This is a genomic window from Aeromonas sp. AE23HZ002T15, assembly GCF_054165525.2.
In genome coordinates, this window is sequence record NZ_CM201342.1 from 1,319,524 (window position 1) to 1,376,963 (window position 57,440).

50 protein-coding genes (2 of these 50 only partly in view) are annotated in these 57,440 nt (G+C 62.4%); 18 read left to right on the forward strand and 32 right to left on the reverse strand.

The genetic code is table 11. The annotated features are described in order from the left end of the window. From ACT5M9_RS05990 to nifJ, 3 genes are all read left to right on the forward strand, one after another. On the forward strand, positions 1-489 hold the 3' portion of the coding sequence (locus ACT5M9_RS05990; RefSeq protein WP_457981013.1) for an alpha/beta hydrolase. Its footprint begins 429 nt before the window's first position; the window shows 489 of its 918 coding nt (coding positions 430-918); its start codon lies beyond the left edge, outside the window; its stop codon occupies positions 487-489. 60 nt (positions 490-549) lie between these two features. Beyond that, the gene (locus ACT5M9_RS05995) at positions 550-909 is read left to right on the forward strand and encodes a DUF1622 domain-containing protein (protein ID WP_438552043.1); all 360 of its coding nucleotides are present in this window, start codon (positions 550-552) and stop codon (positions 907-909) included. Between the two features lie 243 nt (positions 910-1,152). Next, positions 1,153-4,698, forward strand: a complete 3,546-nt coding sequence (nifJ, locus tag ACT5M9_RS06000) for a pyruvate:ferredoxin (flavodoxin) oxidoreductase (RefSeq protein WP_457981011.1) — start codon at positions 1,153-1,155, stop codon at positions 4,696-4,698. A 78-nt stretch (positions 4,699-4,776) separates the two neighbouring features. On the opposite strand, the gene ACT5M9_RS06005 is transcribed toward nifJ, so the two are convergent. Continuing rightward, a complete protein-coding gene (locus tag ACT5M9_RS06005; RefSeq protein ID WP_457981009.1) occupies positions 4,777-6,141 on the reverse strand; it encodes an MDR family MFS transporter in 1,365 nt (454 codons plus the stop codon). A gap of 176 nt (positions 6,142-6,317) precedes the next feature. Between ACT5M9_RS06005 and ACT5M9_RS06010 the strand changes: the two genes are divergently transcribed. Beyond that, complete coding sequence (locus tag ACT5M9_RS06010; RefSeq protein WP_438552040.1) at positions 6,318-6,914, forward strand: HAD family hydrolase; 597 nt, start codon at positions 6,318-6,320, stop codon at positions 6,912-6,914. Between the two features lie 61 nt (positions 6,915-6,975). Here ACT5M9_RS06010 and ACT5M9_RS06015 read toward each other — a convergent pair whose 3' ends face one another. From ACT5M9_RS06015 to tapM, 18 genes are all read right to left on the reverse strand, one after another. Continuing rightward, the gene (locus tag ACT5M9_RS06015; RefSeq protein WP_438552039.1) at positions 6,976-7,773 is read right to left on the reverse strand and encodes a DUF1338 domain-containing protein; all 798 of its coding nucleotides are present in this window, start codon (positions 7,771-7,773) and stop codon (positions 6,976-6,978) included. A 58-nt stretch (positions 7,774-7,831) separates the two neighbouring features. Further along, positions 7,832-9,298 (reverse strand): succinylglutamate-semialdehyde dehydrogenase, encoded by a 1,467-nt coding sequence (gene astD, locus ACT5M9_RS06020; protein ID WP_457981007.1) that lies wholly within the window; start codon positions 9,296-9,298, stop codon positions 7,832-7,834. 70 nt (positions 9,299-9,368) lie between these two features. Beyond that, on the reverse strand, positions 9,369-10,388 hold the full coding sequence (gene astA, locus ACT5M9_RS06025) for an arginine N-succinyltransferase (protein WP_438552037.1): 1,020 nt from the start codon (positions 10,386-10,388) through the stop codon (positions 9,369-9,371). 89 nt (positions 10,389-10,477) lie between these two features. Beyond that, entirely contained in the window at positions 10,478-11,695 is a 1,218-nt protein-coding gene (locus tag ACT5M9_RS06030; RefSeq protein WP_457981005.1) for an aspartate aminotransferase family protein, read from the reverse strand. A gap of 278 nt (positions 11,696-11,973) precedes the next feature. Further along, entirely contained in the window at positions 11,974-12,555 is a 582-nt protein-coding gene (locus ACT5M9_RS06035) for an aminodeoxychorismate synthase component II (RefSeq protein ID WP_457981003.1), read from the reverse strand. A gap of 21 nt (positions 12,556-12,576) precedes the next feature. After that, positions 12,577-12,792, reverse strand: coding sequence for a hypothetical protein (locus tag ACT5M9_RS06040; RefSeq protein WP_438552034.1), 216 nt, complete (start codon positions 12,790-12,792; stop codon positions 12,577-12,579). Between the two features lie 122 nt (positions 12,793-12,914). Beyond that, complete coding sequence (gene trpS / locus ACT5M9_RS06045) at positions 12,915-13,919, reverse strand: tryptophan--tRNA ligase (protein WP_438552033.1); 1,005 nt, start codon at positions 13,917-13,919, stop codon at positions 12,915-12,917. A gap of 19 nt (positions 13,920-13,938) precedes the next feature. Further along, complete coding sequence (locus ACT5M9_RS06050) at positions 13,939-14,601, reverse strand: phosphoglycolate phosphatase (RefSeq protein WP_457981001.1); 663 nt, start codon at positions 14,599-14,601, stop codon at positions 13,939-13,941. After that, positions 14,591-15,262, reverse strand: a complete 672-nt coding sequence (gene rpe, locus ACT5M9_RS06055) for a ribulose-phosphate 3-epimerase (RefSeq protein WP_438552031.1) — start codon at positions 15,260-15,262, stop codon at positions 14,591-14,593. The genes ACT5M9_RS06050 and rpe overlap by 11 nt, the downstream gene beginning before the upstream one ends. 210 nt (positions 15,263-15,472) lie before the next feature. Further along, positions 15,473-16,345: a Dam family site-specific DNA-(adenine-N6)-methyltransferase gene (locus tag ACT5M9_RS06060; RefSeq protein WP_438552030.1), complete on the reverse strand. Its 873-nt coding sequence runs from the start codon at positions 16,343-16,345 to the stop codon at positions 15,473-15,475. A 70-nt stretch (positions 16,346-16,415) separates the two neighbouring features. After that, complete coding sequence (locus ACT5M9_RS06065; RefSeq protein WP_457980999.1) at positions 16,416-17,945, reverse strand: SPOR domain-containing protein; 1,530 nt, start codon at positions 17,943-17,945, stop codon at positions 16,416-16,418. Further along, entirely contained in the window at positions 17,938-19,017 is a 1,080-nt protein-coding gene (gene aroB / locus ACT5M9_RS06070; protein WP_457980997.1) for a 3-dehydroquinate synthase, read from the reverse strand. Before aroB ends, ACT5M9_RS06065 begins: the two co-directional genes overlap by 8 nt. Before the next feature lie 16 nt (positions 19,018-19,033). After that, a complete protein-coding gene (aroK, locus tag ACT5M9_RS06075; RefSeq protein ID WP_349919028.1) occupies positions 19,034-19,552 on the reverse strand; it encodes a shikimate kinase AroK in 519 nt (172 codons plus the stop codon). A 191-nt stretch (positions 19,553-19,743) separates the two neighbouring features. Then, positions 19,744-21,957, reverse strand: coding sequence for a type IV pilus secretin PilQ (locus ACT5M9_RS06080; protein ID WP_457980995.1), 2,214 nt, complete (start codon positions 21,955-21,957; stop codon positions 19,744-19,746). A 16-nt stretch (positions 21,958-21,973) separates the two neighbouring features. After that, positions 21,974-22,501 carry a pilus assembly protein PilP gene (locus ACT5M9_RS06085; protein WP_438552058.1) on the reverse strand — a complete coding sequence of 176 codons (528 nt, stop codon included), beginning with the start codon at positions 22,499-22,501 and terminating at the stop codon, positions 21,974-21,976. A gap of 2 nt (positions 22,502-22,503) precedes the next feature. Then, positions 22,504-23,103 carry a PilO family type IV pilus biogenesis protein TapO gene (tapO, locus tag ACT5M9_RS06090; protein WP_457980993.1) on the reverse strand — a complete coding sequence of 200 codons (600 nt, stop codon included), beginning with the start codon at positions 23,101-23,103 and terminating at the stop codon, positions 22,504-22,506. After that, positions 23,100-23,669 carry a PilN family type IV pilus biogenesis protein TapN gene (gene tapN, locus ACT5M9_RS06095; protein WP_457980991.1) on the reverse strand — a complete coding sequence of 190 codons (570 nt, stop codon included), beginning with the start codon at positions 23,667-23,669 and terminating at the stop codon, positions 23,100-23,102. Before tapN ends, tapO begins: the two co-directional genes overlap by 4 nt. Next, complete coding sequence (gene tapM / locus ACT5M9_RS06100) at positions 23,657-24,718, reverse strand: PilM family type IVa pilus assembly protein TapM (RefSeq protein WP_457980990.1); 1,062 nt, start codon at positions 24,716-24,718, stop codon at positions 23,657-23,659. Before tapM ends, tapN begins: the two co-directional genes overlap by 13 nt. 299 nt (positions 24,719-25,017) lie before the next feature. On the opposite strand from tapM, the gene ACT5M9_RS06105 reads away from it, so the two are divergent. Beyond that, on the forward strand, positions 25,018-27,507 hold the full coding sequence (locus ACT5M9_RS06105) for a penicillin-binding protein 1A (protein ID WP_438552023.1): 2,490 nt from the start codon (positions 25,018-25,020) through the stop codon (positions 27,505-27,507). Positions 27,508-27,568: 61 nt separating this feature from the next. On the opposite strand, the gene oxyR is transcribed toward ACT5M9_RS06105, so the two are convergent. The 4 genes from oxyR to ACT5M9_RS06125 form a co-directional block, all read right to left on the reverse strand. Then, positions 27,569-28,465, reverse strand: coding sequence for a DNA-binding transcriptional regulator OxyR (gene oxyR, locus ACT5M9_RS06110; protein ID WP_438552022.1), 897 nt, complete (start codon positions 28,463-28,465; stop codon positions 27,569-27,571). Between the two features lie 152 nt (positions 28,466-28,617). Beyond that, on the reverse strand, positions 28,618-30,252 hold the full coding sequence (locus ACT5M9_RS06115; protein ID WP_457980988.1) for a methyl-accepting chemotaxis protein: 1,635 nt from the start codon (positions 30,250-30,252) through the stop codon (positions 28,618-28,620). 160 nt (positions 30,253-30,412) lie between these two features. Next, positions 30,413-31,066 carry a DsbA family protein gene (locus tag ACT5M9_RS06120; protein ID WP_457980986.1) on the reverse strand — a complete coding sequence of 218 codons (654 nt, stop codon included), beginning with the start codon at positions 31,064-31,066 and terminating at the stop codon, positions 30,413-30,415. A gap of 76 nt (positions 31,067-31,142) precedes the next feature. Continuing rightward, on the reverse strand, positions 31,143-32,000 hold the full coding sequence (locus ACT5M9_RS06125; RefSeq protein WP_457980984.1) for a Vmh family MBL fold metallo-hydrolase: 858 nt from the start codon (positions 31,998-32,000) through the stop codon (positions 31,143-31,145). 120 nt (positions 32,001-32,120) lie between these two features. Between ACT5M9_RS06125 and ACT5M9_RS06130 the strand changes: the two genes are divergently transcribed. Continuing rightward, on the forward strand, positions 32,121-33,026 hold the full coding sequence (locus tag ACT5M9_RS06130; protein ID WP_457980982.1) for a LysR family transcriptional regulator: 906 nt from the start codon (positions 32,121-32,123) through the stop codon (positions 33,024-33,026). Between the two features lie 44 nt (positions 33,027-33,070). Here ACT5M9_RS06130 and ACT5M9_RS06135 read toward each other — a convergent pair whose 3' ends face one another. The 6 genes from ACT5M9_RS06135 to ACT5M9_RS06160 form a co-directional block, all read right to left on the reverse strand. Next, positions 33,071-33,853 (reverse strand): BPSS1780 family membrane protein, encoded by a 783-nt coding sequence (locus ACT5M9_RS06135; protein WP_457980981.1) that lies wholly within the window; start codon positions 33,851-33,853, stop codon positions 33,071-33,073. 34 nt (positions 33,854-33,887) lie between these two features. Then, complete coding sequence (locus tag ACT5M9_RS06140) at positions 33,888-34,442, reverse strand: fimbrial protein (protein ID WP_438552016.1); 555 nt, start codon at positions 34,440-34,442, stop codon at positions 33,888-33,890. 475 nt (positions 34,443-34,917) lie between these two features. Beyond that, complete coding sequence (locus ACT5M9_RS06145; protein ID WP_457980979.1) at positions 34,918-35,634, reverse strand: fimbrial biogenesis chaperone; 717 nt, start codon at positions 35,632-35,634, stop codon at positions 34,918-34,920. 8 nt (positions 35,635-35,642) lie between these two features. Then, a complete protein-coding gene (locus tag ACT5M9_RS06150; RefSeq protein ID WP_457980977.1) occupies positions 35,643-38,108 on the reverse strand; it encodes a fimbria/pilus outer membrane usher protein in 2,466 nt (821 codons plus the stop codon). A gap of 191 nt (positions 38,109-38,299) precedes the next feature. Next, complete coding sequence (locus ACT5M9_RS06155; protein WP_457980975.1) at positions 38,300-39,016, reverse strand: fimbria/pilus periplasmic chaperone; 717 nt, start codon at positions 39,014-39,016, stop codon at positions 38,300-38,302. A 37-nt stretch (positions 39,017-39,053) separates the two neighbouring features. Next, positions 39,054-39,599, reverse strand: coding sequence for a fimbrial protein (locus tag ACT5M9_RS06160; protein WP_457980974.1), 546 nt, complete (start codon positions 39,597-39,599; stop codon positions 39,054-39,056). A 253-nt stretch (positions 39,600-39,852) separates the two neighbouring features. Between ACT5M9_RS06160 and ACT5M9_RS06165 the strand changes: the two genes are divergently transcribed. Beyond that, on the forward strand, positions 39,853-40,680 hold the full coding sequence (locus ACT5M9_RS06165) for a M23 family metallopeptidase (RefSeq protein ID WP_457980972.1): 828 nt from the start codon (positions 39,853-39,855) through the stop codon (positions 40,678-40,680). A 69-nt stretch (positions 40,681-40,749) separates the two neighbouring features. Here ACT5M9_RS06165 and ACT5M9_RS06170 read toward each other — a convergent pair whose 3' ends face one another. Continuing rightward, positions 40,750-42,096 (reverse strand): MATE family efflux transporter, encoded by a 1,347-nt coding sequence (locus ACT5M9_RS06170; RefSeq protein ID WP_457980971.1) that lies wholly within the window; start codon positions 42,094-42,096, stop codon positions 40,750-40,752. 157 nt (positions 42,097-42,253) lie between these two features. Here ACT5M9_RS06170 and mscM point away from each other — a divergent pair, with 157 nt between their 5' ends. The 10 genes from mscM to ACT5M9_RS06220 all read left to right on the forward strand — a co-directional run bounded on the left by mscM (position 42,254) and on the right by ACT5M9_RS06220 (position 54,835). Continuing rightward, complete coding sequence (gene mscM, locus ACT5M9_RS06175) at positions 42,254-45,520, forward strand: miniconductance mechanosensitive channel MscM (RefSeq protein ID WP_457980969.1); 3,267 nt, start codon at positions 42,254-42,256, stop codon at positions 45,518-45,520. Between the two features lie 166 nt (positions 45,521-45,686). Then, complete coding sequence (locus tag ACT5M9_RS06180) at positions 45,687-46,364, forward strand: glycerophosphodiester phosphodiesterase (protein ID WP_457980967.1); 678 nt, start codon at positions 45,687-45,689, stop codon at positions 46,362-46,364. Positions 46,365-46,522: 158 nt separating this feature from the next. Next, positions 46,523-48,400, forward strand: coding sequence for a methyl-accepting chemotaxis protein (locus tag ACT5M9_RS06185; protein WP_457980965.1), 1,878 nt, complete (start codon positions 46,523-46,525; stop codon positions 48,398-48,400). A gap of 523 nt (positions 48,401-48,923) precedes the next feature. After that, a complete protein-coding gene (gene frdA / locus ACT5M9_RS06190) occupies positions 48,924-50,708 on the forward strand; it encodes a fumarate reductase (quinol) flavoprotein subunit (RefSeq protein WP_438552006.1) in 1,785 nt (594 codons plus the stop codon). After that, on the forward strand, positions 50,701-51,435 hold the full coding sequence (locus tag ACT5M9_RS06195) for a succinate dehydrogenase/fumarate reductase iron-sulfur subunit (RefSeq protein ID WP_457980964.1): 735 nt from the start codon (positions 50,701-50,703) through the stop codon (positions 51,433-51,435). The genes frdA and ACT5M9_RS06195 overlap by 8 nt, the downstream gene beginning before the upstream one ends. Positions 51,436-51,451: 16 nt before the next feature. After that, positions 51,452-51,850 (forward strand): fumarate reductase subunit C, encoded by a 399-nt coding sequence (locus ACT5M9_RS06200; protein ID WP_438552004.1) that lies wholly within the window; start codon positions 51,452-51,454, stop codon positions 51,848-51,850. 10 nt (positions 51,851-51,860) lie between these two features. Beyond that, positions 51,861-52,217 (forward strand): fumarate reductase subunit FrdD, encoded by a 357-nt coding sequence (frdD, locus tag ACT5M9_RS06205; protein ID WP_100861283.1) that lies wholly within the window; start codon positions 51,861-51,863, stop codon positions 52,215-52,217. Positions 52,218-52,482: 265 nt separating this feature from the next. Then, the gene (locus tag ACT5M9_RS06210) at positions 52,483-53,205 is read left to right on the forward strand and encodes a nucleoside recognition domain-containing protein (protein ID WP_457980963.1); all 723 of its coding nucleotides are present in this window, start codon (positions 52,483-52,485) and stop codon (positions 53,203-53,205) included. Next, the gene (locus ACT5M9_RS06215) at positions 53,202-53,669 is read left to right on the forward strand and encodes a YjiG family protein (RefSeq protein ID WP_456501317.1); all 468 of its coding nucleotides are present in this window, start codon (positions 53,202-53,204) and stop codon (positions 53,667-53,669) included. Before ACT5M9_RS06210 ends, ACT5M9_RS06215 begins: the two co-directional genes overlap by 4 nt. Before the next feature lie 41 nt (positions 53,670-53,710). Continuing rightward, positions 53,711-54,835, forward strand: coding sequence for a M20 family metallopeptidase (locus ACT5M9_RS06220; protein ID WP_457980961.1), 1,125 nt, complete (start codon positions 53,711-53,713; stop codon positions 54,833-54,835). Positions 54,836-54,908: 73 nt separating this feature from the next. Here the strand turns inward: ACT5M9_RS06220 and ACT5M9_RS06225 are convergent, their stop codons facing one another. Both ACT5M9_RS06225 and ACT5M9_RS06230 read right to left on the reverse strand, forming a co-directional pair. Then, a complete protein-coding gene (locus ACT5M9_RS06225) occupies positions 54,909-56,120 on the reverse strand; it encodes a winged helix-turn-helix domain-containing protein (RefSeq protein WP_457980959.1) in 1,212 nt (403 codons plus the stop codon). Positions 56,121-56,188: 68 nt separating this feature from the next. Further along, positions 56,189-56,830, reverse strand: a complete 642-nt coding sequence (locus ACT5M9_RS06230; RefSeq protein ID WP_457980958.1) for a class I SAM-dependent methyltransferase — start codon at positions 56,828-56,830, stop codon at positions 56,189-56,191. 247 nt (positions 56,831-57,077) lie between these two features. Here ACT5M9_RS06230 and ACT5M9_RS06235 point away from each other — a divergent pair, with 247 nt between their 5' ends. After that, positions 57,078-57,440, forward strand: the 5' portion of a protein-coding gene (locus ACT5M9_RS06235) for an SDR family oxidoreductase (RefSeq protein ID WP_457980956.1). The gene runs 453 nt beyond the window's last position; 363 of the gene's 816 nt are visible here — the first part of the coding sequence; its start codon is at positions 57,078-57,080; the stop codon falls past the right edge of the window.

Genomic DNA, 57,440 nt, shown 5'->3' on the forward strand with positions numbered 1-57,440 from the left:
GGGCACAGCGAGCGCCTGATGCTGGCCGGTGACAGCGCCGGCGGTCATCTGGCCCTGGTCACGGCGCTGCGCCTCAAGGCCATGCAGGCGCCCCAACCTGCGGCGCTTTGCCTCCTCTATCCCATGCTGGACGCAAGCGGTGCGAGCGACAGCTATCGCACCTATGGCGAGGATTACCTCATCACGGCCGACATGCTGCTGAGCGGCTATCGCGCCTATCTGGGAGATCTCCCCATCGCTCACCCCGAGGCCAGCCCGCTCTACCATCCAGAGCTCAAAGGTCTGCCCCCCACCCATATCCTCACCGCCGAATGCGATCCTCTGCGCGATGAGGGAGAGGCCCTGTATCACGCCCTGCTCGCAGCCGGGGTAGAGGCCAGTTGTCAGCGCCAGCTCGGCGTCATCCACGGCTTCTTCCAGCTCGCCCAAATCAGTCCGGCGGCGCGCCAGGCCATCGACCAGGTGGCTGCCTGGCTGCGCAGTCTCTGAGTTGGCCTTGCCCGGCGGTTGTGCTAATAGTGTCTCCTTTGAATCGATAAGGAGTTCAAGGTGCTTGAGATAACCGGTTTGCGAGAAGCCATGATGCACGGGGTCGAGCTGTTTCAGTTGCTGCTGGAGCTCATCTCCATCGCCTGCGTGGTGATTGGCCTTGGCAAGACGCTGTGGCTGGCGGCGCGGGTGCGGGATCACGCCCCCGGCTTTCCCCGCATCCGGCTCTGTTTCGGCAGCTGGCTCATCCTGGCGCTGGAGTTTCAGCTCGCCGCCGATATCCTCGCGACCACGGTGTCGCCAAGCAAGGAGGAGCTGATCCAGCTCGCCATCATCGCGGTGATCCGCACCTTCCTGAACTACTTCCTCGGCAAGGAGCTGGATGCCCAGACCGAGCGCCAGCAGGAAAAACAGGCATAAGCCAAGGCAGCAGCCCTGCGGTTGATTCTATGGACTGCAATATGGAAGCACTGCCAGCCCCATGCCGTTCAATGATAAATAAATGACCATAACCGATTGAAAATAAATGAGTAAATAATCTGGCCCGAGCTGATTATTTATCCCGTTTGATGCAGATCACACCCCCTCTTACTATGTTTGTGACCTATCCATGGTCGGCCGCTCGCGGCCGGCCTCGACACTGGCATAGCAAGTGGACAATGCATGATCACCACAGACGGTAATAACGCGGTCGCCTCAGTGGCCTACCGCACCAGCGAAGTCATCGCCATCTACCCCATCACCCCGAGCTCCAGCATGGCTGAACAGGCGTCGGCCTGGTCGAGCGATCGCGGGAAGAATCTGTGGGGAGACGTGCCGCGCGTGGTGGAGATGCAGTCGGAGGGGGGCGCCATCGCCACCGTCCACGGCGCCCTGCAGACGGGCGCGCTGGCGACTTCCTTTACCTCGTCCCAGGGCCTGCTGCTGATGATCCCCAACCTCTACAAGTTGGCGGGTCAGCTCATCCCCTTCGTGCTGCACGTGGCGGCGCGCACCGTCGCGACCCATGCCTTGTCCATCTTCGGCGATCACTCGGACGTGATGGCGGTGCGCCAGACCGGCTGCGCCATGCTCTGCGCCAGCAACGTGCAGGAGGCGCAGGACTTCGCCCTGATCGCCCAGGTCGCCAGCCTCAACAGCCGGCTGCCCTTCATCCACTTCTTCGACGGCTTTCGCACCTCCCACGAGATAGCCAAGATAGTGCCGCTGGCGGACGACACCCTGCGTGCCCTGCTGCCGGAGGCGGCCATCCGTGCCCACCGCGAGCGCGCCCTGAGCCCGGATAACCCCGTCATTCGCGGCACCGCCGCCAACCCGGACACCTATTTCCAGTGCCGGGAGGCAACCAACCCCTGGTATGACGATGCCTACCGTCACGTGAGCGAGGCGATGCAGGCCTTCGGCACGCAGACCGGCCGCCACTACCAGCCGTTCGAATACCTGGGTCACCCGGAGGCCGAGCGGGTGCTGGTGCTGATGGGTTCCGCCATCGGCACCTGTGAAGAGGTGATAGCGCGGCTGATTGAGCAAGGAGAGAAGGTGGGGCTGGTGAAGGTGCGCCTCTACCGCCCCTTCAGGGCAGAGCATCTACTGACAGTCATCCCTGAGAGCGCCCGCAAGATTGCGGTGCTGGATCGCACCAAGGAGCCGGGCGCCCAGGCCGAGCCGCTCTATCTGGATGTAATGAGCGCCCTGGCCGAGGCGGTCAGCCGGGGCGAGCGCGACAGCCTGCCGCGGGTCATCGGCGGCCGCTACGGCCTCTCCTCCAAGGAGTTCAATCCGGCCTGCGTACAGGCCATCTTCGATGAGCTGACGCTGGACAACCCAAGGCCGCGCTTCACCGTCGGCATCTTCGACGACGTCACCGGCCTCTCCCTGCCACTGCCGACACTCGATTATCCGAGCCCCGGCATTGGCAACCAGCACAAGCTGGAGGCACTGTTCTATGGCCTCGGCAGCGACGGCACAGTGTCGGCGGCCAAGAACAGCATCAAGATCCTCGGCAACCACACAGAGCTCTATCCCCAGGGCTATTTCGTCTACGACTCCAAGAAGGCGGGGGGCCTCACCGTCTCCCACCTGAGGGTGAATGAAGGGCCGGTGCAATCGGCCTACCTGGTGGACGAGGCAGACTTCATCGGCTGCCACCAATGGCAGTTCATCGACATGTACCAGATGGCGGAGCGGCTCAAGCCGAACGGGATCTTTCTGCTCAACAGCCCCTACGACGCCGATCAGATCTGGCAGCGACTGCCGCAAGAGGTGCAACAGGTGCTGCGCGAAAAGCGCGCCCGCCTCTACAGCATCAACGCCGCCAGGATTGCCCGGGAATGCCAGCTCGGCAGCCGTATCAATACCGTGATGCAGATGGCCTTCTTCCAGCTGACCGCCATCATACCGTCGGCAGAGGCCACCGACTTGCTCAAGCAGGCCATCGCATCGAGCTATGGCAACAAGAGCAGCGAACTGGTCGAGCGCAACTGGCAGGCCCTGGCCGCCACCTGCGCAGCACTGATCCCAGTGCCACTGCAAGAACTCGATCCGAGCAGCCACCAGCGCCCCCCCGTGGTGTCGGCCAAGGCCCCCGACTTCGTGCAGACCGTCACCGCCGCCATGCTGGCTGGGCTCGGCGACAGCCTGCCGGTCTCTGCCTTCCCGCCCGATGGCACCTGGCCGGTGGGCACCACCCGCTGGGAGAAGCGCAACATCGCCCAGGAGGTGCCCATCTGGCAGGCGGACCTCTGCACCCAGTGCAACTACTGCGTGGCCGCCTGCCCCCACTCGGCCATCCGCGCCAAGGTGGTGGATAAAGAATCACTGGAGGGTGCCCCCACGACCCTGGACGCGCTGGATGTGAAGGCCCGCGACATGCGCGGTCAGCAATATGTGCTGCAAGTAGCACCGGAAGATTGCACCGGCTGCAACCTCTGCGTCGAGGTGTGCCCGGCCAAGGATCGCACCGATCCGAGTCGCAAGGCGATCAACATGGAGTCCAGGCTCGACCACCTCGAGGCTCAGAAGGTGAACTACGACTTCTTCCTCGATTTGCCTGAGCGCACCGCCGAGCAACTGGAGCGTATCGACATTCGCACCTCCCAGCTCATCTCACCGCTGTTTGAATACTCGGGCGCCTGCTCCGGCTGTGGCGAGACTCCCTACATCAAGCTGTTGACCCAGCTCTATGGGGACAGGCTGCTGATCGCCAACGCCACCGGCTGCTCGTCGATTTATGGCGGCAATTTGCCTACCACCCCCTACACCACCAACGCCGAGGGCCGTGGCCCGGCCTGGGCGAACTCCTTGTTCGAGGACAACGCCGAGTTTGGCTTGGGCTTCAGGCTCACCGTGGATCAGCATCGCGATCGGGTACGCCGCCTGATGACAAGCCTGGAGGATGTCGTTCCGGCCGAGCTGCAACAGGCGTTGCAAGACGCCAGCCTGCCAGTCTCCGAGCAGCGGGCCCATATCCAGCAGCTGCGCAGCCTGCTGCAGGGGCGCATCGAGCCGGGCGCCGCTGAGCTCGCCCGGGACGCGGATCACCTGGTGGACAAGTCGGTCTGGCTCATCGGCGGCGATGGCTGGGCCTATGACATCGGCTTCGGCGGCCTCGACCACGTGCTGAGTCTGGGGGAGAACATCAACGTGCTGGTGCTCGATACCCAGTGCTACTCCAACACCGGCGGTCAGCAGTCCAAGGCGACGCCGCTCGGCGCCATCACCAAGTTTGGCGAGCAGGGCAAGCGCAAGGCCCGCAAGGATCTCGGCGCCAGCGCCATGATGTATGGCCACGTCTATGTGGCGCAGATCTCCCTCGGCGCCCAGATGAACCAGACGGTGAAGGCCATTCAGGAGGCGGAAGCCTATCCGGGTCCGTCCCTCATCATCGCCTACAGTCCCTGCGAGGAGCACGGCTACGATCTGGCCCAGAGTCACGAGCAGATGAAGCAGCTCACCGCCACCGGTTTCTGGCCGCTATACCGCTACGACCCCCGTCGCAGCGAGGAGGGCAAGGCGCCGCTGGCGCTGGACTCAAGGGCGCCGACGGCCTCCTTGGCCGAGACATTGCAGCAGGAGCCTCGCTTCAAGCGCCTCGAGCGCCAGTTGCCGGAGATCGCCACCCAGCTCTATCGGGAGGCGGAGCTGGATGCCAGCCGCCGCTTCGCCTGGCTGAGCCAGCTCGCCGGCAAGGAGGCCCCAGCCCAGGAGTAAGCGGCCTGACGGTCGACCACAGCCAATAAAAAAGAGGGCTCCCCATGGGGAGCCCTCTTTTTATCTGCGATACCGCCATCAGGCAGGCCTGCTGGCCAGCTCGTGGCGTTTCAAGGCCAGCAGGGTGATGAGCAGGGCGGCGCTGGCGATCAGCGCCATGCCGACATAGGTGGCGCCGAAACCGGGGGCCAGCTCGGCAGGGCTCAGGCTCGCCAGGTTGTGACTGCTGCCCGCCGGCAGGGCGGAGTGGAACAGCATGGCGCAGATGGCGACCCCGACCGCCCCACCCAGCTCACGGCCGAAGTTGAACAGGGACATGCCGATGCCGCGATCCTCCCGTGGCAACGCATTCTGCACCACCACTGAGAGGGCCGGCAGTACCAGTCCGAGGCCTAGACCTGCGAGCCCCAACCCCAGGTTGGCCCAGAGATCGAAGTGAATTTGCCACAGCGCCAGCGCCGCCAGGGCGAAGCCCGTCACCACGAAGCGTCGGTAGTGGCCGCTGCGGCCGATCAGCTTGCCGCCGACGAAGGCGCCCGCCGTGATGCAGACCATGAAGATCACCATGTAGAGCCCGCTCTCGCTGGCCCCCATCCCCTTCTGCCACTGCATCTGCAGGGGCAGATAGACCAGCACGGCGAACATCAGCAACTGGGAAGCCAGCGCCAGCAGCAAGCTCACCAGATAGCCGGGCAGCCGCACCAGATGGGCCGGCAGTATGGGGTCGTGGGCGCGCCGCTCCACCAGGATCAGCAGCAACAGGGCCAGCGCCAGCCCGGCGGCCAGCCAGATAGCGGGCAGGCTGGTTTCCGGCGAGAGCAGCAGCAGGGTGAGGGTGGTGACTGTGATGAGCAGCCCTGCCCCCTTCCAGTCGAAGCGGCTGTGGCGCCGCACATTGAGGTGGCCGAGGTTCCGATTCACCAGCCAGAGCGCTAGCGCCCCGAGCGGCAGGTTGATCCAGAAGATCCAGCGCCAGCTCAGCTGCTCGCTGAAGTAACCGCCGAGCAGGGGCCCGGCGATGCTGGAGACCGCATACACAGCCGAGATGTAGCCCTGATACTTGCCCACCTCCCGCGGCGGTATGCTGTCGGCGATCACGGTGAAGGCCAGGGCGATGAGGCCCCCGCCCCCCAACCCTTGCAACACTCTGGCCCCTAGCAGGGTCGGCAGATCCTGGGCCAGGGCGCAGGCCACGGATCCCGCCAGAAACAGGCCTATGCCGATGTTGAGCATCCGCACCCGGCCAAACAGATCGCTCAGCTTGCCGTAGACGGGCAGGGCGGCGGTGGCGGCCAGCAGGTAGGCGGTGACCACCCAGGTGAGGGCGGCGCCGGCGTTCAGCTCGGCCCCTATGATGGGCAAGGGGGTCGTGACTATGCTCTTTTCCAGTGATCCCAGGGCGATCACCAGGGCCACACTCGCGAAGATGGTTTTGGGGGACATGTCGGGGGCTCGCTCATATAAAATGCCGAAAACGGCACAGCAGGGCTCATTATTGTCTCATAAATCATCAGCCGATGGCGAAAACCACTGACTCTGCCGACAGACATGACCCGAGTCGCGGCATCCCGCCGGCAAATCTGATAGGGTGGGTGCTTCGCCCAAGAGGAGTCAGTCCCATGACCGAGCAGTACCGCTTTGCGCAATACGACGCCCTGATCTTCGATATGGATGGCACCCTGGTGGACTCCATGCCATTGCACCTGGATGCCTGGGAGATCACCAGCGCCGAGTTTGGCCTGCCGTTCGATCGGGCTGAACTCAATGAATATGGCGGCATCCCCACCCGCAAGATTGTGGCCATTTTGGCCGAGCAGCATGGGCTGAACATCGACGTCGAGGCCTTCGCCCGCCGCAAGATTGCCCTCTATCTGGAGCAGATCGACAAGGCCCGGGTCTTCCCCCAGATGTGGGAGCTGGTCAAGGCGTATCACGGCAAGGTGCCAATGGGCATAGGCACAGGCTCGCCGCGCAATCAGGCGGAGCAGATCCTCAAGAGCACGGGTCTGGACGCCTACATCTCTGTGGTGGTGAGTGCCGACGACGTCGACAACCACAAGCCCCATCCCGACACCTTCCTGAGAGTCGCCGAGCTGCTGGGGGCCAATCCCGCCAACTGCCTGGTGTTTGAAGACACCCGGATCGGCATCCAGGCCGGCAAGGCCGCCGGCATGGCGACCCTGCTGGCCACCGAGGGTGAGCTGCAACCCGCCTGACCTCGGTTCTTAGCCATAAAAAACGCCCCTTTCGGGGCGTTTTTTTCAATATGGACTGCGACTACATGGCGTTGGTGGATTCGAAAATCTTGTCCGCCGAGGCCTCGACGAAGCCCGGGTAGAGCACGCCGTCGGCCTGCGGGTAGCGCAGGGCGAATTCGTAGAAGCAGCTCGGGATGGTACGCACACCGTCGGTGAAGGCCACGTCCGCCTTGTCCGCCATGGTGGAGGACTGCTCCAACATCACCTGGGGATCCCCCTTCACCTCGCCGCCCACACCGTTCAGCACGAAGCCCGCCGCTTTCAGGGCCGCATTCACCTGCTGGATGGTGTCGAAGTCCGCCAGACGGTTGATGTTGACCGTGAAGTGGTTGGCACGATAGCCCCAGGCCGCCATCCAGGCCGCGTACTCGCTCTCCGCCAGCAGGGTCTGGTAATCGGTCCAGGAGACCTGCCAGGGAGCGCCGGCATAGAGGAAGGCCTGGGTATCGGTCAGGTGATCCGGCACCTGGGCCACCAGCTTGTGGATGATGGCCTGAGCGGTCTCGGAAAGCTCTTCCACCTTCAGCTCGCTGATGAACACCTTGGGGGCGTCCTGATCCGCGTGTTCGAAGTGCTTGGCGTAGAGCTTCTTGGCCTTGAACACATACTCACCCTTTTCTTCATACCCCAGGGCGCGGAAGTGGGCCGCCAGCTTCTCCAGCCCGAGTTTGGGCAGGTTGTAGGTCCGAAACGCCACGTGATCGTTGATGATGGGGGCGCCGCCTCCCAGCAGTTGGTGAACCTTGTGGGCACTGGGGGTGACTTGAATGTAGTTGTCCCACAGATGGCCAAACAGGGTCTCGATATCCTTTTGCATCTCTCTTTCCTTTGATTGCGGGTACAGACAAGGGCACCCTGGGATGCCCCTTTGATTGTTAGAAGGTCAGGCCCGGGGAGAGCTGATCTGGCATGGCGGCCTTGCTGTCCTCTACCGAGGCGACCGGGTACGCACAGTAGTCTGCGGCGTAGTAGGCGCTCGCCCTGTGGTTGCCGGAGGCACCTATGCCGCCGAACGGCGCGGCACTGGAGGCGCCTGTGATGGGCTTGTTCCAGTTGACGATACCGGCGCGGATGCGCTTGAAGAAGTGCTGCCAGTCCGCCTCGCTGTCGCCGAGCAGGCCGGCCGACAGGCCGAAGCTGGTGGCGTTGCCTTGATCGATGGCGGCGTCGAAGTCGTCATAGCGAATGAGCTGCAGCAGGGGGCCGAAGTACTCTTCATCGGGCAGTGCGCTCACGGCGGTCACATCTATGATGCCCGGGGAGACGAAGCCGGTACCCGCTTCCAGATGCTTGAGGGCGAGCAGGCTCTCGCCGCCGAGGCGCTGCAGGTTCGCCTGCGCCTCTACCATGCCGAGCGCCGCACGTTCGCTGATCATGGCCCCCATGAAGGGTTGCTCGGCAGCGTCGTAATGGCCGACCTTGATCTGAGCGACTACCTCCACCAGGCGCTTGACCAGGGCATCGCCCTTGACGCCACGCTCCACGAACAGGCGGCGCGAGCAGGTGCAGCGCTGACCCGAGGTGATAAAGGCGGATTGCACTATCGCGTGCACGGCGCCGTCGATGTCGCTCACGTCCTTGACAATCAGCGGGTTGTTACCGCCCATCTCCAGCGCCAGGATCTTGCCAGGCTGACCGGCGAACTGCTGATGCAGGAAGTGACCGGTGCGGGACGATCCGGTGAAGAAGAGGCCGTCGATGTCCGGATTGCCGGCCAGCGCCTTGCCGGTCTCCACTTCGCCCTGCACCAGGTTCAGCACCCCCTTGGGCAAGCCCGCATCGATCCAGATCTTGAGCATGGCTTCGGCCACCATGGGAGTCAGCTCGGAGGGCTTGAACACCACGGTATTGCCGGCGATCAGCGCCGGCACTATGTGACCGTTGGGCAGATGGCCCGGGAAGTTGTAGGGGCCGAACACGGCGACCACGCCGTGGGGCTTGTGACGCACGAACGCCTTGGCGCCCGGCATGGGGTTCTCGACGGTGCCGGTACGCTCGTCATGGGCGCGGATGGAGATGGCAATCTTGCCCTGCATGGCGGCGACCTCGGTGCGGGTCTCCCACAGCGGCTTGCCGGTCTCCCGGGCTATGGTCAGGGCCAGGGCTTCCTTGTGCTCACCCAGCAGGTCGGCGTAGCGACGCACTATGGCCAGACGCTCATCCAGGTTCAAATCGGACCAATGGTAGAAGGCGCTGCGGGCGGCCTTGACGGCGGCCTCCACCTGGGCGGCACTCGCCGCCTCCCCACGCCAGATCACGGCATTCTTGGCCGGGTCTTTTGACTCGAACGCCTTGCCTTCACCGGCAAGCCACTGACCATCGATAAGCTGAACTAAAGACATAACGGATTCACTCCCTGTGGTTCGCAGGCAGCCTCGGCTGCCTGCTGCATATGCTGTGGTATCAGACCGCTTATTCCAGGTCGACGATGCGCACCATGTCGCCATTCTCCACCTTGAGGGCGGCCGCCATCTTGGGCGGTATGATGGCTTCGTGCTTGTCCAGATCGACCCGGATGTTGCCGTAACAGGCGCGATACTGCTCGAAACGGGTGTTGCAGATGAGATAGGTGCGGCCACCGATGGGCTCACCCACCAATACTGCCAGCTTCTGGCTGCGGCGCACGCTGCGGATGTGCTTCACGTCGCACTCGACCGTGGGGCCCGCATCGAAGATGTCCACGTAACCGCGATTCACGAAACCCTCGTCCTGCAGCATCTTGATGGCGGGGCGGGTCTTCTCGTGGGTCTGACCGATGACGGCGCGCGCCTCGTTGCTCAGCAGGTTGACGTAGATGGGGTACTTGGGCATCAGCTCGGCGATGAAGCGCTTCTTGCCGATGCCGGTGAGATAGTCGACGGTGGGAAAGTCCATCGAGAAGAAATGCTTCTGCAGCCACTCGTAGAAGGGGCTGTGACCGTTGGCATCGGAGACGCCGCGCATCTCGGCGAAGACGGTCTCGTCAAACAATTCCGGATGCTCGGCCATGAACAAGAAGCGGTGCTTGGAGAGCAGCCGGCCGTTGAGCCCCTCGCGGGCGCATTCGCGCAGAAACAGGGTGCACAGCTCGGAGTTGCCCGTGTAGTCGTTGGAGAGGGTGAGGGTCTCCACCACGTTGTAGATGCCGAGCTTGGGGGAAGAGTGCACCACCTTGCCGATGTGATAGTTGTAGAACGGCTGGGACAGGCCGACGGCCGCATCGATGGCGCAGGTGCCGACCATCTCGCCGGTCTCCAGATCCTCGGCCACGAAGAAGTAGAGGCAGTCTCCCTTGCCGGCAGGCTTGTCCAGGAAGGTCTGGGTCGAGGCATCGATCTTGCGTTGCAGCAGCTCGTCGTTCACCGGCAATGACGTCATGCCGGTGCCGGATTCGATGGCACAGGTTTTGAGGCCGGCGAAGTCGCGCTGCTCGATAGGACGGATAACCAACATAAATGACAACTCCCTTTCATTGACGACAGGTGGGGTCCCGGCTCCTGCCGGGAGGACTCCCCACCTCAACTAGGCTCAGGCAATCTGGATCAGGCGTTGACCACCTGAGCGACCGCTTTCTCGAACCGAGCCAGACCTTCTTTGATATCCGCTTCCGGGATCACCAGGGAGGGGGCGAAACGCACCACGTTGGTGCCCGCCACCAGGGCCATCAGACCCTGGTCGATGGAGGCCAGCAGGAAGTCACGGGAGCGGCCCTTGAAGTCGTCGTTCAGCACGGCGCCCAGCAGCAGGCCCTGACCACGCACCTCGCTGAAGCAGTGGTACTTGGCATTGATGGCCTCGAGACCGTCGCGGAACAGCCGCTCGCGCCGCTTGATGCCGCTCAGCACTTCCGGGGTGTTGATCACGTCCAGCACGGCTTCCGCCACGGCGCACGCCAGCGGGTTGCCGCCGTAGGTAGAGCCGTGAGTGCCCACTTTCAGGTGAGCCGCGATCTCGCTGGTGGTCAGCATGGCACCGATGGGGAAACCGCCGCCGAGCGCCTTGGCGCTGGTGAGGATGTCCGGGGTAACGCCCAGACCCATGTAGGCGTACAGATCGCCGGTGCGGCCGACGCCGGATTGCACTTCGTCATAGATAAGCAAGGCGTTGTGCTTGTCGCACAGCTCGCGCACACCCTTGGCAAACTCGTCGGTGGGACGAATGATGCCACCCTCCCCTTGCAGCGGCTCCATCACCACGGCACAGGTGTTGTCGGAGATGGCGGCAGCCAGCTCTTCCAGGTTGTTGTAGGTGACATGGGTGATATCGGCGGGTTTCGGGCCGAAACCATCGGAGTAAGCAGCCTGACCGCCGACGCTGACGGTGAAGAAGGTGCGACCGTGGAAGCCCTGATGGAAGGCGATGATCTGGGTCTTGTGGGCACCGAACTTGTCGATGGCGTAGCGGCGAGCCAGCTTCAGGGCGGCCTCGTTCGCTTCGGCGCCCGAGTTGCAGAAGTAGACCTTCTCGGCGAAGGTGGCGGCGACCAGCTTCTTGGCCAGGCGCAGGGCCGGCTCGTTGGTCATCACGTTGGAGAGGTGCCACAGCTTCTCACCCTGGGTTTTCAGGGCCTCGACCAGCTTGGGATGGCAATGACCGAGGCCATTGACCGCGATCCCACCTGCGAAGTCTACATACTCGCGGCCTTCCTGATCCCAGACACGTGAACCCTCGCCGCGCACCGGAATGATCTTGGCGGGGGCATAGTTCGGAACCATCACTTCATCAAACACTTCACGTGTCACTGCCAACAACTCTGACATCTTGCTCTCCTTCTAACTGGCAGCAGAATAATCCACCACCCAAAAGTTAAATCCGTGTAAACGTGGCGGAATTATCACAGAAAAAAAGTAAAAAGTCTGCAACATCCCGGCCTATGAGGAACAATATTCGATTGCCCGTGAGATTTTAGGCAACCGCATTGCATAACGGCTCAGGGGGTGTTGGCAAGAGATAATTTGGGCAGGGAGGGAGGTGAATAAAGTGTCAGGAAAAAATTTTTTTGCCCCATCGCGATTCTGGGACTAGCGTCACGATTTTTTCAGGAAGAGGCCAAAAAATTGGCCAATAACTGGTGGCCCTGCTCGCTGAGGATGCTCTCCGGGTGGAACTGTACTCCCTCCAGCGCCAGTGTTTTATGTCGCAGTCCCATGATCTCGTCGACGCTGCCATCGGCGTGCTCACTCCAGGCGGTCACCTCGAAACAGTCGGGCAGGGTCTCGCGCTCCACCACCAGCGAATGGTAGCGGGTGACCCGCAGCGGATCATTCAATCCTTTAAAGACCCCCTGCCCCTTGTGACGGATGAGGGAGGTCTTGCCGTGCATCACCCGACGGGCGCGTACCACATGGGCGCCGAAGGCCTGAGCGAGGGACTGGTGGCCGAGGCAGACACCCAGGATGGGGATCTGGCCGGCGAAGCGGCTGATGGCGGCCAGGGAGATGCCCGCCTCGTTTGGCGTGCAGGGGCCGGGGGAGATCACCAGATGGCGGGGGGCGAGCCGGGCAATCTCCTCCAGGCTCAGCTCATCGTTGCGCTTCACCAGCACCTCCTGCCCCAGGGTGCCGAAGTATTGCACCAGGTTCCAGGTGAAGGAGTCGTAGTTATCGATCAACAACAGCATGGGATTATCGGCGGCAGGCGATCAGCGGTCCAGCAGGCGGCCCTGCTCCAGTTCGCGCTCGCGCTGGCACTCCGCCAGATAGATGGCGGCTGCGATGGCGGGAGTCTTGTAATGCTTGTCGATGGCGTTGGAGACCATCAGTTGCAGGGTGTTCAGGTTCTTGGCCTTGCGAAACTTGCGCAGCCAGTGGCCCTTGTCACTCAGCTCTTCAATCACGGAATTTGATTCGACGGACATGCTTTCTCTTGGGGCAAAAACCCGCGTTGGCAATGGGAAGGTGAAGGCTCGAATACCGGGTCGGTAAAACAAAGAAAGCCAGGCAAATACCCAGCTCTCTTCAACTACACCTTCCCAGTATGTCAGGCTCGAGGAACGAAGCCGACTACATCATATACATTGATCAGCGTTTTTTCAGCCCTTTCCCGCGCTTTTTGTGCCCCGGCGGCCAGAATTTTCATCAGATGGGTCTCATCCTGACGCAACTCGCGGAAGCGCGCCTGGATGGGCTCCAGCAGGGCGACCACGGCCTCGGCGGTCTCGGTCTTGAGGTGACCGTACATCTTGCCCTCGAAGTGCTGCTCGAGCTCGGGGATGGAGCGACCGGTCACCCCGGACATCAGGGTCAGCAGGTTGGAGACCCCGGGCTTGTTTTCCGGATCGAAACGCACCACGGCCGGCTCGTCGGAGTCGGTCATCGCCCGCTTGATCTTCTTGACGATCTGCTTGGGATCTTCCAGCAGGCCGATGAAGTTGGCCTCGTTGTCGTCGGACTTGGACATCTTCTTGGTCGGATCCTGCAGGCTCATCACCCGGGCACCGTCGGTGGGGATGAAGGGCTCGGGCAGGGTGAATACCTCGCCATACAGGTTGTTGAAACGGGTGCAGATGTCGCGGGTCAGCTCCAGATGCTGCTTCTGGTCGTTGCCGACCGGCACCTGATTGGCCTGATAGAGCAGGATGTCGGCCGCCATCAGCACCGGGTAGCCGAACAGACCGACGTTGACGTTGTTCTCGAAGCGGGCGGACTTGTCCTTGAACTGGGTCATGCGCGACAGCTCGCCCATCTGGGTGTAGCAGTTCAGGATCCAGCCGAGCTCCGCGTGCTGCGGCACATGGGACTGGATGAAGACGGTGCTCTTGGCGGGATCGATCCCCACCGCCAGATAGAGGGCCGCGGCATCCAGGCAGGCCTTGCGCAGGGCAGCCGGATCCTGGCGGGTGGTGATGGCATGCAGATCGACGATGCAGTAGAGGCAGTCGAAGTCATCCTGCATGTTGACCCACTGACGCAGGGCCCCCATGTAGTTGCCTATGGTCAGCTGGCCGGAGGGTTGGGCCCCGCTCAGTACGATTGGTTTGGTCATGAAATGTGGATCCTTGTTATTAGGCCAGCAGGGCATCGAGCTCGGCAAACTGCTCGCAGACCCAATCCGGATGGGAATCCGCGATGGGGCGGCCATAGTTGTAGCCGTAAGTGAGCCCCGCCACCTTCATGCCGGCGGCCTGGGCGGCCAGCACGTCGTTCTCGGAATCCCCCACCATCAGGGTGCGGGACGGGGCTATGCCCAGCTCGTGGCAGGCGTGCAGCAGGGGCGCCGGGCTCGGTTTCTTCTCGGGGACGCAGTTGCCCCCCAGCCAGAGCGCGAAACAGTCACCGATGCCGAGAGCATCCAGGATGGGCTGCACGAAGTGACTCGGCTTGTTGGTCACCACAGCCTGCTGATAGCCGAGTCGCTGCAGGCGGCGCAGGCTCTGCTCCACCCCTTCATACATGGCCAGCCCTTCCAGCAGACAGGCGCGATAGTGGGCATCGAACAGGGGGCGCGCCTTGGCGAAGAGATCCGGCGCCCCGCGGTAATCCAGTGCACGCTGGATCAGCTTGTCGGCACCGTTGCCGACCCAGGTCCGCACCACGGCCTCATCGGCCTTGGGCAGATCCAGATCGACGAGGGTACGGTTGACCGCCAGGGCCAGCTGGGAGGCGCTGTCGATCAGGGTGCCGTCCAGATCGAACAGCACCAGGTCAAAGGGACGTTCAACGGACATGAGCCAGCTCCGCACGCATCTGGTCGATGACCGCCTTGTAGTCCGGTTTGCCGAAGATGGCGGAACCGGCCACGAACATGTCGGCACCGGCCGCGGCGATCTCGCGGATGTTCTCCACCTTGACGCCGCCGTCGATCTCGAGGCGAATGTCGCGGCCACTCTCGTCGATCAGGCGACGCACCTGACGCAGCTTGGCCAAAGTGCCAGGGATGAAGCTCTGGCCCCCGAAGCCTGGGTTGACCGACATCAGCAGGATCACGTCCAGCTTGTCCATCACGTATTCCAGGCAGGAGAGCGGCGTGGCCGGGTTCAGCACCAGACCGGCCTGGCAACCCTGCTCCTTGATGAGCCCCAGGGTGCGGTCCACGTGATCGGACGCTTCCGGGTGGAAGGTGATCAGATTGGCACCCGCCTTGGCGAAATCGGGCACGATGCGGTCCACCGGCTTGACCATGAGGTGCACGTCGATGAGCGCCTCGATGCCGTAGTCACGCAGCGCCTGGCAGACCATGGGGCCTATGGTCAGGTTCGGGACATAGTGGTTGTCCATCACGTCGAAATGCACCACGTCGGCCCCGGCGGCCAGCACCTTGGCAACATCCTCACCCAGACGGGCGAAGTCGGCGGAGAGGATAGAGGGAGCAATCAGAAAATCTTTCATCAGCGTCATCCATTGGCAGCTAGGCAGAAAAAACGGCGTAATTTTACCGCAAATGTCCGATGAAAACGACCCGCAAGCACGGTAGAAGCGGGTGACTCGCTTTATCGCGTCGATCCGATGAAAACCGTCAACAGGAGGAGAGAAATGCAGGCAAGTGTCGCCCGCCGCTCGCCCAAAATGATGGCGGCACCCGAAGGTGCCGCCAGCAGACTAGCCGAGCTCGGCCAATACGGCGTCGCTTGGATAATAACCCTGCTCGGGCTCGATGCCGGGCGGATAGAGCGCCAGCAGCTCCGCCACCTTGTTGCGGCCACCGCCGTTGCGGCTGATGGTGCGCTTGACCAGGATCTCGTCCAGCCGGGCGCCACGATACAGCTCGCGCGTCAGCTCGATATCGTGGTTGCTGATGAGCACGGGCACCCTTTTGTGAGCGGCGGTGTGCCGTGCAAGACGTGCCAGCAACGCCTGATCGTCCAGGGTGAAGCCACCGGCCGAATAGGTGGTGAAACTCGCCGTGGTGGAGAGCGGCGCATAGGGGGGATCGCAGTAGATGACCCAGTCGGACTCCGCCCTCGCCATGGCGTCGGCATAGCTCTCGCAGATGAAGGTGGCTTTCTGCGCCTTCTCCGCGAAGGCCCACAGCTCTTTCTCCGGGAAATAGGGCTTCTTGTAGGAACCGAAGGGAACGTTGAAGCCCCCCTTCTTGTTGTAACGGCACAGGCCGTTGAAACCATGGCGATTCAGGAACAGGAACAGCTGGGCCCGCTCAAAACCGGCCTCGGTCTGGTTGAACTGGCTGCGCAGGCGGTAATAGGCGGTCTTGTGGTTGTGCTCGGCCACGAACAGCTTGCGGGCCTCGCCGATGAAGTTGTCCGGTCGCTGCTTGAGATGATTGTACAGGCCGATCAGATCCGGATTGATGTCGTTGAGCACATAGGCATCGTAATCCGTGTTGAGAAAGACCGAGCCCGCCCCGACGAAGGGCTCCAGCAACACACGCCCGGCCGGCAACCGCTCGGCAATCTCTTCGACCAGGGAGTATTTTCCCCCGGCCCATTTTAAAAACGCGCGTGTTTTTTTCATGGAAATCCGGTGTTAAGAAGGCAACGCCCAAAAAAGGGGGGAGATTCTACCCCCTTCACGGGCAGCATGGCTATTGCTTCAACTCTTTTTGTATCTGGGCGAACGACTTGGGCCAGGGTTGTCCCTTCAGCAGCGCCGGCGACAACTTGCGGATCGCCGTCTTCGCCTGGGCACTGTTGGCATAGTCACCCTGTATCACCACATACCAGGGGCTGCCACGGAAACGGGTCTTGTAGACCCATACCTTGCCCGCGAGGGCATGCTCGGCGACAAAACTGTCGACAACCTGGGTATTGCTCGCCCCCATCAGCTGGATGCTGTAGTGATTCTTCGGTTTCTTGTTGAGGGTCGCGACCGGGGTCAGTGTCACCTTGGGCGCCACCAGGGCGGCGGGGTCGGCAACCTGCTTGGGCGCAGCCGTGCCTTGGGCCTTCTGCGCCGAAGGCTGGGTGGAGGGCGTCGCCTTCTGGGTTGCTCCCGCCTGGGAGCTCACACCGGTCAGCTCGTTCACCACCTCGGTAGGCAGGGCACCGCTGACGTTGGGCTGCGTCATCAGCTTCTCGACCACCTCGTCGGAGATGACCACACGGCGTCCCTCGTAGTTGGTCGATTCCGTGGTCACCGTCTCGCTCTCGACCTTCTTGGGCAGGGTCTTGACATCCGCCTGCCAGTCGCGCGCCACCTGGCTGCCATTCGCCTCGGCCGAGCCGCTGGCTTGCGCCCCGCTCGCGGCGTCTGCCGTGAGAGGATCGCTCCCTATCGGAGACGGCAGCGCCTCCTCTTGAGGCTGAACCCTGGCCTCTTCCTTGCCCATCTCATCGAACATGGGCAGATAGCTCAGCCCCAGCAGACCGGCCACGACCAGGGCCAGTACGATAGCAATCTTCTTCACGGGCAACTCGGCCTGACGTTTCTTGGGCCTTCTGTCGGTCATGATATCCTCCAGTGACTGCATGATGGCGGACGGATGTCCATGTGCGCCATTCAGGATCTCCTCTACCTTGGGCTTGGGCAAGAGGGCTGTCGGGATCTTGAGCTCTTTGGCCTTCTCATACAAGAAGATACGTTGCTCCGGTGGGCTCAGTGGCGCGACCTCCAGCTCGAGAGCCGGCATGGCCCGCCCCTTGAGTCCCCCCTTCTGGGTGCGACACCAGGCGTCACTACCGGAGACCATGATCGCCAGCTTGTGGGGGCTTGCCAGGGTATCGTTGTGACGACAGAGCGCCCACAGCTCCCCCACCAGATCTGCAGGCAATTCGTCGGCCCGCTCGATGAGCAGCAGCAGATTCGCTGGCTTGCCATCCAGCATGCGGAAGAAGCTGTCGGCCAGGGCATCCTGCGGGTTGAACAGGGGTCTAGCCACCACCTGCTGGAGCAAGAGCTGGCGCACGTCCGCCATCTTCATGGCGGCGCTGCCGATAAGGCTCACCACCCGCACCGTCTCGGGCAGGCCGTTCAGCAGACTTTCACACAGGGTGCCGCGACCGCTGCCGGGTTTGCCGGAGAGAAAGATGAAGGGGTGATTGAATTCAATCAGGTGCAGCAGCCGGTCGACCAGCTGCCGCTGGGAAGGAAGTTTTAGCAGTTTGCTGTTAGTCACGACCAGACTCGATTACCGCCATCAATTGGGTATCAGTCACATCACCGACGACCTGGGCATGCCCGATCCCGACCGGCAACACCAGTCGCAGCTTGCCTTGAAGCACCTTCTTGTCGCGGCGCATGTGGCGGATGAAGGCGTCAAAATCCATCTCGGGGGGAGCCTGTACGGGCAAGTCAGCCGCCAGCAGCAGGGCACGGATCCGCGCCACCTCCTGCTCGGTCAGATCACCGCGAGCCAAGGCAGTGTCCGCCGCCAGCATGATGCCGGCTGCAACCGCCTCGCCATGCAACCAGTTGCCATAACCTTTTTCGGCCTCGATGGCATGGCCGAAGGTGTGGCCCAGGTTCAGCAAGGCGCGCACCCCGTGTTCGGTCTCATCCTCGGCCACCACCTCCGCCTTGATCTCGCAGCAACGGCGGATGGCATAGGAGAGGGCGTCCGTGTCGAGGCTCTGCAGGCGCCCCATGTTGGCTTCGAGCCAGGAGAAGAACTCGGCATCCCAGATGATGCCGTACTTGATCACCTCCGCCATGCCTGCGGCAAATTCGCGGGCGGGCAGAGTCTGGAGGCAATCGGTATCGATGATCACATGCCTGGGCTGATAGAAGGCGCCCACCATGTTCTTGCCGAGGGGATGATTGACGGCGGTCTTGCCGCCGACGGAAGAGTCAACCTGGGAGAGCAGCGTGGTAGGCACTTGAATGAACGGAATGCCACGTTGATAGCTTGCCGCAGCGAAGCCGACAACGTCACCTATCACGCCGCCCCCCAGGGCGATGAGGGTGGTATCACGACCATGGTTGGTCTCAAGCAGAGCAGACATGATCTGCTCGAAGGTCGCCAGGGTCTTGTAGGCCTCGCCATCCGGCAGGATCAGGTGTTCAACCTGAAAACCGGAGAGCAATTGAATGACCCGCTCAAGATACAAGGGGGCGACGATGGTGTTGGTCACTATCATGACCCGCTTGCCCTTGATCGTCTCTGCCAACACCTCGGGGCGTTGCAACAGACCCGCAGCTATCTCAATCGGGTAGCTGCGCTCACCCAGTTCGACCTTCAACCTTTCCATGGACGTCCTCTATCGATTACATGCCGATCAACTTAACGATTTGATTGGCAACAACTTTTGCACTCTGTTCATCGGTGTGGATGACAAAGTCCGCGACTTCTTCATACAGGGCGTTGCGCTCGAGGGCCAGGCGCTCCAGCACTTCACGGGGCGGCTCTTCGGTTTGCAACAGGGGACGACGCTTGTCTCTCTGGGTGCGTGCCAGCTGCTTCTCGATGGTGGTTTCGAGGTAGACGACGATGCCACGGGCGGAAAGCTTGTTGCGCGTCTCACGGCTCTTGATGGCACCGCCACCCGTCGCCAGCACGATGCCCTGCTGCTCGGCGAGTTCGCCGATCACCTTCTCTTCGCGGATCCGGAAACCCTCTTCGCCTTCAACATCGAACACCCAGCCGATATCGGCACCACTGCGGCGCTCAATCTCATGATCCGAGTCGAAAAACTCCATGTGCAGTTGTTCTGCCAGATGTCTACCTATGGTGCTCTTGCCCGCACCCATGGGACCTATCAGGAAAATATTGCGTTTCTCAGCCATGTCTTTTCGTTAGTAATTACAAACTGTATGGCCCCGGTAAACTCTCGACCGGGGTACCTATGAACCTTATCTTGCGATGGATCAGGAGGGGGATTATCTCAATAGAAATCAGGACTGGCAACCGCAGCCCTTACGCCCCAGCCTCATTGGGGCGTAAGGTTATATGTGTTTTACCCTCACATGTAAAGCATTCAGAGGGCGTCGGTCACGATCCGCGGGGTGACGAAGATCAGCAGTTCCCGCTTCTTGTTCTCGCTGGTGGTTTTCTTGAACAGGTAGCCAAGACCCGGGATGTCCCCCAGCAGCGGCACCTTGCTGACGTCGTTCTTGATGGTCTGCTGGTAGATGCCGCCGAGCACCAGGGTCTCGCCGTTGTTCACCAGCACCTGGGTGGTGATGGACTGGGCGTTGATGGAAACCGCATCCCCGGTACCGGTCGGCACGGTTTCCCCCTTGGTATCCTGAGTCACGGTCAAGTCCAGGATCACCCTGTTGTCCGGGGTGATCTGGGGAGTGACCTTGAGGCTCAGTACCGCCTTCTTGAAGGTGACAGAAGTCGCGCCGCTGGAGGAGGACTCCACATAGGGGATCTCGGTACCCTGCTCAATCAGCGCAGGCTTCTGGTTCGCCGTGGTGACCCTGGGGCTGGCGATGATCTCGGCCTTGCTCTCTTTCTCCAGCGCCGACAGCTCCAGATCCAGCAGGGTGCCGTTGGCAAGACGAGCCACCTGGAAGGCGAGGGTGCCGGCGGCATTGGTCACCGGCAGGTTGACGTTCAACCTGTCTTCGACCCCGGGTCTGGTGATGGTGGAGGTGCCATCGTTGTTGCCCGACCCGTCGTTGCCCTCTATGGTGCCCGAGGTCCCGTTGCCGTGCCCATCCGTCTTGGTCACCCCCCAGCGCACCCCCAACGCCTCGTCGAAACCATCGTCGATGGTCACCATGCGGGCTTCGATCACCACCTGCTTGACCGGGATGTCGAGAATATCCAGCATCCGTTTGACGTTGCTGATGACATCCGCCGTATCCTTGACCACCAGCACGTTGGTGCGCTCATCCACGCTCACTGCCCCCCTCGGGGAGAGCAACTTGGTACTCTCGGAGGAGAGCAGCGCCGCCACTTCCGCCGCCTTGGCGTAGTTGATCTGCATATATTCGGTATAGAGCGGCGCCAAGTCGGCCACCTGGTTGCGACTCTCCATCTGCTGCTTCTCGCGGGCAGCTATCTCTTCTGCCGGGGCCACCAGCAGGATGTTGTTGTCCAGCCGCTTGTCCAACCCCCTGACCTTGAGGATGATATCCAGTGCCTGCTCCCAGGGCACACCATCGAGGCGCAATGTGATATTGCCGGAGACAGAATCCGTGGTCACCAGGTTCAGATTGTTGAAATCGGCGATGATCTGCAACACGGTTCTCACCGGAATATCCTGGAAGTTCAAGGAGATGGGCTTACCCTGGTACTGCTTGGCCGCCGTGGTGGCAACCCGTTTCTTCACCTCGATGATGAACATCTTGTCGGCCTGATCGTAGCGATAGTCGAACTGGCCGTTGACCGACAGCTCAAACAGGGTGTCGTTGCCCTGACGGAACACCTCCACCTGAGAAACCGGGGTCGCGAAGTCCTGCACATTGATGAGATTGAGCTGATCATCCGGGATCCGGGTGCCGTGGAACTTGGCCAGCACCTTCTGGCCGCGGCTGCTGACATCCACCGCCGCCGAACTGTTGTCCAGGGTCACTAGAAATTCCCCCTGCCCCTCCTTGCCACGCCTGAAGTCCACCCCCTTGACCGAGTTGAAGTAGGCTCCGCTATTGGTTTGCTGGGTGGACAACACGGGTTTGTAGGCTGCTACCGGCGTGGGAGCCGCAACCGGTTGAGGGGCTGGCATGGCTTGATTCTGGGCCACTCGCTGGGTATCAATCAAAGCTGACTGGGTGACAGGCTGGTTTCTGACCAGAGCAGACTGGGTCGCCACCGGCGTCGTGGTGGCTACCGTGGTCGGGGCTGTCGATTGGCCAACCTTCTCCCCCAGCGACACCAGCAGCTTGCTGCCCTGCTGGTGAACCTGATAGGGAGTCAGCTGGTCGAGGGCTATCTTGATGTCGAGCCCCTCCCCCTTGCCTTCCACCTTGAGATTGTCCACCCCTTGCTGCTTGATGGGCAGCGGGTTGACCGTCAGCGCGCCGACGGCACCGGGCACATGAAGCAGCAACTGATTCGGTTCATAGGACAATCTGTCGCTGAAACCGCTCACCGGCTCGCTGAAGCTCAGTTCCAGCAGCAGTTGATCGGCCAACAAGGGGTTCACCTTGACCTCTTGCAGCGTCGGTACCGCCCACACCTGATGGCAGGCCCCAAACCACAGCAGCGCCACGCCGGTCATCCTGCTTATTGTTGTTCTCATCTCAGCTCATCCCTGATCATTGTTTTGCGTCGAGATTGGCCATGGCCAGCTGGGTTTCTCGTGTGACCCAGCATCCCTTGCCATCCGGTACCGTCTCCATCAAGTCGACATGGGTATTCGTTATCTTGATGACTCTTCCCTGATCCAGCCCCATATGTTGATTCAGCCCGATCCGCACCGCCTGCCCATCTGGCGTGTTGATCAGGGCCCATAACTGTCCCTGTTTGCCGATGGAGCCCTTCATGCTCAAGCTGGCCAGTGAGTAGCGCTCCAGTACCTCCTTCTCACGGTTGGCCACTATCTGGGCACAATCCGGTTTGACCCTGGCATCCGCTCTGGAACTGTTCTCAGGCTGAGGCTCGATGAAGGGGCTGCGCTGCTCAGTGTGCTGATAGGCCATGGGCGAGAATGGCTTGATCTCCGGCAAAGGTTCGATGGGCACTGGGGGTCTCGCCTTGGTCTGCTTCACATATTCATCCATGTCCTCCTGCCCGCCGCAGGCGGAGAGCAGCAGTATGGGTAACAAGAGGCAGAGCGGTCTCAGATTCATGGCTGCGCCCCCACCGTCTTGCCGTTGTACTTGTAGGTCTTGGCCAGCATGGACATGCCGATCATCTCGCTCCCATCCTTGTCCTGATTGAGCGTGAATGACTCCAGGATCACTATCCGCGGCAAGGCCGCCATATCGGCCGCAAACTTGCCGAGCTCGTGATAGGTGCCGATCACCTCGATGCGCATGGGCAGTTCGGTGGAAAACTCGCGCTGGACCTCGGGCTCCCAATTGATCCGGTTGAGTTTCAAGCCATTGTCCGTGGCGATGAAGCTGATGTCATCGAGCAACCCAGCCACTTCATGGGTGTTGGGCAACTGTTTGAGCTGGGTATCCACCAGATGCTCCAACTGCACCATCTGTTTCTTGTAGGCCCCCAGATTGGCCGCTTGCATGGCCTTGGTCTCAAACTGCCCTTTCAGTTCGCCTTCCTTGGCGGCCTCCTGGCGCAATGCCGTCAGGGAACTCGCGATCACGTAGTAATAGATGCCGCCCCCCACCAAGGCACAGCAGATGCCGATGAAAATCCCCTTGGCAAGCTTGGGCCAGCGGGCAATGTCGTTGAGATCGAGTTCATTGAGCTGCTGCAAATTCATGGCTGCCCCTTGGCCGAGTTCAGGTTGGTGGAAGCAATCAGGAACATCATGGAGAATTCGCTCAGCGCTATGGGGGCCACCTCGGCGGTGAAGATGGTGCTGAGCTGGGATTGGCCCAGCCAGCCTGAGCCGTCTATGCGCCGCATCATGCTGGCCACCCGCCCGTAGGCTTCCGCCTTGCCGTTGACATCGATCCGGTTGGCCTGCAGCGCCAGGGTATTGAGATAGACTCCGTTGGGCACCAGCACGGGCAACTGATTGAACAGGCGCACCGGCAGATTGCGGCGCATCTGCAGCTGTTCGATGAGCTGCATGCGATCGATAAGCTCCTTGCGCCGCTCCTGCAGTAAACGGATCTCGCCGAGCTGGGCATCCAGCAGGGTCATCTCCTGCTGTAACCGCTGGTTACGCTGTTGTTGGTGGGAGATCTGCTGCACGACCAGCCAATCGATGGCAAAAGCCAGAGAAGCCGTCGCCGCCAGAAACACCCCCAACAAGACGCCAAACTGTTTCTTCTGGCGTTGAGCCCTGACCACCCGCCAGGGCAGCAGGTTTATATTTGACATGGTGTGAAGCTCCGCAGCGCCAACCCAAGTGCAGCCATGTATTTGGCCCCATGAATGAGTCCTCCCTCTCCCTTGGGTTTGCCAAACAACACAAAGGGATCCGGATGAGATACATCACAACCTAGTTCACTACCAATCTGCTTGGCAAGGCCTGGCAGCAGGCTGCCTCCCCCCGTCAGCACCAGCCGGGAGAGTTCCTTGTTCCCCGATGAGCTGCAAAACAGCTGCACGTTGCGCTTCACCTGCAGCACCAGGGTATTGAGGTGAGGCTGCAGCACCTCGATCTCATGGTCGACGGGCAGGGAGCCTTGCGTCTTGGCAAGCTCGGCCTCTTCCAGACTCATGCTGTAAAACGAGGCCAGGGCCTGGCTGTATTGATCCCCACCGAAGTTTTGCAGGCGGGAGTAGATCACCTGACCCTTGATCAGGGCGGCAAAGGTGATGGCACTGGCGCCGATATCGACGATCCCGACCGGTTTTTCCCATGTCTGAAGTTCCGGCAGGCAGGCCAGCACGGCGCGCCCGAGAGCATGGGCGCCAACGTCCACGACCTTGGTGTTCATGCCCGCTTCCGTCAGGGCGCTGACCCTGCCGCTGACGCTCTCGGTGCGGGCTGCGCTCAGCAACACCTCCTGACGGCTCTCATCGGTCGTCACCCCCAGGATCTCGAAATCCAGGCTGACTTCATCGAGGGGGAAGGGGATGAGTTGCTCGGCCTCCAGCTGCACCTGGCTCTCCAGTTCGCTGTCGTTGATGTTGGTATCGACCTGGATGACCTTGGTGATGACGTTGGAGCCGGTCACCGCGGTGGCCACGTGCTCGCAATCCCCCTGAATGAGCCGCTTGAGGGACTTGAGGGACTGGCTGACCCGTTCGATATCCTGTAATTGATAATCGACCAGGGTGCCCTTGGGCATGGGGATCTCGGCGACAGACTCGAGATGCAACTTGCCGGGACGCCCGCTGAGGGTGACGGCCTTGATGGTTTGACTGCCAAAATCAATACCCGCCAAGGAGAGGAGGGATCCTTTGCTGAATAGCCCAAACATATACACATCCATGCGTTATTGGGTTTTAGGACTTATTGTAGGACAGCTCATCACGGGGTGATGATTTAACTCAATATAATGCTCTATCTATCAATGTCATAAAGTTTATGTCAAAAATTGACCCACCTCTCCCTTCCTCCTCTGCCCGCCCCTCGCCTTGGTAATTGCGCCATGAAGTGCTACCCTCGCGCCTCTTCTCGAGGTCCGGGTCCCTAGACAGGAAAACCTCGAATCTGCAGGGCTAAAAAGGCTATACTCTGCGCCCGTTGGCTAATTTTAAGACGATTGGTAGTTCTTCCATGCTGAAATGGCTCGTTCGCCTCTTTATTGTGATGATGCTGGGTGCTGTGCTGGGTGTTGCCAGCCTCATCGGCGTCTACTTCTACATCAAGCCCCAGTTGCCGGATGTGAGCGCCCTGCGCGATGTCAAACTGGCTACCCCCATGAAGGTCTACAGCCGGGACGGTGAGTTGATCTCCCAGTTCGGCGAGATCCGTCGCATCCCGCTGCGTCTGGACGAGATACCCCAGTCCATGATCGACGCCGTGCTCGCCACCGAGGATGCCCGCTTCTACGAGCACCCGGGCATAGACCCCATCGGCATCATCCGGGCCGCCACCGTCTGGGCTGTCTCCGGCCAGGCCCGCCAGGGCGCCAGTACCATCACCCAGCAGGTCGCGCGCAACTTCTTCCTGAGCAATGAGAAGACCCTGGTGCGCAAGATCAAGGAGGTCTTCCTGGCATGGCGCATCGAGCAGAATCTCTCCAAGGACGAGATCCTGACGCTCTATCTGAACAAGATCCCCCTCGGCTACCGGGCATTCGGGGTCGGCGCAGCCGCCCAGGTCTACTTCGGCAAGGATGTGAAGGATCTGACCCTGGATGAGATCGCCATCATCGCCGGTCTGCCCAAGGCCCCGTCCATGCTCAACCCCATTCGCTCTCCCGAGCGTGCCTTCGCCCGCCGCAACGTGGTGCTCGGTCGCATGCTGGAGACCGGCAAGATCACCCAGGCCCAGTTCGACGAGGCGTCCAAGATGCCGGTCAAGGCCCGTTACCACGGCGCCGAGACGACGCTCAATGCCCCTTACCTGAGCGAGATGGTGCGCCAGAAGATGGTGGAGCAGTTCGGTGAAGATGCCTATACCATGGGCCTGCACGTCTACACCACTGTCACCGCCAAGCGTCAGCGGGCCGCCCATCGCGCCCTGCTGGACGGTGTCTTCGACTACGACACCCGCCACGGCTATCGCGGTCCCACCGCCCTGCTGTGGAAAGCCGGTGAACCGGCCTGGGACTACGAGCAGATCATGGCCCACTTGGCCAAGCAGCCGACCTATCAGCCGCTGATGGCGGCCGTGGTCACCAAGCTGACCGACAAGAGTGCGACCCTGGTACTGAAGAATGGCAAGCAGGCCGAGCTCGGCTGGAATGGCATCAAGTGGGCGCGTGCCTTCATCACCGACGATCGTCAGGGCTTCTCCCCGAAATCGGCGCGGGACGTGCTGAAAGTCGGCGCCCAGATCTGGGTGCGGGAGAAGGGTGAGGAGCTGCTGCTCTCCCAGATCCCCGAGGTCAACGCCGCCCTGGTGGCCATGAACCCGCAGGATGGGGCCATCGAGGCCCTGGTCGGTGGCTTCAGTTTCGAGATCTCCAAGTTCAACCGGGTGGATCAGGCGCGCCGCCAGGTCGGCTCCAACATCAAGCCCTTCCTCTATGCTACCGCGCTGGAGCAGGGCTACACCCTGGCCTCCCTGATCAACGATGCGCCCATCAACCAGTGGGATCCGGCCAAGGGCCCCATGTGGCAGCCCAAGAACTCACCGGCCATCTATGAGGGCCCGACCACCCTGCGCCTCGGCCTCGCCAAGTCCAAGAACGTGATGTCGGTGCGACTGATGCGCGCCATCGGGCTGGATACCTATATCGACGGTCTGACCCGCTTCGGCTTCGCCCGGGATCACATCTCGGCCAACGAATCCCTGGCCCTCGGCGCCGCCGAATTCACCCCGCTGGAAGTGGTGCGCGGTTACTCCGTGCTGGCCAACGGCGGCTTCCAGGTCAGCCCCTACTTCATCACCGAAGTGACCGACAGCTTCGGCCAGCCCCTGTATCAGGCCAATCCGGCCGCCGCCTGCCGCGACTGCGGCGTGCTGGCCGCCGCCGGTCTCGACAGCGCAGATGCCTACCTCAATACGGCTCCGGACTGGAAGGCCCAGTGCCCGATCGACCCCGTGGTGCCCAACAACATGGCGCCCCAGACCATCAGCGCCCAGAGTGCCTTCCTTATCACCGACACCCTGACCACCGCCATCTGGGGTGGCAACGGTTGGCGCGGTACCGGCTGGCGGGCGGCCCGTGACCTCAAGCGTCACGACATCTCGGGCAAGACCGGGACCACCAACGAATCGCGGGATGCCTGGTTCTCCGGCTATACCCCGAACCTAGTGGCCACCTCCTGGATCGGCTTTGACAACCATCAGCGCGGCCTCGGCCGGGCCGAGTTCGGGGGCGGCGCCGCCCAGCCCATCTGGATCGACTTCATGAAGACGGCCCTGCAGCAGATCCCCGAGCGCAAGATGCCGGTACCGGAAGGGGTGATGCAGGTGCGCATCGATCGCGAAACCGGTCTGTTGACCAACCGCACCGATGGCAGCACCACGGAAGAGTTCTTCAAGGAGGGGACAGAGCCGACCCGTTACTCCAGCCAGCTCTCCGATGGCAATCAGGTCTATGGCGGCGATGGCTCCAGCAGCGATGGTCCCGTCTCCACGGACGACATCTTCTAAGCTCGCAGACATGCAAAAACCGGCGCCAGGGCGCCGGTTTTTTTATGCACGCATTACCACATCATGCCAACAGTGACTTCATCAACAGCGAGATACGCGCCGCCAATTCATTGAAGCAGGGCCTTCTCACCGAGTAGTGACGGTAGAGCAGTGATATGGTTCGCCCCGGAATGGGGTCGATCACGGGTCGGTAGCTGACGCCCCCCTCCTCCTTGTTGGTCGGCACGGCGAGACGGGGGATCAGGGTCAGGCCGCTGCCCGCCGCCACCATGTTGCGCAAGGTCTCGAGGCTGGTGCCCTTGAAACGCTGATCCTCCCCGATACCGGCGGCGAAGCAGAAGCCCATGGCCTGATCCCGCAGGCAGTGACCATCCGCCAGCATCAGCAGCTTCTTGCCCTTAAGATTGTGCAGCGGCACCGCCCTGGCCTGGGCCTCGGGATGCTGCCTGGGCACCGCCAGCCACATGGGCTCCTGATAGAGCGGGATTGTGCCAAAGCCTTCCATCCCCTCCAGCTCCGCCAGCACCACGCAATCCAGCTCCCCCTCCTCCAGCCGCTTGAGAAGCACTTGGGTCTGTTCCTCGTAGAGGTAGAACTCCAGCTTGGGGAAGTGCTCCCGCAAGTCTTGGATGATGTGGGGCAGCAGGTAGGGGCCGACGGTGGGAATGAAGCCGATGTGGATCTCGCCGGACATGGGCTCGGCGAAGTGCTGGCCTATGCTCTTCAGCTCGCGTACCTCCTTGAGCACCTTGCGGGCCTGCTGGGCCATGGCATCGCCGGCCGGCGTGAACAGCACCTTGCGGGAGGTGCGTTCGATGAGGATGACCCCCAGTTCGTCCTCCAGCTTGCGCAGCTGGCCGCTCAGGGTCGGCTGACTGACGAAACAGCGCTCCGCCGCCTTGCGAAAGTGCTTCTCCTCTTCCAGCGCTACCAGGTATTCGAGATCGCGAAGGTTCATACGACTGCATCCGGCCCATTAATGAGTCCGCTAGCATGCCCAAGAACGGGCGACGGGACAAGGGATGTCCATGGTAGGATGAATGGGGGGATGAGAGGAAGCGGGCCTGAACGCTCGTCCAGGCCCGCTCAATGTGCCGCGCGGGGAGATCCTCACACCCTGAAGCGGCGTACCATCTCCTGCAGCTGGGTAGCCAGCTGATTGAGGTCGTTGCAGGCAGCCGCCATCTGGGTCGCCCCGGCCACCACCTCCTCAGAGGCATGGCTGATGTTGACCACATTGCGATTGAGCTCCTCGCTCACCGCCCCCTGCTCCTCGGTCGCCGTCGCTATCTGGATGTTCATCTGGGAGATGCTCTCGACCGAGCCGCTGATCTCGGTGATGGAGGCTCCCGCCTCCCGCGCCGTGCCCACGGTTGCCTGCATCAGCGCCTGGCTCTGCTGCATGGTGCTGCCGGCCTGCTCCGCCCGTTGCTGCAGCTCGGAGATGATGGTGTTGATCTGGGCGGTGGAGTCCTGGGTTCGCTTCGCCAGCGTGCGCACCTCGTCCGCCACCACCGCGAACCCGCGACCCTGCTCGCCGGCCCGGGCCGCCTCGATGGCGGCGTTCAGCGCCAGCAGGTTAGTCTGCTCGGCAATGCCGCGGATCACCTCCAGCACCATGCCGATGTTGCGGCTGTCGTCGCCCAACTGGCGGATCACCTCGGCGGTGCTCTCGATGGCGGAGGCGACCTGCTCGATCCGTACGATGGAATCGTTGACGGTGTGGGCCCCCTGCTCGGCGGTGCCGCTCGCCTGGGTGGCCGCTTCCGCCGCCTCGTTGGTGTTGCGGGAGACCTCCTGCACCGTCGCCTGCATCTCGTTCATGGCCGTCGCCAACTGATTGAGCTCATGCTGCTGACTGTTCATGCTGGTCGCCGACTGCTTGGCCACCACGCTTATCTCCTCGGCGGCCGAGCTGAGCTGCACCACGGAGCCGGACACCTCGCTGACCAGGCTGCGTAGGCGGCCCTGCATCTCGCCAAAGCCCTTGGCCAGCTGCCCCAGTTCGTCGTTGTTGAACAGGTCAAGATCGAGCCGGGTCGCCAGATCCCCGCCCGAGACCTTCTGGGTCTGGGCCAGCAGCAGCATGACAGGGTTGCGGATGAGCCGCGTCAGCAGCCAGGCCACCACGACCACGAACACCACGGTGAAGAAGCCTATCAGGATGCTGAGCGTCCTGGAGTTTTCATATACCCCCTCGATGGTGGTTGTCATGTTGCGGGCCACCTTGTCGTTGATGTCCCGCAGCACCAGGGCCTTCTTGCTGACGGCGACCAGGGCTGTCATGGTGATCCCTTCGCGCAGGGCCATGACCCTGTCCATATCCCCTTGCTGCAGCGCGGCGGCGAGCTCGTCATGGGCATCGAAGTATTGTGCTGCCGCCTCTGTGAGCGCCTTGAACTCCTGCTCTTCCTGAGCCGAGGTAAACGGCATGGCCGCATAGGCCTGGGCGGCGGTGGCAAATTCCTGCTTGGCCGTCTGATAGACCTTGTCATAACGCGCCACCCCCTCCTTGTCTTGCCCTGAGATCACCATGTTCAGCTCGGCCCGACGCGAATTCAGCAGGGAGGTCTCCATCTGGTTGGCGGCCTGCATACTCGGGATCAGGTTGCCCGTGATCAGGGTCGTGTCACGAAATAGCCCCGACAATTGCGACACCGAAAACCACGCCAGTGCGACCACCAGCACGGCCAGGGTGGCAAATCCAGCGCTCAGCTTCTGACTAATTGACATGTTTTTGAACATGATGCGTATCCTTGACGACCTGAGAGGCATCTGGGTATTTCATACCCAAATGATGACTATTCATACGGAGATAAATCTAGCTGCATCTCCCTATATCGTCAGCCTCAGGTCAAGCATGAGTCCATGCCGGCGCTCAGAAGCACTGTTCAGACCAGATCACCTATCTAGATTGTGGTTTTACCTGCCCCAGCTGTGCCGCGAGATGATCGGTGAAGGCCGCAGGATCTCCGAGGAAGGTGGCGAGGGGAAGCACAACCAGGCACTCGCCCTGCATCAGCCCCAATGTGGGATAGCCCTGCCCGCCGAGACGGCGCAACCAGGCCTGGCTCTCGGCCAGATGTTCATCGAGACTGGCCTCACGATACGCCAGCTCGAATGCCTCCCTATTGAACCCCTGCTCCTCGGCCAAGGCGGCGAGCCGGGGGAGTGACCCCACCCAGAGACCATCGCGGTAATGGGTCTGCTGGATGCGGTGCAGCATGGTCAGGGCATCTCCCCCCAGGGCGCGGACCGCCAGGATGGCGCGAATGGGGGGGTCGGAGTCGAGCAGCAGGCCATCGCTCAGCAACAGCTCATCGAAATAGCGTGCACCGAAGGGCTGGCCGGTCAGGGCCTGGATCCGCTCGTCATGGGGGCGTACATAGTCGCGCAGAGCCGTCCCCATGGGCTGGCGGCGATCCCCCAGCCAGAGGCCGCCGCCATGCAGCGCGATCTCAAACCCGGAGATCTTGGCCGCGGCCGCCAGCAGGGGGGCCGCCCCATAACACCAGCCGCAGAGGGGGTCGTACACATAATGCAGGGTCGCATCGCTCATCGCGCTTTACTCCAAACCGATTGAAAAAACCGGGCGCTCGGCCCGGTAAAAAAACACAGGGAACAGACTCAGGCTATTACCACGTCATCTCGCCGGTGGCGACCTTGGCACCGATATCCAGGCCGTCATCAACGGGCAGGGCGGGGTAGGCCTGCTTCAGCTCCGCCACCAGCCCGGCGGAGCCCTTGGCCTTGGCCAGCGCCTGTTCGAAGCGCAGCACATAGTCGCGAGTGAAGGTCACGGCATCGACGCCCTTGGGTTCAGCCCCGAGGAAATGACCGGGCACGACCCGCTCGGGTTTGAGCGCCAGCATCTCGTTCAGGGTCTGCACCCACTGGGCACGCGCGGCCTTGGTCTGGCTGTCCGCCATCCACACATGGGTGTTGCCATACACGGGTACACCGCCCAGCGCCGTCTTGATGGAGGGCAGCCAGAGGTAGGCACTCGGGGTATTCATGGCCTTGATCTCTATGGTTTCCCCTTCCAGGGTCAGGTGAGAGGCGGTCAATACCTCGGGCACGATCAGTTGCTTCGGAGCCTGCTCGGCCAGGATGGGGCCCCAGTAGGCCAGCTTGGCATCCTTGGTCTGCTTGATATGGTCAACCACATGCTGGCTGGCGAGGATCCTGACCTCGGGGAAGGCCGCCTTGATGGGCTCGAGCCCGAAGTAGTAGTCCGGATCCCCGCCACTGATGTAGACGGTGGTCAGTTTCTTGCCGCTCTGCTTCACCAGATCCACCAGCGCCTTGCCATCCTTGACCCCGAACTGGGCGTCGATGAGGATGGCCTCCTTGTCGCCGGTCACCAGCTCGGAGGAGACGGGGAAGATCCCCTTCTCGCCGGGGTTGTAGACGGTCACCGTCAGGGGCGAGGCGAGGGCGGCGCCGCCGAGCAGGGTGGTGGCCAGGGTCAGGGTACGCAGTACAGTGTTCATCGGATATGCCTCATCGGTTGTTTGTTCATCGAGTAGTTGTAGTTTATTGAAACCTTATCCGCTCAAATACCGCATAATGAGCGCATCACTGTTGCATGAATCGAACATATAGGGGCAAAAATGGATCGGCTGACCGCATTGCGAGTCTTCGTCTGCGTGGTTGAGCAGGGCAGCCTGAGCGGGGCGGGCGAGCGACTGGAGATGTCCCGCGCCATGGTCTCGCGCTATCTGGCGGAGCTGGAGCAGTGGATGGGGGCGCGCCTGTTGCACCGCACCACCCGCCGGCTCAGCCTCACGGGGCCGGGGGAAGAGGCCCTCAATCGGGCCAGGGCCATGCTGGCGCTGGGGGAAGAGATGGAGCAGCTGGCCGTGCGCAGTGACGAGGCCCCCAAAGGGCAACTGCGCATCACCAGCAGCTACTCCATCTCGGATGCCCTGCTGGTAGAGGCCGCCAACGCCTACCTCGCTCGCTATCCGGGGACGGCCATCGACATCCTCTTGCTGGACAGAACCGTCAACCTAGTGGAGGAGCGCATCGATCTCGCCGTGCGCATCACCAACGATCTGGACCCCAACCTGGTGGCCCGCCGCCTCGGGACCTGTCACTCCGTGGTCTGTGCCAGCCCGGCTTATCTGGCGCGCCACGGCACCCCGCAGCGGGTACAGGACCTCGCCCTGCACAACTGCCTCACCTACACCTACTTCGGCAAGAGTCTGTGGGAGTTTGAGGGGGCGGATGGCCCGGTCTCCGTACCGGTGAGCGGCAACCTGAGCGCCAACATCTCCAACCTGCTGCTCAAGGCGACCCTGGAGGGGGCCGGCATCAGCCTGCAGCCCCGCTACTCGGTGCAAGCCGAGCTCGCGAGCGGCGCCCTGATCCCCCTGCTCGGCCAGTGGCAACCCAAGCGCCTCGGCGTCTACGGGATCTATGGCACCCGCAAGCAGATGTCCCCCCTGCTGCGCAGTTTCCTCGACTTCCTCATCGAGCGCATGGCCGGGGATCCCCTCTGGCAGGGCGGATCATGAACAGCAAAACGGGGCCTACGGGCCCCGTTTCATGCATGGCAAGCTTATGCCTCGAAACCAAACTCCCTGGTTGGGGGCGTCTGCTCGGTGATGGTCTCGTCCTCCAGGTAGATGTCCCGATAGGCCGCGTAGATGGAGTAGTTGATGGCGGGCAGCACCACCAGCAGGCCCACCAGGAAGAGCGCCGCGCCGAGCAGCATCAGCAAGGCCCCGATCAGCCCCCACCAAAGGAAGGGCCAGATGTTGCGCAGGCAGCCCATGAAGCTGAGCCTGGCCGCCTGCAGGACCCCGACACCCTGGAAGAAGATGAGGGCAGGGGCGAAGGTGATGGCCATCAGCATGGGAACCACCAGCGCCATCCCCAACAGCAGGCAGAGCAGGAAGCCCTGTGCCTGCGCCGGAGTCAGGGTCAGCGTTTCCGGGTTCTGGGCCAGCAGCCCGGTCAGATCCCACAGATGCAACAGGGCGAAGCAGACAAGCAGGATCAGGCCGAGCATGCCGAGCACCAACAGGCCCCCCAGCACCAAGGGGGTCAGACGGTGGCGAAAACCGGCGAAGAAGTCCGCAAACTGGAGGGATTGCCCCTCGAAACCACGCCGGGCCACGGCTACCCAGCCCGCCCCCCACACCATATAGAGCAGCTGCGAGATGAGGCCGCCCGCGGGGAGCTGATCCAGCACCAGACCCACCACGAACCAGAGCACTATCATGGCCACGCTGGCCCCCATGCCCCGATTGAAGATCTCGAAACCGGTTCGGATCCAGACCCAGCCCCGCCCGATGGGGTGGCGCTTGGGTTCGCGTCGCAGGCTGGGTTCTGTGTTCATCATCGACCTCGCAGGAAAACAAACGAAAAGCCCCTCAGGGCACGGTCACCGTGACCATGATGGTGCCGGTATAGGCACCGGTCCGCACCACCTGACCCGGCAGCTTGGTCGGGTACAGCCTCACCTTGTAGTCGGTGTTATGGGTGGCTGCCGCATAGGGTACAGGGATAGCGGTAGCAAATGGAATAGGGGTCTGGCTGCTCTGCTCCAGCATGCCCACGCCGACGCCAGCCAGGCTGGTGGTGATAAAGCGGTTCTGGCTGGTGAGCGCTCCCCCGAAGCTGTAGCTGAGCGGGACCACGTAATCGCTCGGGATCTGGCTGCAAGTGACGCTGACATTGACGGTGCGGGGGGCATAGCCCCTGGGGACATCCCCTTCCACGAAGGCGCTCTGGGCCACGGCGCCGAGATCGATGGGAATATTGGTGCCCGCCGGGAACTGGCAGGTCGGGGTCGAGGTGACGCTGATATTCATCGCCAGGGTGCTGAAGGCATTGGCCGGATTGGTATCGGGTGTACTACCGCGACGCACAAAAAGATAGGCGACATTGCCGCTGAAGGTCTGGGTGCCCGTGACCCCTTTAAGCAACTTGAGGGTATATTGACCCCCATTGATAGAAATGCCACCGACATTCAAAGTAATGATGTTACTAACACAGAGCGATATGGTGAGCGGTGCATAGGTAAATGGAACCTCTCGATAAGATCCCCCCACGTTAAACTCGACCTTGATCCCGAAATATTCATTTAGTTTGAGCAGATTTCCACCGGATGGATTAGCGATTTGCGGAAAACTGGATCCCCCTGAAACTTCTGTCGTTAATCCCAAAATGAGGCCAGTACAGTCGCAGGTAGCAGAGCTGGTCGTAGAGAAGGCGGTGGGGCCGCTGGTTGCACCAGGCTGGTAGAGGGTATTGGTGGTACTGATGGGCCCGGTCGCCACAAAGGAGCTGGTACATTGACCAATGACGGCATGAGCCCTGGGCTGCCATAGCAGGCAGCCCAGCAGCAAGGCTCCCATCAACCAGAGGCTCGACCTACCCGGCCAATCGCGTCCCACTTGCTCAGTCATGCGTATTCCCCCCCTCCTTGCCGGGCACAAACCCCTGCTCATGATAGGTGCCATCGTCATCAATCCAGCGCGCACGCCCCTGGATGGCAGTAGCCCCCCCCCCGTGAAGCGGGATTTTCAGCATCCCATAGGGCGGAATAAGGCCAGCCTGCTGCCAGCCAAGCCTGCGTGAACCCGCCTCGATCCACACCTCGCTCAGGCTGATATAAAAAGGGCCCGGATTGCTGACCCTCAAACCATCGGCCAGCACCCGCCAATCGAGCAGAGCAACGGCATCCGCCACCCGCCCCTGCAAGCCGGGGGGGCGGTAGAACAGCTTGATCCGGGTGCGATAGGCGAGCTGCACGCTGGCCTGGGAGGTGCTCGCCTTGGGCGGCAACCCCAGCACATTGAGCCAGAACAGGGACTCCCTGTCCTGAGGCAGCAGCGCCAGATCCTCGGCCCCTAGGATGCGCAGGCTCTGCCCCTTCTGCGGCCCCAGCCGCATCATGGGGGGGGCCACCAGGAAAGGGGTCGAGACCTCGGCCGGCCCCTGCTGCTCGTCCCCCCCGTCGACCCAGGCCTGCAGCAGGCTGGGCTCGGTGCCATCGTTGCGCACCAGCAGACTGGCCTCCCCCCCCTGATAGACGAGCCGGGTACGGGTCAGATTGAGCGCCGCCTCCCCCGCGAGTCCCCACAGCAAGGCGATCAGGCACAGAGTCCCACGCACGCAGATGGTCATGAGTCCCCCGAGCCGATGCAACGGGCTCTTACCTGCTGATAGGGCACCGCCGGATCCGGTTTTGGCATCCGGTAATCCAGCTTGCACTGCTGGTTCGACTCCTCTCCCCACTGGACATAGAGAGCCCCTTGCTCGCCGCGCACGAAGACGAGGCCCCCCTGCCCCACCACGGCCACTGAGCCACCGTCACCATCGACCACCTCGGCACCGAAGGGGGGGCTGGAGCCGTCCTGCCGCAGCACCTTGAGCAGCAGCGGCTGGCCGAGGTGGGTCTCATAGTCCAGCTTGACGATGGCACCGCGGCGCGGCGCCACCATCTGGGCGCTGCCCTCTATCTCCACGTCCAGCGGCAAGCCGCTCGGATCCAGGCTGATGACATTGGTGCGATAGGGGTTGAGCCCCGCCAGCACTGCGTAACCATCTCCATCGATTTCACTGCCCATGCCCTGGCTTATCTTGGCACCCTGGGCGCCCTTTGCCTCCACCAGCGCCATCGTCTCCCCCTGACTCTGTCCCAGCACCCAGCCATCCTCGTGCACCAGCAGGGTTCCCTTGGCCGAGGCCACATACTGGGAGTAACCCTCCCCCTGACTGGTACTGATCCCGAGCTGGGTGGTCGCCGCCTGATACTGCAGATTGGCGCCATAACCCTGATTGCCGGCCCCGCTCCCCTGCCCCTGGCTGCCGTAGAGGCCGTAGTAGAGGCGGCCATCCTGGGTCCCGCCGTTGAGGTCCAGCCTGGCGCTGTAGCCCTGCCCCTCCTGGTAGGAAAGGGTGCTGCTCAGGCGGGGAGAGCCGAGCCTGTTGCCGATGGGGATGCTGAGACTCAGCATGTATTGATCCCCCACCCCGTCGTCCAGGGAGTGGCTGGCGGAGAGCGTCAGGTTGCCCCAGTCAAACCCCCGGTTATAGCCGAGCTGGAAACTGCTGCTCTCGGTCTGGCCGCCCCAATAGTCACGACGGATCCCGTTGAAGTAGAGATCCCCCCAGTCCCCTATCGGCTGATTGATGTTGAGCTGGAAGCGATTGCGCTCCCGCTGCAGCTGATCGAAGCTCTGCGACTGGGCCGCCGCCACGTCGGCCAGGTCGAGATAGCCTTCGCTGGAGAAGCGGTAGGCCGCCAGGGTGAAGTAGGTCTGGGTGATATCCATCTGCTTGCTGTAGGTGAGGCGATAGCTCTGACCAGAGGGGGATGAAGGCAAGCCCGAGTCGGCGGGCAGATCCCGCGCCCAGGAGCCGGTGACATCCAAGGCCAGGGCGCCATAATCGGATCCCACGGCGCCCCCCCCAAGCAGGGCACCGTAGTCTTCGGCGGCTATGGTGCCGCCATAGAGGGTCAGGGTGTTGGAGAAGCCGCGCCTGTAGGTGCCTTGCAGGAAGTCAGGGCCATCGGGGCCCGTATCGTTGCGATAGCGCCCCAGGGTCAGGCTGAAACGGGAGCTGTCATCTCGCAGCATCTGCACCACGGAAGAAAATGGCAGGGTGAAGCTGCGGGAGCTGCCATCCGCCTCCGTGATGGTCACGTCCAGATCCCCGGCGAAGCTGGTGGCATAGAGATCATCGATGGCGAAGGCGCCCGGGGCAACCTGGGCCTCATAGATGAGGGTGTTGCCCTGGCGGATGCTGACCCTGGCATTGCTCTGGGCCACGCCGCGCACCACGGGGGCGAAGCCCCGCTCGAAATCCGGCAGCATGGCATCGTCGCTGGCCAGCTGTACGCCGGTGAACGGCACACTGTCGAAGCTGTCCCCGGGAGTGAAGTACTCCCCCAGGGTGAGCTGGGCGGTCCGGGAGGTGACATCTCGCTGAGCATAGCTGTTGAGAGTCTGATAGCTGCCCCCGTCACTGCCTTGCCAGGAGCCGTTGTGGCGCAGCCGCCAGGCCCCGAGATTGATGCCGGCATTGAGGTTGACGCTGTTGCTGAACCCCTCGTCGACCCCCTCCTGCTCGCTGTAATAGAGGTTGGCGTTGTAGCCGACGAAGGCCGCGTCGATCCCCTGGACCCACTGCTCGGGCCCCACATAATCGCGCCTGACCCGCCCCAGATAGGCCTGGGGCAAGCTAAGTGTCCCGCTCAGGCTCGCCAGATCGAAGCCGAAACTGGCCCCAGGCACCAGCGACTCCACCCTGATGCAGTCGCTTTGCAACTGCTGCTTCACCGAGGGCTGGTTCGGCAACTTGTCCACCAGCAGGCCCCACTGCTTGAGCTGATCCTGTTTGAAGCAAAACAGCGGGATCTTGGGATCCGGGCCCGCTCTCACCTCCACTTGCTGGCTCAGGGAAACCTTGCCATTGAGGGTGATGTCGAGCTGATAGAGGCCGGGAGGGATGAAGTCGGCGCGGGTGAAACGGGCGAGATCTATGTTCACCCCCAGGCTGTCGAGCAGGCGGCTGTCGAACTCCACATCGGGTGCGGGCGCTGTGGCCTGGGTATCAGAGGAGGATTCAGCCGTCTGCGCCATGACGAGGGATCCCCAGAAACATGACAACAGCCAGCATCCCGAGAGGGCTTTCAACCCCCTCGCAACGGGAGGCCTGCAGAATGGTGCGAGACTTGGGGGTGTGCTGGCAATCATGACGCTCCCCCCTCATAACCGGCAGACGTTCCAGACGGGAGGGGGCCAACTTCTTGCACCCCCATCATGACTCGCGCTCAATGGAAGACGAATTGACCCACCTCCCGGGCGCCGTAGTCATTGAGCCAGTAGAAGGTCACCGCCTTGGCATGGGAACTGGCCGGCAACCTGTCCACGGGGAAATCGAAATAGCCCCCCGGCGCCACCATGCCACCGCTCTGGTTGCTGTACTGCCTGGCCTCGGCCGTCTGCAACTCCAGATTACTGATGCTGACATGATAGAGGCTGGGGTTGCTGGCGCGCAGAGCATAGCCCTGCCCCTGCTTGACGAGGCGCCAGGTCAGCCGGTGGGCGGAGCGCTCCACATTGCCAGCCAACCCCTCCGGCCGGTAGAACAGCTTGATGCGCGAGCGAAAGGCGAGCTTGACCTGGTTCTTGTCTACCTGGGTCGATTTGGCGCTGGGGGGAACCTCCAGCACATTCAACCAGAACACCGACTCCCTGTCCCTGGGCAAACCCTGCCCCACGTAGGCAAGGCGCAGAGACTGGCCACGCAGGGCCTCGATACGGGTGATGGGGGGAGTGATGAGAAAGGGCACCGCATCGGCGCCAGGGCGGATGGAGCGATCGCCGGCATCGATCCAGACCTGTACCAGGGAAGGCAGGTTGCCCTTGTTGAGCAATTCCAGCGTGACTTCCCGGACGGCGGCAGGATAGATGACCCGGGAGCCGGAGATCTGGACATAGCCCCAGGCTTGCCAGGGCAGTAACAGCAGCCCCCCGACTATGACCATGTGTCTCACCCAGTCAGGCAACCTCATGGGGCGATTCTCAGTGGTAATCCAGGGAGTAGATGAGATCCGATGAGACCAGACCGGCAACAACGGCACCAGTGGCCACATACTGGGCACTGTAGTAGAGGGTGGCCGTTCCGGCACCGCTGAAATTGACCAAAGAGTTGTTGGTGTTGGTGCGAAGATCGATGGGGCTGCTGTTGGCCGAGAGGATCTGCACCTCCACATTCTGGGCCGGGTTCTTGCCGCCGGCGGCCACTGCCTTGTTGGTCAGGTTGCCCGTGGCCTGGGCCACCCCGACGTTCTCGAAGTAGGCCCGTACCGACCCCGTCACCGGGCAGCCGGTGAGCGCCAGATTGAAGCCCGTCGCCCCCGCGGTCTGGCCTATGCTGGTCAGCGCGTTGGTACTCACAGTGGGCAGGGTCACTATGGCCGAGGCGTTGCCGCCATTGACGGCGATGGCGCAGGTGCCGGCGGTCACTTCACCGTTGATGGTAATGGTGCCATTGAAGGCGGCAGCGGGCAGGGAGACCAGCCCGCCCATGGCGAGTGCAAGTATCGTAGAGCGAGCGTTCGTCTTCATCACAACCTCCACCTGTCTGGATGTCGCTGGCGACTGCCGTTTTCCCTGCCAGTGCAATTTCCTTGTCACCATGGGTGTCATTCAACAACCAATTCATAGTGATACATTAGTAAATAGCACAAAGACGCCGAGCTTGCTCGCCCCCGGATAACATCTTTATTCGGCCCCCTTGTCCGGAGTGACGGACAGTCCGGTGGGAATGTGGCATCATTTTCCCCCTCAGATTTCATCCGCTTTTTTTCATGGAGCCTTCATGCGCCGCCTCTTGTGTCTTGTCCTGCTGCTTTGCAGCGCCCAGCTCCATGCCGAGCCCGGTTTCATCAGTCGCCTGCTCAACCATCCCGTCCCCGGCGGGGTGGCCGTGGTGCCGCTGGGAGACGGGGCCGAGGCTCCCGGCGTCCGCTATCAGGGCAAACCCGTGCTGGTGGTGCGAGAAGAGGGTCGTCGCTGGATAGCCATAGTCGGCATCCCCCTCAAGAGCGCCGCCGGTGTCCAGCAGCTGACCCTGAGTGATGGCCGGCAGCTCAGCTTCACCGTGGGTACCAAGCACTACCGCGAACAACACATCAAGTTGAAGAACACGCGCCAGGTCAATCCGCTGGCCGAGGACATGGCGCGCATCAACCGGGAGCTGGCGGAACAGACCAAGGCCTACCAGACCTTCAGCCCGGCCCAGCCCAGCAACCTGATGTTCGACAAACCGGTCAACGGCCCCCTCTCCAGCCCCTTCGGCCTGCGCCGCTTCTTCAACGGCGAGGAGCGCAATCCCCACTCCGGTCTCGACTTCGCGGTCGGCGCCGGCACCCCCATCAAGTCTCCGGCGGCGGGCAAGGTGATCCTGATTGGCGACTACTTCTTCAACGGCAATACGGTGTTCGTCGATCACGGCCAGGGGCTCATCAGCATGTTCTGCCATATGTCCAAGGTGGACGTGAAACTGGGCCAGAGCCTGCCAAGGGGCGGCATCATCGGCCGGGTCGGCGCCACCGGCCGCGCCACCGGGCCCCACATGCACTGGAACGTCAGCCTGAACGATACCCGCGTCGATCCCGCCATCTTCATCGGGGCCTTCAAGCCCTGAGGCGTTTTCCATGACAAGAGAGGCAGCCCAGGGCTGCCTCTCTTGTCTCTGATAATTGCGCCGCGTCGATCACTGCGCCCTTGACGCCCCGGCATGCAGTGCCGCCTCCTTGCCCATGGCACGCCACATCAGCAAGACCAGCACTGTGCTGCAGGTGGGGAGCGCCAGCCAGACCCCGGCGACCCCCCACAGGGAGGAGAAGCCCCACAGGAAGCCGCCGATCAGCACCAGCTTGCCACCGGTGAGCAGGGAGGCGATGCGGGCCCGGTTGATGGCCTGGAAGTAGACGGCCCCCACCAGCAGCAAGCCCTCCATGGGCAGACCCCAGAAGTAGAGCCAGATACCGAGGGTCGCCACCGGCAGCAGGGCCGCGTTGTCTCCGGCAAACAGATAAACCACCCCCTCCGGCCAGATATAGAGCGGGATCATGCCGCACAGCGCCACCACCAGGGTCACTCCCAGCGCCAGGTTGCGCACTTTCAGTACCCGCTGCCAGTTGCCGGCCCCGGCATTGAAGCTGGCGATGGGCTGGATGCCCATGGCGATCCCCTCGAAGATGAGATAGAAGAAGGCCTCGCTGTAGCTGAGCACCCCGTAAGCGGCCACATGCAGCGAGGTCCCCACCGCGAGCAGCGCCTTGTTGTGCAGCGCCAGCACCACCGACAGATAGAGGTACATCAAAAAGCTCGACACCCCGAGTCGCAGGGTTTCCCCCATCAGCCGCCAATCCGGTATCAGGGTATCCCAGCGGATACGCAACTGGCTGCGAGGGGTAAAGAAGTGCCACAGACACAGGCCGCCGGTCACCGCCTGGGAGAGCATGGTGGCGATGGCCGCCCCCGCCAGCCCCCAGGGGATCACCGCCATCAGCAGGTAGTCGAGCAGCACGTTGAGCACGCCGCCACCCACCAGGATCCAGGTGGTGAGGCCGGGGCGGCCGTCGTTGCGCAGCAGGGCGGTGAAGGCCATGGAGAGCACGGCGAAGACCCCGAGCCAGGCGTACCACTGCAGATAGGCGAGGCCGGCGTCGAAGATGACCCCTTCGGCCCCCATCCAGGCCAGCATATCGTCCCCATAGCGGATGCCGATGAAGGCGAGCACGGCGGACGCTACCAACACCATCACCAGCGCATTGCCGACGATGTGCCGCGCCCTGGCCTGTTCCCCCTTGCCCAGATAGAAGGAGGCAAGGGACGAGGAGCCCATGCCGATCAGCGCCCCCACCGCATAGAGCACGGCGCAGATGGGATAGGCCAGCATCATGCCCGCCAGACCGTCCTGCCCCAGGATATGGCCGACGAAGATGCCATCTATGGTGACATAGACGCCGGTGACCAGCATGGCCGCCACCGTCGGGGTGACATAGCGCAGGAAGAGGCGGGAAAGGGGCGCCGTGCCCAGATCGAGGGTGGACATAGGATGCTCAGCAATAGGGGAGAAACGAGCGGGATAATAGCCAAACAAAGCCCTGAGTACCCGTTATTTGTGTTGAGAATCATTAATATGGAAAACTTTACCCACCTCGCCCCCTGCTTTAGGCTAGGGCCAACTCTCATGAACGGAAACGTGCGCCATGTTGCAACGCCTGCTCTGTCTGATGCTCTGTCTCAGCCTGCTCCCCTTTTTCGCCAAGGCCGACGACGCCATCACCCAGGTCGAGGAGCTGTTGCAGAACGTGCCCAAGACCGAGAGTCCGGAAAACCAGCAGCTGAGGGAGAGCTACCAGCAGGCGCTGCAATACGCCCGCGACGCCCAGCGCTACCGGGAGCAGGGCAAGGCCTATCAGCAGCTCCTCATCGACTACCCCAAGGAGTCGGCGCGCCTCAAGGAGAGCCTGCACAACTACCAGCCCCAGTCCCGCCCCTCCCTCGCCTCCCTCAAGGAAGATGCCCTGCGCCAGGCCATCAGCCTGAGCAGCAACCGCCAGCTCAACCTGCGCAAGGAGCGCCAGGGGGTGACCGATGCCCTCAACCAGCTGGAGAGCACGGGCCAGGAGTATCACCAGCGGGTCGACGAGCTGCGCAAGCAGTTGCAGCAGACCCGCACCCAGCTCGATCGCCTCAGCTTCAGCAGCGGCTCGGATCGGCTGCAGGAGGCCCAGCAGCTGGCGACCCGGCTCAAGGAGCAGAGCCTGTCCGACCGGATCCAGATGCTGGAGCTGGAGCAGCTCTCCGCCCAGCAGCGCAACGATCTCGGCAAGCTGAAGCTGCAGGAGCTCAACCTCGCCATCACCGACGAGGACGAGTGGCAGGCCAGCCTGCTCGCCCAGCAGAACCAGCTGCGGCGGGAGAAGACCGAGCTGGCGCTGGCCGAGAGCGATCGACTGCGCAGGCAGCTCACCTCGGACTTGCCCCTGCTGCAGGAGCAGCAGCAACAGAACCAGGCCCTCTCCATCCAGCTCGGCGCCCTCGAGGATCAGATTGAGCGGGTGCAGGATGAACAGCGCGGGGTCGACAAGTCCCTCTCCGGCCTGAATGACCTGGTCAACTCGGTGCGCGAACAGCTGGAGTGGCTGCAGATCAGCAACGCCTATGGGGAAAACCTGCGCAGCAAGCTCGCCGATCTGCCCGCCTATTTCCCCCTGGACAAGCTGGAGTCCGCCATCGTCAAGGCCCGCATGGCCAAGTACCAGTACGAGACCGAGCAGGATGCCCTCAAGGATCCCGCCCAGGTGCGCAACAACCTGCTGGAGGGGGTAAGCCTCGACCGGGCTCAGCGCTCCGTGCTGGACAACCTGCTCAAGGCCAGGCGGCAGCTGCTGACCCGGCTCAACGACGCCTCCGACACCCTGATCCAGGAGCAGACCCGGCTCAAGCTCATCTACAGCCGCCAGAACAGCAAGATCGATGAGGTGCGCGAACTCAGCGCCAGCCACCTGTTCTGGATGCCGGACGTGCGCCCCCTGAGCCCCGCCGTGCTGCTCGGCGTCCCCGCCGCCCTGGGGCTGGCCCTGGATCCGATCAACTGGCTGCAACTGCCGAAGGCCATCGCCGACAACAGTCCCATGAGCCTGACTCTGGCGGGACTCGGCCTGCTGGGCCTGATCTGGTGCTGGGTGAAACTCGCCCTCCACCTGACGGAGTACAGCCAGTACATAGCCCCGCGTATCGGCAAGGTGACCCAGGACAAGTTCAGCCTCACCAGCCGGCTGCTGATCCGCTCCCTGCTGGCGGCCCTGCCCCTGCCCGCCATGGTGCTGATGCTCCACGGTCTGCTGGATAGCGCCTGGCAATACCCGTTCGCGGTGGCGGTGGCCCGCGGTCTCGGGGAGATCTGGTTCCTGCTGCTGGCCCTGCTGGTGGCCCGCCACCTCACCCTGGACAAGGGGATCCTGATCCTGCATTTTCGCTGGCAGAAAGAGCGGGTGCAGCGGGTCTGGGGCCAGTTCCGCACCCTGCTGCTGGTGCTGATCCCCTGCTTCTTCGTGCAGGGCATGGCCAGCAGCTATCAGGAGCACGCCTTCTACGACTCCCTCGGCCGGTTGGCCTTCATCGTCGGCGCCCTCTGGCTGCTGCTGTTCTTCGCCCGCCTCAACCGGGAGCGGCTGCCGCTGACCTGGGGCCAGGCCGACATGAGCAAGCCCCACCTGCTGCACCACTTCATCTGGAACAGCCTGATGCTGGCCCCCCTGCTGGCGGTGCTAGGCTCCCTGTTCGGCTACTTCTATACTTCCCGCACCCTGCTGCGCCAGCTGGAGCTGAGCCTGCTGACCGGGCTCGGCTGCCTGCTCGTCTACTACCTGGCCCACCGCTGGATGCTGATCCAGCGCCGCCGGCTCGCCTTCGATCGGGCCAAGCACAAGCGGGCGGAGATCCTGGCCCAGCGGGAGCGGGACGAGGAGGATCTCAGCTCGGAGATCCCCGACGTGGTGGACGAACCCGAGCTGGATCTGGACACCATCAGCGCCCAGTCCCTCGGTCTGGTGCGCACCCTGCTGATGCTGGGCTTCACCATGCTGGTGCTGGTGCAATGGTCGGATCTCAACTCTGCGTTCAGCTTCCTCAGTAGCATCGAGGTGTGGCAGGTGAGCAGCAAGGTGGCGGGCATAGAGCAGCTCTCCGCCATCACCCTGCAGGATCTGATGCTGACCGCCTTCGTCTTCATTCTGACCGTGGTCACCGCCCGCAATCTGCCCGGGCTGATGGAGCTCAGCCTGCTCCAGCACCTGAGCCTCTCCCCCGGCACCGGCTTCGCCCTGACCACGGTCAGCAAGTACCTGGTGCTGCTGATCGGCGCCCTCACCGGTTTCTCCATGCTCGGCATCGACTGGTCCAAGACCCAGTGGCTGGTGGCGGCCCTCTCGGTGGGGCTGGGCTTCGGTCTGCAGGAGATCTTCGCGAACTTCGTCTCCGGCCTCATCATCTTGTTCGAGAAACCGATCCGGCTCGGTGACACCGTCACCATCCGGGATCTCACCGGCACCGTCACCAAGATCAAGACCCGCGCCACCACTATCGTGGACTGGGACAGGAAGGAGATCATAGTCCCCAACAAGGCCTTCATCACGGAGCAGTTCATCAACTGGTCCCTGTCCGACGCCATCACCCGGGTCAAGCTGCGCATCCGCATCGGCCTGACCCAGGATCCCAAGCGGGTGCAGCAGTTGCTGGAGCAGTGCGTGCAGGAGTCCACCCTGGTGCTGGATACCCCCACCCCGGAGGTGTTCCTCATCGAGTTCACCGACTCGGCCCTCATCTACGAGATCCGGCTCTACGTCAACAACATGGATCACCGCATGCCGATCACTCATGAGGTGCATTCGCTGATCCTGGAAAAACTGCATCAATTAGGCATGCATCTGCCCCACCAGCAGATCGATATCAGGATGAGTCGGGGGTGATCGTGCCGCACAGGGATCACCGCATGTCCCCATGCGCCCACGAGGTCCATTCGCTGATCCTGGAAAAACTGACAGCGCTAGGCATGCATCTGCCCCATCAGCAGATAGACATTCGAATGAGCCGGGGCTAACACTGGGGCTCAGCCCGGAGACAGGAGTGACATTAATGCAGATCATTGCCCATCGGGGCGCCAGCGGGCTGGCGCCGGAGAACACCCTCAGGGCCATGGCGCTCGCCATCGAACTCGGTGCCGGCGCCATCGAGCTGGACGTGCAGCAGGCCGACGGCGAGCTCTGGGTCTTTCACGACAGGCGGCTGGAGCGCTGCACCGACGGACGCGGAGTGCTCAGCGAGCAATCCCGCGCTTATATAGAGAGCCTGGACGCGGGCCAGGGGGAGCGGATCCCGACCCTGTGGCAGGTGATGAGCCTGATCGCGGGGCGCTGCGAGTTGCACATCGAGCTCAAGGGGCCCCATACCGCCGAGGCCGTGGCGGCCCTCACCCACCGCGCCGAGGTGGAGCTTGGCTTCAGCCCGGCCCAGTGGGTCGTCTCCTCCTTCCATCACCCCGAGCTCGCACGCTTCAAGGCATTGCGGCCGGAGATCCGGCTTGGTGCCCTGACCGCCAACCTGCCGCTCCAGCTGGCCCAATTTGCCGAGCGACTCGGGGCCTGGTCCCTCAATTGCGACGTGGACTTCGTGGATGCGGATCTGGTGGCGGATGCCCACCAACGAGGGTTAAAGGTTCTGGTCTATACGGTCGATGAGATGAGTGACAGAGACACACTCGCGGCCATGGGTGTCGATGGCATCTTTACCAACCGACCGGATCGATTCAAGTGAGTATTGGCGCGGCCTGGCGGGCCATGGGGAGGTGAAAAAAAACTGAAAATAAGTGCGCATCGGGATATATAAAGTGCCATTTCAGCCGATACATGATCGGCCCATAACAATAACAGACACCACACAGATCTCAGATTGACGCTCACAAGGATGTAACCATGAATCTATCCATCAAGAACAAGCTGGTCCTCGCCATCGGGACCATCATTTTGCTCATCACTGGCCTGCAGGTCTGGTACAACACCACCCAGCTGCGCAGCGAAACCCAGCGTCTGATCTGGAGCTTCATCGACGACAGCTCCGCCGCCAACGTCAAGGGGATCTCCCGCTGGCTCGACGCCCGCATCAGCATGGTGACCTCCACCAAGGAGGCCTTCGCCAAGGAGGATGAGCCCATCAGCCACCTGGCCCAGTCCATGCACGCGGGCAACTTCGACCTGGTCTACGTGGGCACCCAGGATGGCCGCATGATCCAGAGCAAGCAGACCGATCTGCCAGCCGGCTATGATCCCCGTCAGCGTCCCTGGTACAAGGACGCCACGGCGGCCGGCAAGCTCGCCATCACGGCCCCCTATGCCGACGCCGCCTCGGGCAACCTCATCATCACCATCGCCGAACCCTTCACTCGCGGCAACACCCAGGGGGTGATCGCCGGTGACGTCTCCATCGACGGCCTGGTCAAGGACGTGCTGGCCATGAACTCGGAGGGCACCTACGCCATCCTGGTGGACAGCAACGGCACCATCATCGCCCACCCGGACAAGGGGCTGACCCTGAAGCAGGCCACCATCCTCTCCCCCGAGCTGACCGCCGCCAAGGTCAACGAGCTGGCCCACGACAACACCATCTCCGAGATGGAGATCAGCGGCAAGGCGAGCGTCTTCGACCTGACCGAGATCCCCAACACCAACTGGTATTTCGGCATCGTCGTTGACGAGGCGGTGGCCTATCAGTCCGTCTCCCGCATGGTCACCTCGGCCCTGCTGCAGGGGCTGCTGACCATCCTCATCGTGGCGGGCTTCTCCTACGTGGCCATCAACGGCTCCCTGGCACCGCTGAAAACCCTGGGTGACGCCATCGCGGATCTCTCCCGCGGCAACGGCGATCTGACCCGCCGCATCAAGATCGAACGCCAGGACGAGGTGGGGGCCGTCGCCGGCCACGTCAACACCTTCATCGAGCGCATCCACGTGATGGTGCAGGACATCTCCAACTCCTCCGGTCAGCTGAACCAGCAGGCCAGGTCCTCCCACGACATGGCGGAGAAGTCCAACCAGGGGCTGGCACGCCAGCAGAACGAGATCTCCCAGATTGCGACCGCGGTGCACGAGATGTCCGCCACCGCGGTGGAGGTGGCCAGCAACGCCGAGCAGACCGCCGAGGCGGCCCGCAGCAGCTCCAGCAGCTGCGAACACGGCAAGCAGGTGATCGCCCGCAACCAGCGCTCCATCACGGATCTGGCGACCCAGGTCAAGCAGGCCTCCGGCATCATCCAGGAGCTGGAGAAGAACGCTCAGGAGATCAACACCATACTCTCCACCATCCAGGGCATCGCCGAGCAGACCAACCTGCTGGCGCTGAACGCCGCCATCGAGGCGGCCCGGGCCGGGGAACAGGGTCGCGGCTTCGCCGTGGTGGCGGACGAGGTGCGGGTGCTGTCCCAGCGCACCCACAGCTCCACCGTCGAGATCCGCAGCATGATAGAGACACTGCAGCGCAACACCCAGGGCGCCGTCAGCACCATGCACGAAGGCCAGCTGCTGGCCCAGAACAGCGTGGAAGACGCGAACGATGCCACCCAGGCCCTGGAGCAGATCACCACTTCCATCAACCAGATCTCCGACATGGCGACCCAGATCTCCAGCGCCGCCGAGGAGCAGCGAGCGGTGACCGACGAGGTCAGCCGCAACATCCAGGCGGTCAAGGACGTCTCGGACGAGCTGGCGGTGGATGCGGACAGCTCCCGCAATCTGTCGGCACAGCTCAAAAATATCTCAGGCGAGCTGAACAATCAGGTGGGCATGTTCCGGATTTGATCCCATTCCGATACGTCAGACAACGAGGGCCTTATGGGCCCTCTTTTTTTATAAAACCCTTTTCATTTCAATGGTTATAATTGCCCTTCAGACTCTCTTTGCTGTGATCTGCCTCCCCCTTCGGCCAAGGAGATGACGCATAAGAATCCCATCATGGCTATATTCGCATTACTTTTTCGAAGCCTTTTGGCCACAAACAAGATGTGAATAATTATTATTAAATTTTCTTGATAAAAAACTTAAAAACTTTATGGGTAATACCTAAAAAGAGAGGTGTTTCTCATTTTCCTGAAAGAAAAATACGTACAATCTTGGGGTTAAAGCAATGAAGGCAATGGCTGTGGCCGATCCGGCTCATCGACGGATGGCGATAATGACGGCATTTTTCTCCAAGGAATGGGGTGGTTTCAACGAAAACCACCATTGCCACGCACTAAAACAAAGCAATTTGACTTGCATCAAGCCTGAATTTTTTTCATAGAGCAAAATCGTGCCCAGCAAATCTATCCCTAAGGAGGCAGATGTGGATATTATCAAGACCGATGTCGCCATCATCGGTGCCGGTGGTGGTGGCCTGCGTGCCGCTATCGCCATAGCGGAGGCTCACCCGGAGCTTGAAATCGCCCTGATTTCCAAGGTCTACCCGATGCGCAGCCACACTGTGGCCGCAGAAGGTGGCGCCGCCGGTGTCGTCCGTGATGATGACTCCCTCGAGAACCACTTCAACGACACCGTATCCGGTGGCGACTGGTTGTGTGAGCAGGACGTGGTCGATTACTTCGTCAACAACGCCACCAACGAGATGATCCAGCTGGAGCACTGGGGCTGCCCCTGGAGCCGCAAGCCGGACGGCAAGGCGAACGTGCGCCGCTTCGGCGGGATGAAGATCCCCCGCACCTGGTTTGCCGCCGACAAGTCCGGTTTCCACATCCTGCACACCCTGTTCCAGACCTCCATCAAGTACCCGAGCATCAAGCGCTTCGACGAGCACTTCTGCATGGACTTGATCGTGGAAGATGGCCGCGTCCAGGGCGTGCTGACCTTCGACATCCAGAACGGCATCACCCGCTTCATCCAGGCCAAGTCCGTCATCCTGGCCACCGGTGGCGCCGGCCGTGTCTATCGCTACAACACCAACGGCGGCATCGTCACCGGTGACGGCATGGCGCTGGCCTACCGCCATGGCGTGCCCCTGCGCGACATGGAATTCGTCCAGTATCACCCCACCGGCCTGCCGGGCACCGGCATCCTGATGACCGAAGGTTGTCGTGGTGAGGGTGGCATCCTGGTGAACAAGGATGGCTACCGCTACCTGCAAGACTACGGCCTGGGCCCGGAAACCCCGGTCGGCCAGCCGAAGAACAAACACATGGAGCTGGGTCCCCGCGATCGTCTCTCCCAGGCATTCTGGCAGGAGCAGCAGAAAGGCCGCGTGATCCAGGGCCCCATGGGGGATGTGGTTCACCTGGACCTGCGTCACCTCGGCGAGAAGTACCTGAAAGAGCGTCTGCCCTTCATCTGCGAACTGGCCAAGGCCTATGTGGGTGTGGATCCGGTGAAAGAGCCGATCCCGGTCCGTCCGACCGCCCACTACACCATGGGTGGCATCGAGACCAACGGCCAGTGCGCCACCCGCATGCCGGGTCTGTATGCCCTGGGCGAGTGTGCCTCCGTCGGTCTGCACGGTGCGAACCGTCTGGGCTCCAACTCCCTGTCCGAGATAGTGGTATTTGGCAAGGTGGCCGGTGAGCACGCCGGTGAATTCGCCAAGACCCAGACTCACGGCAACACCGCCGCTCTGGCCGCCAAGGCCGAGGCGCTCATCAAGCAGCACCTCTCCCTGCTCGACATCGACGGCACCGAGAACCCGGCCGATATCCGCAACGAGCTTGGCATGTCCATGGAAGCCGGCGTCGGTATCTACCGTACCGAAGAGCTGATGCAGGGCACCATCGACAAGATCAACGAGCTCAAGGCCCGCTACAAGAAGATCAAGATCAACGACAAGTCCTCCGTCTTCAACACCGACCTGCTGTACGCCATCGAACTGGGCTACATGCTGGACGTGGCCGAAGCCATGGCCCACTCCGCCATCAACCGCAAAGAGTCCCGTGGTTCCCACCAGCGCCTCGACGGTTATGAGGAGCGCGATGACGTGAACTTCCTCAAGCACACTCTCTCCTTCTACAACCAGGAAGGCGTCCCGACCATCGATTACTCCGATGTGAAGATCACTAAATCCCAACCGGCCAAGCGCGTGTACGGTTCCGAGGGTGAGAAACAAGACGAGGCTAAGAAGAATGGCTGAGATGATCGAAATTGAGATCCTGCGCTACCGACCGGAGCAGGACAACGAGCCCTGGATGCAGACCTTCCAGGTGCCCTACCTGAAAGAGATGTCCCTGCTGGACGCCCTGCAGTACATCAAGGATCAGCTGGACTCCACCCTGAGCTTCCGCTGGTCTTGCCGGATGGCGATCTGCGGCTCCTGCGGCATGATGGTCAACGGCATTCCGAAGCTGGGCTGCAAGACCTTCCTGCGGGACTACCTGCCGGGCAAGATGACCATAGAGCCGCTCAACAACTTCCCCATCGAGCGCGACCTGGTGGTGGACATGTCCGACTTCATCGAGAAGCTGGAGAGCATCAAGCCCTACATCATCCCGGCCGAGCCGCGCAGCCTGTGCGACGGCGAGTACACCCAGACCCCGGCGGACATGGCGAAGTATCACCAGTTCTCCATGTGCATCAACTGCGGTCTGTGCTACGCGGCCTGCCCGCAGTACGGCATCAACAAGAAGTTCACCGGTCCGGCGGCCCTGGCTCTGGCCTATCGCTACAACGCCGACAACCGCGACAGCGCGTCCAAGGAGCGGATGAAGATCCTGAGCCAGGACGAGGGCGTCTGGGGCTGTACCTTCGTGGGTTACTGCTCGGAAGTCTGTCCGAAGGGCGTGGATCCGGCCGCCGCCATCCAGCTTGGCAAGGTCGAGAGCGCCAAGGACTACATGATCGCCATGTTCAAGCCGGATTGAGACCAGGAGTGAGACCATGAACAACACCCAGAGCAAACGTAAGCCCTACGTGCGCGAAATGAAGAAAGACTGGTGGCTGAAGAATGCCTTCTACACCGGTTACATGATCCGCGAAGGCACCAGTATCTTCGTCTCCATCTACGCCGTCGTGCTGATGTGGGGCCTGATGCGACTGGTACAGGGTCAGGAGGCGTTCAACGGCTGGCTGGAATCCCTGCAGAGCCCCATCGCCATCCTGTTCCACGTCATCGCGCTGGCAGCCTGCCTGTTCCACGCCAAGACCTGGTTCGCCCTGGCCCCCAAGGCCATGCGTATCTTCCGCGGTGAAGACCTGGTACCGGAGAAGCCGATCGTCATCGCCCAGTACGTGGCACTGGCGGTGGTATCCCTGCTTGTTCTGATCATCGTGGCCTGAGGAGAGAATCATGAGACGTTCTGACGAACCGATTTACTGGGGCCTGTTTGGTGCCGGTGGCATGGTAGTCGCCATGCTGCTGCCGGTGCTGGTCCTCATCACGGGTCTGCTGGTGCCCATGGGCATCATGGACGTGGAGACCATGAGCTACGAGCGCGTGCTCGCCTTCGCCAGCTCCTGGTGGGGTGCCTGCATCCTGCTGGTGGTCATCGCCCTGCCCATCTGGCACGGCATGCACCGGATCTACCACGGCCTGCACGATCTGGGGATCCACACCACCAAGCTGCACCACTATGTGTTCTATGGCTTCGCCTTCCTGGTGTCTGCCATCACGGTCGGTCTGCTGATGGTGCTGGTATTCCAGTAATCCCTCAGTTGCCAGCAACACATAAAAACCGGGCCCAGCGCCCGGTTTTTTTATGGCCGCCCTTCAGCCAGGGTCGCCAGTCTCTCGCCCCGCCAGCAGCCATCCCGCCCCACGAATTAATATTCCAATAAATAGCAGACAAGCATCACAAAACACTGACAACCATATCATTTTCAGAACCCTATCTTGACCCCCATCAAGTTCGCAACACCTCGCTCCACCATAATCAGCAACGATTAAATATTTCTTCATATGGAGCTAGAACATGACTGACAAGAAACGCTCGGTGACCCTGGGCAGTTATCTGGCACTGGCCTTCGCCATTGTCTTCTTCTCGGGGCTGCTGCAGTCCAATCAGTGGTACGGGGTATTCGATTTCACCACCCTCAACGGCTCGTTCGGCACCATGGTGCAGAGCGTCAGCGACAGCGGTGACGGCATCAAGACCGCCATGACCGACATGCGGGGCAAGGGGGGCAACGGTGCCCGGGACGGCTTCCTGTTCGCCCTCACCCTGATCCCCACCGTCATGTTCGCCCTCGGCATGATCAACGTGCTGGAGCACTACGGCGCCCTGGAGGCGGCCCGCAAGCTGCTGACCCCCTTGCTGCGCCCCCTGATGGGGGTCCCGGGCAACACGGGCCTCGCCCTCATCGCCTCCCTGCAGAGCACGGATGCCGGCGCCGCCATGACCCGCCAACTCAAGGATGAGGCGCTCATCACCCAGCGGGAGACCGACGTCTTCACCATGTTCCAGTTCTCCGCCGGCGCCACCATAGTCAACTTCTTCTCCTCCGGCGCCGTGCTCTTCACCCTGACCCTGGCGGACGGCACCCCGGCGGTCGCCTCCTCCATCGGTCTCGCGGTGATCGTGATGTTCGTCTTCAAGTTCGTCGGCGCCAACCTGTTCCGCCTCTACCTCAACCTGACCCAGGGCAAGTCAGACGAGAGCACCACCACTTCATCCGTCCAGGAGCAAGCCAAATGAGCCAGGCCAACGTCAAGAAACCCATAGTCACCGACATCTTCGTGGAAGGGGCCAAGAAGGGCTGGGTCATCGCCACCACCTCCACAGTGCCCAACGTGCTGATGGCCTTCGTCATCATCAAGGCGCTGCAGATCACCGGCGCCCTCGGCGCCATGGGCACGATTTTCGCCCCCATCATGGCCGTCTTCGGCCTGCCCGGTGAGGCCGCCGCCGTGCTGATCGGCGCCTGGATGTCCATGGGGGGGGCGGTCGGCGTGGTCATCACCTTGTTCGATCAGGGCATCCTGACCGGTACCCACATCGCCATCCTGGCCCCCGCCATCTACCTGATGGGCTCCCAGGTGCAGTACGTGGGCCGCATCCTCGGCTGCATCGGTACCGAGGGGCGCTACATCCCCATCATGATCGCCATCTCCGTGCTCAACGCCTTCGGCGCCATGCTGGTGATGAACCTCATCCTCTGACCCCGACTCACCCAATGGCGCCACGGCGCCTGGAGTAATAGATGACTTTTTCGCTCAATGATTACCTGGCCGAGCTGGCCCCCCTCATCAACCTGGATTGCGGCTCCCTGCACAAGCCCGGCATCACCCGGGTCGCCGAGCTGATGGCGGCCAAGTATCAGGCCATGGGTGGCTGGCACATCAGGCAGGTCGACTGCGGCGTCGCGGGTCCGGGTCTCGAGATCCGCAACCAGCCGGACGCCGCGCACATCGACGTCGTGCTGATCGGCCACATGGACACCGTCTTCCCCCTCGGCACCGCCGCCACCCGCCCCATGACGGTCGATGGCGATCGGGCCTATGGCCCCGGCGTCTCCGACATGAAGTCCGGCCTGCTCAACATCGTCTATGCCCTGCGCACCCTGCCCCCTGCGGTGCGGGATCGCCTCAGCCTCTGCGTCTGCATGAACCCGGACGAGGAGATAGGCTCCCTGCACTCCAGCGACTGGCTGGCGGGGGTCGCCCGCCAGGCGCGCCATGTGCTGGTGGCCGAGGCGGCCCGCGCCGATGGCTCCCTGGTCAAGGCCCGCAAGGGGATGGCCCGCTATCGCATCGATTTTCATGGCAAGGCGGCCCATGCCGGCAACGAGCCCGAGAAGGGGCGCAGCGCCATCTCCGAGCTGGGTCACTGGATCCTGGCCATCGACGCCCTCACCGACGTCGAGAGCGGCACCACCCTCAACGTCGGCCTGGTGCAGGGGGGCAATGGCGCCAACATAGTGCCGGCCGAAGCCAGCGCCGTGGTAGACGTGCGTTTCTGGGACAATCAGGCCTATCGGCGGATAGACGATCGACTTCAGACCCTGAGCACTCGCCCCCACGTCGAGGGGGTCGGCATCCGCCTGACCCGGGAGGCTCACAAGCCCGCCATGGTGCCGTCAGAAGGAACTAAAGCCTTGATGCGCCTGGTGGAGGAGTGTGGCGATGAGCTGGGTTTGCCCATCCGTTGGCAGGCGGTCGGCGGCGGCTCGGACGCCAACCTGACCGCCGCCCTCGGCATCCCCACCCTGGATGGACTGGGCCCCATTGGCGCCGGTTTTCACAGCGAGGAGGAGTATCTGGATCTGCCGAGCATAGGGCCCCGCATCGCCCTGCTGCAGCGGCTGCTAACCCGACTGGCAAATTAAGGCGCGCCTCTTGCTAAAAAGCCAGCCGGTTCATACCGGCTGGCTTTTATCCTTGCTGGGGCTGGCGTGACGCCTATGCCTGCCACAAGGCCAGCAGGGGCGCCGGGATGGCGCCAAGGCGCAGGCTCGGAGTCTGGTGCCAATCCGCCAGCTTCTGGATGGCTTTCAAGAGATCCTGGGCCAGGGCCTGGCTCATCTTGACCCCCTCTTCCAGATAGAGGCTCTTGACCTCGAACACCCCCTCCTTGCGGTGGGCCTTGGCATCGAGGCGGCCCACCAGCTTGCCGCGGCGCAGCAGAGGCAGCACGAAGTAGCCGTACTGGCGCTTGGGGGCCGGGGTGTAGCACTCGATGCGATAGTCGAAGCCGAACAGTTCGCTGGCCCGCTTGCGATCCCACACCAGGGGATCGAACGGCGACAGCACGGCGCTGTGGGTCGCCTTGAGGTTACCCTCCTGCGCCAACGCCAATTCGTCCGAGAGGGAGGCGTGTACGAAAGCGCCGTGCTTCCACCCCTCCACCCGCACCGGCAGCAGCTCCCCTTCGTCCGCCAGCCGATGGAGCAATTCATCGTACTTGCCCCGGCGCAGTCGGTAGTAGTCCGCCACCCAGCCTGTCTTGACCAGGCCGAGCGCCCGGCAGCTAGCGCGCACCATGTCCCGCTGCACTCGCTCCGGGCTTGGCAAGTCCCGGGCGTCGTCCCAGTCCGGACGCACCCGCTCGGCGAGATCGTAGATGCGCTGGAAGTTGTGGCGTTCGCTCACCATCAGCTGGCCGGCGGTGAACAGCACCTCCAGATGGCGCTTCTCAGGTTTCCAGTCCCACCAGCCGTTGCCCTTGCCCGTCTTGCGCTCGAAGTCGCTGGCCCGCACAGGACCCTCCTGGCGAACCCGCTCGAGGATCTGCCCTATCTCGTCTTTGTGAGTCTCGAGCCACTGGGCGGAGAACTTCCAGCCCATGGCGGCAGGATCCAGCATGCGGTGGCGCAGCAGCCGGTAGTCCTCACGGGGCACGAAGCAGGCCTCGTGGGCCCAGTATTCGAAGATCTCCCCCCGCGCCAGCAGGCTGTCCAGCCAGCCGGGTTCGTACTGGCCGAGACGGCTGAACAGCACCAGATAGGGGCTGCGCGCCACCACCTGTATGGTGTCTATCTGCAGCAGCGCCATGCGGCGGATGCAGGCCAGCACGTCGGCCGAGGTTGCCTTGCGTCTGGGAGGGGTGAGCAGCCCCTGGGCCGCGAGTTGCAGGTGGCGGGCGTCTTGCAGTGAGAGATGGGGGATGGACATGGCAATACCGGCTCCTTGGTAGCAGGTCATCAGCATGCCCAACTCGGCGGCAAATGGAAACGGCCGCTTCAGGGTTTGGTGAAGACCACCACATCCGGATGGGGGAACTCGACCCCGGCCCGCCAGCGGGTGGCCAGGGTGCGGAACGATGCCTCGGCGAAGAAGGTGATATGGGTAGGATCGTGGCGATAACGCCAGGTGATGAAACGCTCGTCCCCCAGCACCCGCTGGGTCTGCAGCACCAGCAGACCGCCGGGCTTGAGGCAGTTCCAGAGCCGGTCCAGAACCGCCTTGGGGTCGGCGATATGCTCCATCACCTCGGTGCTGGTGATAAAGTCATACTCCCTCTCCAACAACTCGGGCGCGTCGGCGTAGAACTTGTCATAGCCCGCCATCTGGTAACCTGCCTCGCACCCCATGGCGATGAGGGCTGGGCCGGGGCCGCAGCCAAAGTCGAGGCCGCTGGCCGGCGGCGCCAGCCGGCTGGTCACCTCCCCGAAGGCGCGCATCAGGAAGCGGCGATAACCGGGATCGTCCACCCGGTTGTCGTGATCGTCATAGACCGCCTTCTCCGCACGGGCATCCAGGTGATCCGCCGCCTCCAGCCAGACCAGCTCGCAGCCCTGGCAGCGATGGTAGCGCTTGCCCGCCACGGGCAAGGGGTAGCTGTGGGGATGCTCGCAGAGCGGACAGGACGGGGAGGCGGACATCTCGGGTTCTCGCTGTGGCTAAATCAGAGTGCAGATTGCCCGCAGGGTGCCTGCCAGGGGCGGCGCTGACAAGGTTTTTTGCCCCTAGCCCCCTATGATGGCCACGAGACTCTCTTATCGCCCCCTTAAGCCTTCCTTAAGCCTCGCCCGTTAACCTTGAGAGCAATGGGCCAGGTAGCGGTTATCCCCGATGATCGCCCTTGCCCGCTCGCCGCCCTTAGGCCTGCACTCAGATGGACACCTCACCATGAACCTGCAAGGAAAATCCGTGCTGCTCACCGGCGCCAGTGGTGGCATAGGGGAAGTGCTGGCCCAGGAGCTGGCGGCGCAAGGGGCTCACCTGCTGCTGCAGGGGCGCAAGGGCGCCGCACTGGAGCGCCTGCGCCAGGAGCTCCCCCACCCTGAGCGCCACCAGATAGCGATAGCCAACCTCGCCCTCGCCGCCGAACGCGCCCAGTTGTTGCAACACCCGGCTCTGGACGAGGGGCTGGATGTGCTGATCAACAACGCCGCCACCCTCCAGTTCGCCTGGCTGGAGGATCAGAGCATGGAACAGGTGGAACGCCAGCTGCGCCTCAACGTGGAAGCCCCCATCCAGCTCACCCGCGCC

Excerpts from the sequence above, each read along its gene's own strand:
- nifJ (WP_457981011.1), top strand. The coding sequence starts at position 1,153 with ATGATCACCACAGACGGTAATAACGCGGTCGCCTCAGTGGCCTACCGC.
- ACT5M9_RS06005 (WP_457981009.1), bottom strand. The coding sequence starts at position 6,141 with ATGTCCCCCAAAACCATCTTCGCGAGTGTGGCCCTGGTGATCGCCCTG.
- ACT5M9_RS06010 (WP_438552040.1), top strand. The coding sequence starts at position 6,318 with ATGACCGAGCAGTACCGCTTTGCGCAATACGACGCCCTGATCTTCGAT.
- ACT5M9_RS06015 (WP_438552039.1), bottom strand. The coding sequence starts at position 7,773 with ATGCAAAAGGATATCGAGACCCTGTTTGGCCATCTGTGGGACAACTAC.
- astD (WP_457981007.1), bottom strand. The coding sequence starts at position 9,298 with ATGTCTTTAGTTCAGCTTATCGATGGTCAGTGGCTTGCCGGTGAAGGC.
- astA (WP_438552037.1), bottom strand. The coding sequence starts at position 10,388 with ATGTTGGTTATCCGTCCTATCGAGCAGCGCGACTTCGCCGGCCTCAAA.
- ACT5M9_RS06030 (WP_457981005.1), bottom strand. The coding sequence starts at position 11,695 with ATGTCAGAGTTGTTGGCAGTGACACGTGAAGTGTTTGATGAAGTGATG.
- ACT5M9_RS06035 (WP_457981003.1), bottom strand. The coding sequence starts at position 12,555 with ATGCTGTTGTTGATCGATAACTACGACTCCTTCACCTGGAACCTGGTG.
- ACT5M9_RS06040 (WP_438552034.1), bottom strand. The coding sequence starts at position 12,792 with ATGTCCGTCGAATCAAATTCCGTGATTGAAGAGCTGAGTGACAAGGGC.
- trpS (WP_438552033.1), bottom strand. The coding sequence starts at position 13,919 with ATGACCAAACCAATCGTACTGAGCGGGGCCCAACCCTCCGGCCAGCTG.
- ACT5M9_RS06050 (WP_457981001.1), bottom strand. The coding sequence starts at position 14,601 with ATGTCCGTTGAACGTCCCTTTGACCTGGTGCTGTTCGATCTGGACGGC.
- rpe (WP_438552031.1), bottom strand. The coding sequence starts at position 15,262 with ATGAAAGATTTTCTGATTGCTCCCTCTATCCTCTCCGCCGACTTCGCC.
- ACT5M9_RS06060 (WP_438552030.1), bottom strand. The coding sequence starts at position 16,345 with ATGAAAAAAACACGCGCGTTTTTAAAATGGGCCGGGGGAAAATACTCC.
- aroB (WP_457980997.1), bottom strand. The coding sequence starts at position 19,017 with ATGGAAAGGTTGAAGGTCGAACTGGGTGAGCGCAGCTACCCGATTGAG.
- aroK (WP_349919028.1), bottom strand. The coding sequence starts at position 19,552 with ATGGCTGAGAAACGCAATATTTTCCTGATAGGTCCCATGGGTGCGGGC.
- ACT5M9_RS06080 (WP_457980995.1), bottom strand. The coding sequence starts at position 21,957 with ATGAGAACAACAATAAGCAGGATGACCGGCGTGGCGCTGCTGTGGTTT.
- tapO (WP_457980993.1), bottom strand. The coding sequence starts at position 23,103 with ATGAATTTGCAGCAGCTCAATGAACTCGATCTCAACGACATTGCCCGC.
- tapN (WP_457980991.1), bottom strand. The coding sequence starts at position 23,669 with ATGTCAAATATAAACCTGCTGCCCTGGCGGGTGGTCAGGGCTCAACGC.
- tapM (WP_457980990.1), bottom strand. The coding sequence starts at position 24,718 with ATGTTTGGGCTATTCAGCAAAGGATCCCTCCTCTCCTTGGCGGGTATT.
- ACT5M9_RS06105 (WP_438552023.1), top strand. The coding sequence starts at position 25,018 with ATGCTGAAATGGCTCGTTCGCCTCTTTATTGTGATGATGCTGGGTGCT.
- oxyR (WP_438552022.1), bottom strand. The coding sequence starts at position 28,465 with ATGAACCTTCGCGATCTCGAATACCTGGTAGCGCTGGAAGAGGAGAAG.
- ACT5M9_RS06115 (WP_457980988.1), bottom strand. The coding sequence starts at position 30,252 with ATGTTCAAAAACATGTCAATTAGTCAGAAGCTGAGCGCTGGATTTGCC.
- ACT5M9_RS06120 (WP_457980986.1), bottom strand. The coding sequence starts at position 31,066 with ATGAGCGATGCGACCCTGCATTATGTGTACGACCCCCTCTGCGGCTGG.
- ACT5M9_RS06125 (WP_457980984.1), bottom strand. The coding sequence starts at position 32,000 with ATGAACACTGTACTGCGTACCCTGACCCTGGCCACCACCCTGCTCGGC.
- ACT5M9_RS06130 (WP_457980982.1), top strand. The coding sequence starts at position 32,121 with ATGGATCGGCTGACCGCATTGCGAGTCTTCGTCTGCGTGGTTGAGCAG.
- ACT5M9_RS06135 (WP_457980981.1), bottom strand. The coding sequence starts at position 33,853 with ATGAACACAGAACCCAGCCTGCGACGCGAACCCAAGCGCCACCCCATC.
- ACT5M9_RS06150 (WP_457980977.1), bottom strand. The coding sequence starts at position 38,108 with ATGGCGCAGACGGCTGAATCCTCCTCTGATACCCAGGCCACAGCGCCC.
- ACT5M9_RS06155 (WP_457980975.1), bottom strand. The coding sequence starts at position 39,016 with ATGGTCATAGTCGGGGGGCTGCTGTTACTGCCCTGGCAAGCCTGGGGC.
- ACT5M9_RS06160 (WP_457980974.1), bottom strand. The coding sequence starts at position 39,599 with ATGAAGACGAACGCTCGCTCTACGATACTTGCACTCGCCATGGGCGGG.
- ACT5M9_RS06165 (WP_457980972.1), top strand. The coding sequence starts at position 39,853 with ATGCGCCGCCTCTTGTGTCTTGTCCTGCTGCTTTGCAGCGCCCAGCTC.
- ACT5M9_RS06170 (WP_457980971.1), bottom strand. The coding sequence starts at position 42,096 with ATGTCCACCCTCGATCTGGGCACGGCGCCCCTTTCCCGCCTCTTCCTG.
- mscM (WP_457980969.1), top strand. The coding sequence starts at position 42,254 with ATGTTGCAACGCCTGCTCTGTCTGATGCTCTGTCTCAGCCTGCTCCCC.
- ACT5M9_RS06180 (WP_457980967.1), top strand. The coding sequence starts at position 45,687 with ATGCAGATCATTGCCCATCGGGGCGCCAGCGGGCTGGCGCCGGAGAAC.
- ACT5M9_RS06185 (WP_457980965.1), top strand. The coding sequence starts at position 46,523 with ATGAATCTATCCATCAAGAACAAGCTGGTCCTCGCCATCGGGACCATC.
- ACT5M9_RS06195 (WP_457980964.1), top strand. The coding sequence starts at position 50,701 with ATGGCTGAGATGATCGAAATTGAGATCCTGCGCTACCGACCGGAGCAG.
- ACT5M9_RS06200 (WP_438552004.1), top strand. The coding sequence starts at position 51,452 with ATGAACAACACCCAGAGCAAACGTAAGCCCTACGTGCGCGAAATGAAG.
- frdD (WP_100861283.1), top strand. The coding sequence starts at position 51,861 with ATGAGACGTTCTGACGAACCGATTTACTGGGGCCTGTTTGGTGCCGGT.
- ACT5M9_RS06210 (WP_457980963.1), top strand. The coding sequence starts at position 52,483 with ATGACTGACAAGAAACGCTCGGTGACCCTGGGCAGTTATCTGGCACTG.
- ACT5M9_RS06215 (WP_456501317.1), top strand. The coding sequence starts at position 53,202 with ATGAGCCAGGCCAACGTCAAGAAACCCATAGTCACCGACATCTTCGTG.
- ACT5M9_RS06220 (WP_457980961.1), top strand. The coding sequence starts at position 53,711 with ATGACTTTTTCGCTCAATGATTACCTGGCCGAGCTGGCCCCCCTCATC.
- ACT5M9_RS06225 (WP_457980959.1), bottom strand. The coding sequence starts at position 56,120 with ATGTCCATCCCCCATCTCTCACTGCAAGACGCCCGCCACCTGCAACTC.
- ACT5M9_RS06230 (WP_457980958.1), bottom strand. The coding sequence starts at position 56,830 with ATGTCCGCCTCCCCGTCCTGTCCGCTCTGCGAGCATCCCCACAGCTAC.